General features: G+C 66.0%; 45 protein-coding genes and 2 pseudogenes (2 of these 47 only partly in view). 23 read left to right on the plus strand and 24 right to left on the minus strand.

The features are described from left to right. From D8I30_RS01050 to D8I30_RS01100, 11 genes are all read left to right on the plus strand, one after another. Positions 1-674 carry the 3' end of a CpaF family protein gene (locus tag D8I30_RS01050; RefSeq protein WP_121481088.1) on the plus strand. It extends 676 nt beyond the left edge of the window, so only the last 674 of its 1,350 coding nucleotides appear in the window; its start codon lies beyond the left edge, outside the window; its stop codon occupies positions 672-674. Continuing rightward, positions 671-1,669: a type II secretion system F family protein gene (locus D8I30_RS01055; protein WP_121481089.1), complete on the plus strand. Its 999-nt coding sequence runs from the start codon at positions 671-673 to the stop codon at positions 1,667-1,669. Before D8I30_RS01050 ends, D8I30_RS01055 begins: the two co-directional genes overlap by 4 nt. Positions 1,670-1,676: 7 nt before the next feature. Continuing rightward, positions 1,677-2,624 (plus strand): type II secretion system F family protein, encoded by a 948-nt coding sequence (locus tag D8I30_RS01060; RefSeq protein WP_121481090.1) that lies wholly within the window; start codon positions 1,677-1,679, stop codon positions 2,622-2,624. Beyond that, positions 2,624-3,592 (plus strand): LytR C-terminal domain-containing protein, encoded by a 969-nt coding sequence (locus D8I30_RS01065; RefSeq protein WP_121481091.1) that lies wholly within the window; start codon positions 2,624-2,626, stop codon positions 3,590-3,592. The genes D8I30_RS01060 and D8I30_RS01065 overlap by 1 nt, the downstream gene beginning before the upstream one ends. Next, on the plus strand, positions 3,592-4,476 hold the full coding sequence (locus D8I30_RS01070; protein WP_205570733.1) for a tetratricopeptide repeat protein: 885 nt from the start codon (positions 3,592-3,594) through the stop codon (positions 4,474-4,476). The genes D8I30_RS01065 and D8I30_RS01070 overlap by 1 nt, the downstream gene beginning before the upstream one ends. Continuing rightward, on the plus strand, positions 4,463-5,029 hold the full coding sequence (locus D8I30_RS01075) for an A24 family peptidase (RefSeq protein ID WP_162938760.1): 567 nt from the start codon (positions 4,463-4,465) through the stop codon (positions 5,027-5,029). Before D8I30_RS01070 ends, D8I30_RS01075 begins: the two co-directional genes overlap by 14 nt. Before the next feature lie 271 nt (positions 5,030-5,300). Then, on the plus strand, positions 5,301-5,858 hold the full coding sequence (locus D8I30_RS01080; protein WP_162938761.1) for a hypothetical protein: 558 nt from the start codon (positions 5,301-5,303) through the stop codon (positions 5,856-5,858). Beyond that, the gene (locus D8I30_RS01085; protein ID WP_121481095.1) at positions 5,819-6,622 is read left to right on the plus strand and encodes a hypothetical protein; all 804 of its coding nucleotides are present in this window, start codon (positions 5,819-5,821) and stop codon (positions 6,620-6,622) included. Before D8I30_RS01080 ends, D8I30_RS01085 begins: the two co-directional genes overlap by 40 nt. Then, on the plus strand, positions 6,619-8,328 hold the full coding sequence (locus D8I30_RS01090; protein ID WP_121481096.1) for an ABC transporter ATP-binding protein: 1,710 nt from the start codon (positions 6,619-6,621) through the stop codon (positions 8,326-8,328). Before D8I30_RS01085 ends, D8I30_RS01090 begins: the two co-directional genes overlap by 4 nt. A 9-nt stretch (positions 8,329-8,337) precedes the next feature. After that, the gene (locus D8I30_RS01095) at positions 8,338-9,210 is read left to right on the plus strand and encodes an alpha/beta hydrolase (RefSeq protein ID WP_121481097.1); all 873 of its coding nucleotides are present in this window, start codon (positions 8,338-8,340) and stop codon (positions 9,208-9,210) included. Between the two features lie 84 nt (positions 9,211-9,294). Continuing rightward, a complete protein-coding gene (locus tag D8I30_RS01100; protein WP_121481098.1) occupies positions 9,295-10,200 on the plus strand; it encodes a hypothetical protein in 906 nt (301 codons plus the stop codon). A gap of 3 nt (positions 10,201-10,203) precedes the next feature. Here D8I30_RS01100 and D8I30_RS01105 read toward each other — a convergent pair whose 3' ends face one another. The 17 genes and pseudogenes from D8I30_RS01105 to D8I30_RS15005 all read right to left on the minus strand — a co-directional run bounded on the left by D8I30_RS01105 (position 10,204) and on the right by D8I30_RS15005 (position 30,980). Then, positions 10,204-11,352 (minus strand): CapA family protein, encoded by a 1,149-nt coding sequence (locus D8I30_RS01105; protein ID WP_121481099.1) that lies wholly within the window; start codon positions 11,350-11,352, stop codon positions 10,204-10,206. A 259-nt stretch (positions 11,353-11,611) separates the two neighbouring features. After that, on the minus strand, positions 11,612-14,647 hold the full coding sequence (locus D8I30_RS01110; RefSeq protein ID WP_121481100.1) for a TonB-dependent receptor: 3,036 nt from the start codon (positions 14,645-14,647) through the stop codon (positions 11,612-11,614). A 222-nt stretch (positions 14,648-14,869) separates the two neighbouring features. Then, the gene (locus D8I30_RS01115; protein WP_121481101.1) at positions 14,870-15,979 is read right to left on the minus strand and encodes a sugar kinase; all 1,110 of its coding nucleotides are present in this window, start codon (positions 15,977-15,979) and stop codon (positions 14,870-14,872) included. After that, complete coding sequence (locus D8I30_RS01120; protein WP_205570734.1) at positions 15,976-17,127, minus strand: SGNH/GDSL hydrolase family protein; 1,152 nt, start codon at positions 17,125-17,127, stop codon at positions 15,976-15,978. Before D8I30_RS01120 ends, D8I30_RS01115 begins: the two co-directional genes overlap by 4 nt. A 130-nt stretch (positions 17,128-17,257) precedes the next feature. Beyond that, on the minus strand, positions 17,258-18,010 hold the full coding sequence (locus D8I30_RS01125) for an SDR family NAD(P)-dependent oxidoreductase (RefSeq protein WP_121481103.1): 753 nt from the start codon (positions 18,008-18,010) through the stop codon (positions 17,258-17,260). 42 nt (positions 18,011-18,052) lie between these two features. Beyond that, the gene (locus tag D8I30_RS01130; RefSeq protein ID WP_121481104.1) at positions 18,053-19,339 is read right to left on the minus strand and encodes an MFS transporter; all 1,287 of its coding nucleotides are present in this window, start codon (positions 19,337-19,339) and stop codon (positions 18,053-18,055) included. 47 nt (positions 19,340-19,386) lie between these two features. Beyond that, complete coding sequence (locus D8I30_RS01135) at positions 19,387-21,600, minus strand: heparinase II/III domain-containing protein (protein WP_121481105.1); 2,214 nt, start codon at positions 21,598-21,600, stop codon at positions 19,387-19,389. Then, on the minus strand, positions 21,601-23,760 hold the full coding sequence (locus D8I30_RS01140) for a polysaccharide lyase 6 family protein (RefSeq protein ID WP_121481106.1): 2,160 nt from the start codon (positions 23,758-23,760) through the stop codon (positions 21,601-21,603). Between the two features lie 135 nt (positions 23,761-23,895). Further along, a complete protein-coding gene (locus D8I30_RS01145; protein WP_121481107.1) occupies positions 23,896-24,636 on the minus strand; it encodes a FadR/GntR family transcriptional regulator in 741 nt (246 codons plus the stop codon). Positions 24,637-24,722: 86 nt separating this feature from the next. After that, the gene (locus D8I30_RS01150; RefSeq protein ID WP_121481108.1) at positions 24,723-25,571 is read right to left on the minus strand and encodes a 2-keto-4-pentenoate hydratase; all 849 of its coding nucleotides are present in this window, start codon (positions 25,569-25,571) and stop codon (positions 24,723-24,725) included. 682 nt (positions 25,572-26,253) lie between these two features. Then, positions 26,254-26,647 (minus strand): annotated as a pseudogene (locus D8I30_RS01160) (DUF3429 domain-containing protein). Positions 26,648-26,667: 20 nt separating this feature from the next. Continuing rightward, on the minus strand, positions 26,668-27,090 hold the full coding sequence (locus D8I30_RS01165) for a thiol-disulfide oxidoreductase DCC family protein (protein WP_240387276.1): 423 nt from the start codon (positions 27,088-27,090) through the stop codon (positions 26,668-26,670). An 85-nt stretch (positions 27,091-27,175) separates the two neighbouring features. Then, on the minus strand, positions 27,176-27,676 hold the full coding sequence (locus tag D8I30_RS01170) for a GlcG/HbpS family heme-binding protein (protein ID WP_121481111.1): 501 nt from the start codon (positions 27,674-27,676) through the stop codon (positions 27,176-27,178). 47 nt (positions 27,677-27,723) lie between these two features. Continuing rightward, a complete protein-coding gene (locus tag D8I30_RS01175; protein ID WP_121481112.1) occupies positions 27,724-28,446 on the minus strand; it encodes an ABC transporter ATP-binding protein in 723 nt (240 codons plus the stop codon). After that, on the minus strand, positions 28,443-29,648 hold the full coding sequence (locus D8I30_RS01180) for an ABC transporter permease (RefSeq protein ID WP_121481113.1): 1,206 nt from the start codon (positions 29,646-29,648) through the stop codon (positions 28,443-28,445). Before D8I30_RS01180 ends, D8I30_RS01175 begins: the two co-directional genes overlap by 4 nt. Before the next feature lie 4 nt (positions 29,649-29,652). Continuing rightward, positions 29,653-30,726, minus strand: coding sequence for an efflux RND transporter periplasmic adaptor subunit (locus D8I30_RS01185; RefSeq protein ID WP_121481114.1), 1,074 nt, complete (start codon positions 30,724-30,726; stop codon positions 29,653-29,655). Beyond that, positions 30,663-30,980 carry a hypothetical protein gene (locus D8I30_RS15005; RefSeq protein ID WP_346426482.1) on the minus strand — a complete coding sequence of 106 codons (318 nt, stop codon included), beginning with the start codon at positions 30,978-30,980 and terminating at the stop codon, positions 30,663-30,665. Before D8I30_RS15005 ends, D8I30_RS01185 begins: the two co-directional genes overlap by 64 nt. 239 nt (positions 30,981-31,219) lie before the next feature. Here D8I30_RS15005 and D8I30_RS01195 point away from each other — a divergent pair, with 239 nt between their 5' ends. The 3 genes from D8I30_RS01195 (at position 31,220) to D8I30_RS01205 (ending at position 35,582) form a co-directional block, all read left to right on the plus strand. Beyond that, positions 31,220-33,832, plus strand: a complete 2,613-nt coding sequence (locus D8I30_RS01195; RefSeq protein ID WP_121481115.1) for a TonB-dependent receptor — start codon at positions 31,220-31,222, stop codon at positions 33,830-33,832. A gap of 61 nt (positions 33,833-33,893) precedes the next feature. Then, a complete protein-coding gene (locus D8I30_RS01200; protein WP_121481116.1) occupies positions 33,894-34,715 on the plus strand; it encodes a hypothetical protein in 822 nt (273 codons plus the stop codon). Positions 34,716-34,847: 132 nt separating this feature from the next. After that, entirely contained in the window at positions 34,848-35,582 is a 735-nt protein-coding gene (locus D8I30_RS01205) for a recombinase zinc beta ribbon domain-containing protein (RefSeq protein WP_162938764.1), read from the plus strand. 1,330 nt (positions 35,583-36,912) lie between these two features. On the opposite strand, the gene D8I30_RS01210 is transcribed toward D8I30_RS01205, so the two are convergent. Beyond that, positions 36,913-43,587, minus strand: a complete 6,675-nt coding sequence (locus D8I30_RS01210; RefSeq protein ID WP_162938765.1) for an RHS repeat-associated core domain-containing protein — start codon at positions 43,585-43,587, stop codon at positions 36,913-36,915. A gap of 509 nt (positions 43,588-44,096) precedes the next feature. Between D8I30_RS01210 and D8I30_RS01215 the strand changes: the two genes are divergently transcribed. Together D8I30_RS01215 and D8I30_RS01220 are read left to right on the plus strand one after the other, a co-directional pair. Continuing rightward, a complete protein-coding gene (locus D8I30_RS01215; RefSeq protein ID WP_121481119.1) occupies positions 44,097-44,783 on the plus strand; it encodes an Ig-like domain-containing protein in 687 nt (228 codons plus the stop codon). After that, positions 44,732-45,721, plus strand: coding sequence for an Ig-like domain-containing protein (locus D8I30_RS01220; RefSeq protein WP_121481120.1), 990 nt, complete (start codon positions 44,732-44,734; stop codon positions 45,719-45,721). Before D8I30_RS01215 ends, D8I30_RS01220 begins: the two co-directional genes overlap by 52 nt. A gap of 208 nt (positions 45,722-45,929) precedes the next feature. On the opposite strand, the gene D8I30_RS14265 is transcribed toward D8I30_RS01220, so the two are convergent. The 3 genes from D8I30_RS14265 to gspG are packed head-to-tail and all read right to left on the minus strand — an operon-like array spanning position 45,930 to position 49,138. After that, positions 45,930-46,613 (minus strand): hypothetical protein, encoded by a 684-nt coding sequence (locus D8I30_RS14265; RefSeq protein WP_162938766.1) that lies wholly within the window; start codon positions 46,611-46,613, stop codon positions 45,930-45,932. Positions 46,614-46,632: 19 nt separating this feature from the next. Next, entirely contained in the window at positions 46,633-48,684 is a 2,052-nt protein-coding gene (gene gspD, locus D8I30_RS01225) for a type II secretion system secretin GspD (protein ID WP_121481121.1), read from the minus strand. Then, positions 48,626-49,138 carry a type II secretion system major pseudopilin GspG gene (gene gspG, locus D8I30_RS01230; protein ID WP_121481122.1) on the minus strand — a complete coding sequence of 171 codons (513 nt, stop codon included), beginning with the start codon at positions 49,136-49,138 and terminating at the stop codon, positions 48,626-48,628. Before gspG ends, gspD begins: the two co-directional genes overlap by 59 nt. Positions 49,139-49,212: 74 nt before the next feature. On the opposite strand from gspG, the gene D8I30_RS01235 reads away from it, so the two are divergent. The 6 genes from D8I30_RS01235 to D8I30_RS01255 are packed head-to-tail and all read left to right on the plus strand — an operon-like array spanning position 49,213 to position 53,961. Further along, positions 49,213-50,907: a GspE/PulE family protein gene (locus D8I30_RS01235; protein ID WP_121481123.1), complete on the plus strand. Its 1,695-nt coding sequence runs from the start codon at positions 49,213-49,215 to the stop codon at positions 50,905-50,907. Then, positions 50,904-52,094 (plus strand): type II secretion system F family protein, encoded by a 1,191-nt coding sequence (locus D8I30_RS01240; protein WP_121481124.1) that lies wholly within the window; start codon positions 50,904-50,906, stop codon positions 52,092-52,094. The genes D8I30_RS01235 and D8I30_RS01240 overlap by 4 nt, the downstream gene beginning before the upstream one ends. After that, positions 52,084-52,467, plus strand: a complete 384-nt coding sequence (locus tag D8I30_RS14270) for a hypothetical protein (protein WP_162938767.1) — start codon at positions 52,084-52,086, stop codon at positions 52,465-52,467. The genes D8I30_RS01240 and D8I30_RS14270 overlap by 11 nt, the downstream gene beginning before the upstream one ends. Then, on the plus strand, positions 52,464-52,721 hold the full coding sequence (locus D8I30_RS14275; protein ID WP_162938768.1) for a hypothetical protein: 258 nt from the start codon (positions 52,464-52,466) through the stop codon (positions 52,719-52,721). Before D8I30_RS14270 ends, D8I30_RS14275 begins: the two co-directional genes overlap by 4 nt. Further along, on the plus strand, positions 52,691-53,479 hold the full coding sequence (locus tag D8I30_RS01250; RefSeq protein WP_162938769.1) for a hypothetical protein: 789 nt from the start codon (positions 52,691-52,693) through the stop codon (positions 53,477-53,479). The genes D8I30_RS14275 and D8I30_RS01250 overlap by 31 nt, the downstream gene beginning before the upstream one ends. After that, positions 53,476-53,961 (plus strand): hypothetical protein, encoded by a 486-nt coding sequence (locus D8I30_RS01255; RefSeq protein ID WP_162938770.1) that lies wholly within the window; start codon positions 53,476-53,478, stop codon positions 53,959-53,961. The genes D8I30_RS01250 and D8I30_RS01255 overlap by 4 nt, the downstream gene beginning before the upstream one ends. 855 nt (positions 53,962-54,816) lie before the next feature. Here the strand turns inward: D8I30_RS01255 and D8I30_RS01260 are convergent. From D8I30_RS01260 to D8I30_RS01270, 3 genes and pseudogenes are all read right to left on the minus strand, one after another. Beyond that, a pseudogene (locus D8I30_RS01260) lies at positions 54,817-54,997 on the minus strand (IS5/IS1182 family transposase); the annotation flags it as partial. A 181-nt stretch (positions 54,998-55,178) separates the two neighbouring features. Beyond that, positions 55,179-56,468 (minus strand): three-Cys-motif partner protein TcmP, encoded by a 1,290-nt coding sequence (locus D8I30_RS01265; RefSeq protein WP_121481128.1) that lies wholly within the window; start codon positions 56,466-56,468, stop codon positions 55,179-55,181. Positions 56,469-56,495: 27 nt separating this feature from the next. Beyond that, on the minus strand, positions 56,496-57,269 hold the full coding sequence (locus D8I30_RS01270; RefSeq protein WP_121481129.1) for a DUF5131 family protein: 774 nt from the start codon (positions 57,267-57,269) through the stop codon (positions 56,496-56,498). Positions 57,270-57,501: 232 nt separating this feature from the next. Here D8I30_RS01270 and tcmP point away from each other — a divergent pair, with 232 nt between their 5' ends. Continuing rightward, positions 57,502-57,671: the 5' end (the start) of a three-Cys-motif partner protein TcmP gene (gene tcmP, locus D8I30_RS01275; protein ID WP_121481130.1), read on the plus strand. Its footprint extends 997 nt past the window's final position; 170 of the gene's 1,167 nt are visible here — the first part of the coding sequence; it begins with the start codon at positions 57,502-57,504; its stop codon lies beyond the right edge, outside the window.

Genomic DNA, 57,671 nt, shown 5'->3' on the forward strand with positions numbered 1-57,671 from the left:
TCTCGGGCGGCACGGGCTCGGGCAAGACGACGCTGCTGAACGCCATGTCGGCCTTCATCGACGACCGCGAGCGCATCGTCACGATCGAGGACTCGGCCGAACTTCAGCTGCAGCAGCCCCATGTGGGCCGGCTGGAGACGCGTCCGCCGAACATCGAGGGCACGGGCGAGGTGACGCTGCGCGATCTCGTGCGCAACGCCCTGCGGATGCGTCCCGACCGGATCATCGTCGGCGAGGTTCGCGCGGGCGAGGCCTTCGACATGCTGCAGGCGATGAACACCGGGCACGAAGGCTCGATGACCACCGTCCATGCCAACTCGCCGCGCGACGCCCTGGGCCGCGTCGAGCAGATGATCGGCATGGCGGGGCTGGAGATTTCGTCGCGCTCCATCCGCCAGCAAATCGCCTCGGCCATCCACCTGGTGGTGCAGACCGAGCGGCTCGAGGACGGGCGACGGCGCATCGTCTCCATCTCCGAAATCGTCGGCATGGAGGACGACGTCATCTCCATGCAGGAGATCTTCCGGTTCCGACGCCTCAGCCGGGACGGCGACGGCCGCGTTCAGGGGCAGTTGGAAACCACCGGCGTGCGGCCGAAATTCATGGAGTTGCTGTCGACGCGCGGCATCCAGCTTCCGCATGACATCTTCGTGCCGGGCAGGATCTCCCGATGACGCCGACCAGCTTAATTCCCCTGGCCTATGTGCTGACCTTCGCGGCCGTGGTGCTGGTCGTCCAGACCACCGCGGACCGCCTGCTGTCCGCGCGCGTCAGCCATCGGCGCATCAACCGCCGCCTGAGCATGCAGGCCGCCGGCGCGCCGGCGCAAGAGGTCTACGAGCGCCTGGTGCGGCGGCCCGGCGCCCCGTCCTCGGCCGGACGGCGGCTGGCCGCCCTTCATGACGCGGTGTGGAGCTATTGCCGACAGGCCGGGATGACGATCTCGCCGACGCGGCTGGCGGTGATCGTCCTGGCCGCAGCCGGGGCCCTGTGGCTTCTGTCGTTCGCCTTCATGCGCCCCGCCGCGGCCTCGACCGCGGCGGCGAACGGCGTGGTGACCCTGGTCGCCGCCCTGGGCCTGTCGGCCATGGCGGCCTATCTGATCATCGCCCATCGTCGCCGGCTGCGGCTGAGGAAGCTGGAGGAACAGCTTCCCATCGCCCTGGACGTCATCACTCGGGCCCTGCGCGCCGGCCATCCCGTCATTTCCGCCGTGAACCTGGCCGCGACCGAGATGAGCGATCCGATCGGTTCGGAAATGGGCCTGATCGTCGATGAAACCACCTATGGCGCGACCTTCAAGGACGCCCTCATCAGCTTCGCCCAAAGGACAGGGTCGTCCGACGCCCACTTCTTCGCCGTCAGCGTGGCGATCCAGACGGAGACCGGCGGCAATCTGGTGCAGATCCTCGACGGACTGGCCGGCGTCGTGCGCGGTCGGCATTCGCTGGCCAAGCGGGTCAAGGCCCTGGCCAGCGAGGGCAAGGCTTCGGCCCTGATCCTGAGCCTTCTGCCGCTCTTCATCATCGGCGCGATCGTTCTGTTCCAGCCCCAGTTCTATTCATCAAAGTTCTCGGACCCGATCTTCTGGCCGTTCGCCATCACCATTGCAGCCATCTACTTCGTCGGCCAGTTCATCATGAACAAGATCATCAACTTCAAATACTGAACCCAGCATGATACTCGACGCGATCATCTATGTTCTCAGCTTCGCCGCCGCCGCGCTGGGCACGCTCGCGATGATCCAGACCGTCTCGCGGGTCGCGCGGACGCAGCGGCGCTTGGGCGAAACCCTGACCGCCGCCGATGCGGGCGAGCCGTCGATCGTGCGCGCCGACTCGGTCGGCGGCTCCTTCATGAAATGGGTCCAGCGCTCCTCGTCGCTGAGCGACAACGAGGGGCGGCGCAAGCTGCGAAACCGGCTGTCGCTGGTGGGCGTCGAACATCCGGCGGCGCCCGTCTGGTACGTCATGGGCCGCTTCGCCCTGGCGATCGGCCTGCCGCTGCTGTTTCTGTTCAGTCAGAGGTTCGTGGCCCAGCCGGCGTCCCTGCTCCAACTCGTCGTCATCTCCCTGGCGCTGTGCGGCGTCGGCCTGATCCTGCCGCACATGATCCTCGACAACCGCATCAAGGCCCGACGCCAGGCCATGGAGCAGGAGTTCCCCGACGTCCTGGACCTGACCGTGGTGTGCATCGAGGCAGGCCTCGGCCTGGAGGCCGCCCTCGTGCGCGTTGGTCAGGAGATCGGCGGATCCCACCCGCGCATGGCCGACGCCTACGCCCGGGTCTCGCAGCAGCTCCGCGCCGGACAATCCCGCGCCGAAGCGCTGCGCAGCATGGCCAAGCGCGTCGAGGTCGACGGCGTCTCCTCCTTCGTGACCCTGGTGATCCAGAGCGACGCCCTGGGCGCCAGTATCGCCCAGACGCTGCGCAGCTACGCCGCCGAGATGCGCGCCAACCGCTTCCATGCGGCGGAGGAGAAGGCCATGCGCATTCCCGTGCTGATGACCATTCCCCTGGTCGCCTGCATCCTGCCCGTGGTCGTGTTCGCCCTGCTGCTGCCGCCGATCATCGACGTCATTCGCGAACTGGCGCCGGCGCTCGCCGGCCAAGGGAGAGGGTGATGCCAGGTCTCCGCTTCATGCCGGCGCTGGGTCTGGCCGTCGCCCTGGGCGGCTGCAGCCTGCTGCCCTTCGGCTGGATCAAGCCCGACCGCCCCGTCGTGCCTCGCCCCGCCTCGATGTCGAGCGCCTCGGCCCTGTCCAACGGCGACGCCTATTATGATCGCGCCGTGTCGGCGATCGCGCGCCGCGACTACGCGCTGGCGCTGGACCTGCTCCAGCGCGCCCGCGCCCAGGACGCCTCGGACGTTCGCGTCCTGAACGCCTTCGGCGTCGTCTATGACAAGCTGGGGCGGTTCGACCTCAGCGCCCGCTATTATGGTCAGGCGCTGCAACTGGAGCCCGCCTCCCGCGTCGTGGCCGAGAACCTCGCCTATTCGCATCAGTTGCAGGGCCTGACGCCCGCCTCCCCGGTGGCTTTCGCAGGCCTCGCCGACGCCCCGTTCCCCCAGCCGTCCCCCGCAAACGCTCCTCAGGTCGCCATTGCGGCCGCCCCCGTCACCCCCTCTGCCCCGGCCGTCATGATGGTCGAGACCCCATCCCTCGCCGCCCCCGTCGGAGCCCTGCCGTCTGCGCCGGTCCCTGTCCCCGTGCTCGCGCGGGCCGACGCCGCTTCGCCGCCGCCCCCCCGCTCGCCCGGCCTGATGGGACGCCCGCTGGATCTCGAGAACGCCTCGGGCCGCCCCGCCCTGACGGCGGCCACGCGGCGACACCTGACCAGCCGCGGCTGGACCTCGCCGCGCCTGTCGCGGGCCGTCATCCAGCCCCAGGCGCGCACGACCATCAGCTTCCCGGAATCGCGCCGCACCATCGCCCTCGCCCTGTCGCGGACCCTGCCCGGCCCCGCCCGCCTGACGCCTTGCGCGACGCCCTGCGAAGGGGTGCGCCTGACCCTCGGCGCCGACGCCCGGACCTGGCGTCTGCCGCCGCCCGCCGAACCGCTCGGCCCATCCCCCGCCAGGAGATCATGATGACGCTGAACAGGACTCTGGCCTGCTGGCTTACGATCGTGGCGCTCGCCGGCGCGGCCTGGTCGCCGACCTTGGCGAGCCCCGCCGCCTCGGCGATCGCGGACGCGCGGGTCGCCGACATCAGTCGGGCGCTGGACGAACGGCGCCTGGTCGACGCCGGACGGATGCTGGATCAGGCCCTGCTGGCCGGCGTTCAGGACGCCCGGCTGGACCTTCTGACCGGCGAGCTGCAGCTCGCGCGCGGACGGCCCGCCGACGCGCTGGAGACGTTCACCCGCGCCGGCGCCGCGCCCTCCGCCCACGCCGCCGCCCGTCAGGGCGCCGGCCTCGCCCTGTCGCTGTTGGGCAAGAGCGACGAAGCCAGGGCCGCGCTCGAAGAGGCGGTGGCCGCCGATCCCCACGCGGGCCGCGCCTGGAACGGCCTGGGCGCCGAGCACGACCGTCGGCGCGAGTGGGCTCAGGCCGAGGCCGCCTATGAACGGGCGCTCGCAACCAGCGCCGACCCGGCGCCGGTATACAATAACCGCGGCTTCTCGCGTCTGCTTCAGGGGCGGCTGGACGAAGCCGTCGCCGACTTCGTCCAGGCGCTCGAACGCAAGCCGGACATGGACGCGGCGCGCACCAACCTGCGGCTGGCGATGGCGATGCGCGGCGAGTACGACCGGGCCGTGTCCGGGGCCACGCCGGCCGAGGCCGCCGCCCTGCTGAACAACGCAGGCTTCGCCGCCGCGGTTCGCGGCGACTATCGGCAGGCCGACACGCTGCTGACCCAGGCGATCAAGGCCCGGGGCGAATACTATCAGCGCGCCTCGGCCAACCTGCAGTATGCGCGCGACCTGGCCGCGGGCGACCAGCGCAGGCCGACCGCCAATGCCGATCGTTGAGATCTTCCAGTACGTGATCGCCGCGGCCTTCTGCGCCGTAGCGGCCTGGATCGCGGTTTCGGACGCGCAGCGTCGCCGCATCCCCAATCTGGCGCTGCTGGTCCTGCTGATCCTGTTTGTGCCGTGGTGCTTCCTGGCGGACGGGGTCCGTCTGGGCCCCGCCTTGGCCGCAGCCGGCATCGCCCTGGGGATGACGATGGTGCTGTGGCTGACCAACATCATCGGCGCGGGCGATTCCAAGATGTTCGCGACGGTCGCGCTCTTCCTGGGCCTGGACAACCTGCCTGCCGTGGCCCTGCTCACCGTGCTGATCGGCGGCGTGATGGCCCTGGCCAGCTTCGCCAGCCGCCCCCGACGCGCCCTGGCCATGATCACCCTGCGCGGCAGGGGAAACTGGGGACGCGGCATTCCCTACGGCGTCGCCATCGCCCTGGCGGGCGCGATCGGCATCTGGAGCCAACTACTCGGCCTGACGCCGTACATGGGGCAGCCGCGCGCTGTCACCGTCCAGGACATGCAGGCGCTGATCGCCGACAGCGAGGCGACGCCCTGACCATGCTCGATAAGCGTTAAACCACCGACAGCCACGTGCGTTGGATGAAGCCAGCAGAGGAGAGGACAGGAGATCAGGAGGCGCCAGCCTCAGCCAAACTCCCCTGAAGAAACCCGCCAGCCTGACGACGCCGGCGCACGCCTTTGTCTCTTGTTCCCACCGCTAATCAAAGAATGAAGCTTAAGCATTGGAAACATGAGTTTTTCTTGTCGAAGGGACGGAAAAATTGTGTTCATTCTTAACAAACGGCTAACAGATGGATCTGTGAGTAATGGTCGACATTATCCTCCCCTCAGAATCGACCTCATTTGAGAAGAAGCGCGCCAAGCGCCAACCCGGCCCCTCCGTCGCGGACTTCTCACCGGCTCGACAGGCAGAGGCCAAGGCGGCCTTCGTCACGCGCCGCGTGCCATCCACGGCGATGAAGACTCTGATCAGCGGGCCGATGCGGCCGCGAACGGGCGACCTGCTGCTCGCGAGGGTCGATCGCCTGGGCTATCAGACGCGGCTGGAATTGACGTCGGGCCGCAAGGCGTCCTTGCACCCTGGCGACGAAATCATCCTCGCTTACGGCGACCGCTATGCCACCGACCAGTTCGAGGCCGAGGTTCCGCCCGACCTGGGCCCGACCAACCTGGTGGCCACGGGAGGCGTCGCCTCGCGGATGCTGTCGCGGTTGAAGGGCATGCGCGCGGCGACCGGCATCACGCCGCTGGGGCTGATCGGAGACGCCCAGGGGGCGCCGCTGAACCTCTCCCAATTCGCCTTCCTGCCGCAGATCCCCCCGCCGTGCGGCCGCGCATCATCGTCGTGCTCGGCACCTCGATGAATTCGGGCAAGACGACGATCAATCGCCAACTGGTTTCGGGGCTGAGCCGAGCCGGCCGCCGTCCGGGCGCGGCCAAGGTCACCGGCACGGGATCGGGCGGCGACTTCTGGGTCATGGCCGACGCCGGCGCCCACGCCGTGGCCGACTTCACCGACGTCGGCTACGCCTCGACCTACAAGATTCCGACCGACCTTCTGGAAAAGGCGGCCATCGACCTGGTCACGCACCTGTCCAGCCAGGGATGCGGCGTCATCCTGCTCGAAATCGCCGACGGCCTCCTGCACCAGCAGAACATCGAACTGCTGCAAACCGACTTCTTCAGGACGTTCGTCGACGGAGTAATGTTCGCGGCGTGCGACTCCATGGGCGCGGTCCTGGGCGTGTCGCAGCTACAGGCCCTGGGTGTGCCCGTCCTGGGCGTGTCCGGGAGCTTCACGGCGTCGGAACTCCTGGTCAAGGAGGCGGCGCGCGCCTGTTCGGCGCCGATCTACACCAAGGAGGAGTTGGCCGATCCCGTCAGGGCGATTGAGATCGTCGGGCTCACGACAGACGCCGCCGCGCCCTCGCCCCCGATCGAGACCTTCAATCCCGCGACCTACTACGTCGGCTACCGCGATCGCCGGTCGCGCGATGCGCGGGGTCTCAAGGCCGGCCAGTGGCGCGGCAAGGAGCGCCGGCTCCAGAGCCTGAACGGCTTCCATGTCGGCGACTTCGGCATAGCCGAGACAGCCGCCGCCCATCCGTCGGCGTCGGTCGCGCCATGACGGGCAACGAGCAAAGGCTGGGCGGAGCCTGGCTCCGATTTCGCGACTATGCGGTCATCCTGGCGCTGGGCCTGGCCGAGATGACGGCCATCGGCGGCATTATCGCCCTGGTCTGGCTGATCGTGAACCGCATTACGGCTTCGCCCCTGGCTGCCGCGTCGGCCTTTCCGCTGATCGGCGCCCTGGGCGTGGTGATGGTCGTCAGCGCGGTGCTTCGCGCGCTTCAGTTCGCCGTGACCGAACGCATCGGCCTGATCCTGGCGCGCCGCCTGCGCATGCTGATCTACGACCACATGAGTGGCATGACGCCCAAACAGATTCAGCACCGCTCGCGCGGCAGCCTGATCCTGCGCCTCACGGGCGACCTGACCATGTTACGGACCTGGATCAGCCGGGGGATCGGCCGCGGCATCATCGCCGCGATGATGGTGGCGGGCGGCATGGCCGTCCTGGCCTTCATCAGCGCCAACATCGCCGCGGTCGTGGCCTTGATCTTCGTCGTCGGCCTGGTGCTGTCGGTGTGGGCGGGAAAGCGACTGGCGCGGTTGACGCGGAGGGTCCGGCGTCGCCGCTCCCTGCTGACCAGCAACATTGACGAGCAGATCAACGCCCTGTCGGTGGTCCAGCTCTTCGGGCGCTCGAAAGGCGAACGTAGCCGCCTGGCCAAGCAGAACGATGGCCTGACGGACCTTCTGGTGCGCGAGGCCACGGTGCGCGGGGTGTTGCGCGGCATTTCCGCAGGCGCCGGCTGGGCCACGATACTGGCGGTTCTGGCCCTGGGGGCCCTGGACGTCGCCCGGGGGCAGCTGTCGATCGGCGCGCTGGCTGCGGCGGTCACGGCGGTCCGCTTCATGAGCAATCCCGTGCGCACCCTGGGGTTCGCCCATGACTACTGGCGACGGGCCCAGATTTCGCAGCGCAAGCTGCAGGACTTCATGGCCAGCTCCAGTCGCAATCTGGAGGGCCCCGCGGATGAGAAGCTGCGCGCGCGGCGCGGACGGATCCAGTTCCGCGACGTGATCGTCGACGGCGTGCTGAACGGCTTCACCGCCACGGCCGAGGCGGGACAGCATATCGCCATCATGGGAGCGACGGCGGTCGGCAAGTCGACCCTCCTGGGCGTAGCGGCCCGCATTGTCGAACCCGCGTCGGGCGAGGTCGCCATCGATGACCAGCGCCTGGCCGATTGCTCGCCCCTATCGATCTTCGCTCGACTGGGCGTGGTGGGGCCGGATCTGCCGCTCATGCGCGGGACGCTGCGGCGCAACCTGACCTATCGCGACCCCCTGGCCCCAGAGGAGGAGATCCGACAGGTCATGGCGGCGTGCCGCCTGGACATTGTTCTGGGCCGGTTACCGGGCGGGATGTCGGCCTGGATCACCGAGGGCGGCGCCAATCTGTCGCTGGGGCAGCGCCGCCTTGTGGCCTTGGCCCGAGCGATGCTCGGACGCCCGCCGATCCTGCTTCTGGACGAACCGCTGGTCAGTCTCGACGAGGAGTCCCGGCGGATCGCCCAGGAGGCGTTGCGACGTTACAAGGGCACGGTGCTGATGGTCACGCATGACCCCGCGGTCGCCGAACTGGCGGACCGTGTCTGGCGGCTGGAGGACGGGCGGCTGGCCAGCGACATGGCGGGCGACGAATACCGGGCGATGCGACGAGCCGACGAGAAGCTGGCGCGACGCGCCGACCTCGTGATCTCATAGGGGCTTGCGATGGAGCGGCGAGCACCTGCAACCAAGACCGAGCTTCGCTGCCACCTCTATCTGCCCCCGCGTCCCCAGCGGCCGCTGCTGGTCCTGGCGCACGGCGTCACCACGCGTCCCGAACGCCTGATCGCCTACGCCGCTCCGCTCGCCGCGCGCTTCGGGGTTCCCTTGCTGGCTCCGGATTTTTCGGGACCGGGCTATTCTGGCTTCCAACAACTGTCGGCGAACGGCCGGGCGATGGAGGCCGCCAGAGCCCTGTCGCGGGCGGTGGAGCGCACGCGCAGACAGAACGGCCTCGCATCTGGTCCCTTTGACCTGATGGGCTTCTCCGCGGGAGCGCAATTCGCCCATCGTTTCGCCATCTGCTTTCCCGACCAGGTGCGGCGGGCCGTCGTGGCCTCGGCCGGCTGGTACACCTACCTGGACCCGCGCCTGGCCTATCCCCAGGGCATCGCCCGCCTGGGCGGCCACACGCCGTCGACAACCGATGCCTTCCTGCGCCTGCCCATGCTGGTGGCCGTCGGCGATCAGGACACCGGCAGAGGACGTCATTTCAGGAATGATCCCGATGTCGATCGCCGTCAGGGCGTCCATCGCCTGGAACGCGCCCGACGGTGGTTCAAACACCTCTCACAGGAGGCCGCGCGGCGCGGCATCAAGGATCAGTTCGAGTTTCGGCTTCTCTCCGGCGTCGGCCATTCTCTGAAACAGGCCATCCTCGTCGGCGATATGATGAGCGTCAGCTTCGAATTCCTGATGCGGCCCGACAGCCAGACCACGGCAACCGCAACGACGTCTGATCCGTACTTGAGCGCGCTCGACCTCAACCCGGAAAATGAAAGACTGAAATCAATATTTTTTCATAGAAGCACCTACTAGAATGCGATCCGGCAAAGAAACACTGATAAATGCAATACTCAGTACATGGCGTTTGGGATCTTATCTTTACCCCTAGGGGGCGGCATGAACATCAAGTCCATCACTCAGCGCCTGATCTGGCTGGCCACCACGGCCGTCGCCGTCGGGGCGGCCTCGACGGCGACGGCCCAGGATTATTTCGGAAACATATCGGCGTCGGGCGTGTACGCTGAGGGCGCGAAGCTCGCGGACGACGAGGAGGACAGCAACCGGTCCGCCATCATCCTTAGAGGCGACGCCGGGGCGCGCTGGAGGCGGGGCGACCACACCACCCAGCTGACGATCTCCAGCAACTATTTCAACTATACGGACGAGGGGCGGAAGGACCGCTGGAACAACGAGATCGAATTGACGCACGAGATCTCGCTTTCCAAGGCAGTCACCCTGGACCTGAGAGCGGCCGTCGGCGCCGACTATTCCACGCTGGAATACCGATCAGCGGACCAGCTTACGCTGGGCGCGGAGATCTCCTATCGGCCCCGTCGCGAGCACCGGTTCGGCGCACGGGCCGAGTACCGCCGTCGTGAATATGACGATCCGACCGGCGCTAGCGGCGACGCGCCCTTCGTCGAGGTCAGCTACCGCTATCAGCCCAGCAACATCCATCGCTTCGACATGGAAGCCCGTTACGAATGGGTCGACACGAACCTTCCCGTCTTCGATTACGACCGTCAACGACTGACGGCCTTCTACACGCGTTCCTTCGGCCGCCAGAACCGGTTGCGGCTGGGGGCCGCGCTCCAGAACTGGGAATATGACACCCGCCAGGTCAGCGGCGGCGGCGAACGCCTGCACAGCTGGCGCATCCAGCCCCAGGCGCGCTTCATCCACACCCTGGCGAACGATATGAGCATAGAGGCGGAGTATCGTCGCGACTTCCGCCGCTCCAACGACAGCACCCAGGAAGAGGACGGCAATCGCTTCTCCCTGACGCTGCGCAAACGGTTCTAGGCCTCAATCCGAACGCAGCTGGATGAACCGACCCAGGTCGTCCTCCGAGGCGCTCATCCGAGCGCGCGTGGCGGCGTCGGCCCGCGCCGCCAGCGCATCGAACACGCGTCTGAACTCTTCGGCGGACGCGAGACGTGGCTGGAAATCGGTCACGCGATTGTTCGACAGGATGGGGTAAAGGCGAACCTCGGGGCCGCTGCCGTTGTCCGGAAACAGCAGATCGACGGCGAGGCTGAACGGCAAGACGTTGCGATATCGGCTGAACCGCCCCGGCGAGTTGAACATGAAGTTGCCCACCCCATAAAGAATCCAGCGATCGCGATACCGCTCGATCTCCTGAAGGACATGACCGTGGTGGCCGATGACCATGTCCGCCCCTGCATCCAGCAGGCCCCGCGCCAGGGCGACCTGTTCGTCGGATCGCCATTGGTAGTTGGCGCCCCAATGCGGGAAGGCGATGACGAAGAGCGAGGGGTAGAGGCGACGGAAATCCTCGGCCGCGCTGGCGAAGGCCGCCACATCCAGCCGATTGGCGCCGGCGCGCCGGTCCGTGGCGTAGAAACGATACCGCTGGTCGTAACGGCGACGGTATTCGAACAGGCCGAACACGGCGATCGGCCGCGCCGGCCCATGGACCGAAGCCGGAATAATCAGCGGGCGGGCGGCGCTGTCCGCATTCTCGCCGGCGCCGAACCACTGGATGCCATGTCGGCGCAGGGCCTCGAATGTATTCCTGAGGCCTGCCTGGCCGAAGTCCAGCGTATGGTTGTTGGCCAATCCGACGGCGTCGACCCCGTGCGCCCGCAGTTGCTCGGGGGCTCGTTCGACGTCCGACCAGTGCAGATAGGCCTTGCCCTGAAGGACAGGCCGCCGGTCGTCGGTAAGCGGAGTCTCAAGGTTCAGAACCGTATAGTTGGCCCGCGCGATCAAAGGGCTCAGCCTTTCCAGCGAGTGGCCATAGCTGAAGGCGGCGACCGACGTGGTCGTCCTTCCGTCATGGTCAAACCGATAGTTTTCGCCGAAGCTGGTGTCCCCGCCGAGAAGCAGTCGGAACGGAGCGCCGGAAGGGGGTTGCAGCGATGCGCGAGATGTCGAGGCGATCCCGCCGAAAGGCAAGGACAGGGCAGTGATCAACAACGTCCGTCTGAGCACTGGGCAACGCCTTCAGCACGGTGAAATTGGTGCGACGCCAGAAGATGAGGCGGCGCTTTGCAATGGCGCACCGCAGCACCATTAATGACATGGTTTCCGATTGGTTTCCCATTGAAAAAAGGAAATGCGGGAACGGATGGCGCTGCCTTTTCCGGGCAACCCAGCGAAGCTGCCCCCGCACGCCGAAAGCTCCAAACCACAACAGGCCGGCCCGCTGGGCGGACCGGCCTGCTGCTTGCCTCAGGGACGTTGATCGCCCTTAGAAGCGGATGTTGAGGCCCGCGACCACGCGGCGGTCGGTCAGGCCATTGTAGCAGAGCAGTGCATCGTCGTTGATGCAGTACTCGTTGGCGTCTTCACGGGTGAGGTTGATCGCCTCGACGCCGACGCTGGCCCAACGGTTGATCTCATAGTTGACGCTGGCGTTGAGCTGGCCGCGGTCGTCGCTGACGCGCGGAACGTCGAAGGCCGAGGTGAAGGCTTCGGTGTTGATGAAGTCGGAGCGCCAAGTGTAGCGCATCCGCGCGCTCAGACCGCCCCGCTCGTAGAACACCGTCGCGTTGTACGCATACTTGGACAGGTTCTCCAGCTCGATGAGATCCTGGGGCAGAGGGTCGAAGCCCAGGTCCCGGGTCGTGTTGCGCGTCAGGCCGATGGTCCGGTAGTTGGCGACGTTTCCGCCGGTCTTCTGATAGGTGAAGTTGCCGATGAAGCCGAAGCCGGACATCCAGCCCAGGCGGTCCTCCCACTGCGACAGGTCGTACTGGAACGCCGCCTCGACGCCGGTCTGGGTCGTCTCGCCGTCGACGTTGAAGGTCGAGGTCAGCGGCACGCAGATGCCCGTCTGACCCTTGGCCGGGTTGTTGACGTTGATGATGGCGATCGGGTTGTAGATGCCGCCGCCGGGGCAGGCTTGATCGCGGCTGCGGTTCACCACCCCGTTCACGGCGTTGTCCGGCGGGCTTTCCGTGACGCTCGCGAACAGGTTGTCGCGGACCTTGTGGAAGACGCCGAGGCTGATCAGGCTGGACGGGGCGAAATAGTATTCGGCCGACAGGTCGAACGACAGGACCGTCTCCGGCTCCAGGTTCGGGTTGCCGCGGTTGACCGCGGTGTTCTCGCTGGTGGCGAAGGTCACCGAGGACGACAGGCGGTTGAAGTCGGGACGACGGATGTCGCGGGCGACGCCGGCGCGGACGATGACGTCCTCGCGCGGTTCGGCGACCAGGTTGAAGCGCGGCAGCCAGAACTCATAGGAGGTGTTGTGCACCGCCCGGGTCGAGATTCCGCCGGTCGCGATCGTGTTGCCGACCGAGCTCAGGTCGGTGCTGACATAGCGCACGCCCGCGTTGCCGCGCATCGGCACGCCGAAGGCCTCGGTGTCGAAGTTCGCCTGCAGGTAGGCGGTGCTGGTGTCCTCGACGATCTCGAAGAAGGCGCTGGCCTGCGACGTCGGCTCGCCGATCAGCGGGATGTTGGCGCCGTTGGCGCTGTTGCTGGCCGCGATGGCGGCGTTGAGCTCGGCCAGGGTCCCGGCCGGATCGCGGAAGGCGCGGGCGCCGTCGATGATCAGGAAGTCCGAGAAGTACAGGCGACGGCCATCCGCCGCGTTGAAGTTGTTCGGGCCGGCGATCAGCAGGCTCGAGAAACGGTCGCCGCTCGGCCGGAAGAAGGACGAGTTGACGTTAGTGAAGTTCGTCGTGCCGGTGACGTTGTCGTTGAGCACGCTCGTCTCGTTCCAACGCAGACCGGCGTCGATCGAGGTGATGAAGGGCAGGATGCCGTCCGTGGCGTAGGAGACGTCCAGGCGCAGCGCCTTTTCCTCGTTCTCACGGATGCTGCGGCCCTGGGCCACCTGTTGCAGGCGGTAGTTGGCCGGGTCGAGCAGCTGGGCCGCGCTGGGCGTCGAGGCCTGTCCCTGGGCGATGCCGAACTGCAGGGTGCCGCCGGTCAGGTCGAACTCAATCGGCACGCCATTGGCCAGCGACACGCCCTGGACGGGCTGCGGCCCGTTCGGATTGACGAATTCCAGCGTCGTATTGAAGCTCGGCAGGGTCGAGTCCGAGGTCGACAGCGACGCCTGGCCGCTGACCGTCAGCCGATCATGATCCCATTGGCCGCCCAGGGCGAACACCTGGCTCTCGGTCAGGCGCGATCCCGTGTCGCTGGTGGTGCGCAGATAGGGCGCCAGGTTGCCGTTCGTGCGCGGCAGGATGATGCCCGACTGGGCGGCCTGGACCGAGCCCAGGTTGATCGTGCCGTTCGGCCCCTGGACCTTGCCCAGGTTGACCGTCTCGAACGAGGTGTTCTTGGTGTTGTCGACCACGCCGTTGTCCGACACGGTCGAGATCTGGACCGTCGAGCTCTGTTCGGCGCGCTGCTGATCGTTCAGCGTCATGTCGAAATAGAACTTCAGGTTGTCCTTCGGCTTCCACTCCGCCGAACCCGAGAAGTTCTTGGTCTCGTATTCGAAATTATCCAGGTCCTGGTTGAAGAACTGGATGCGCAGGAAGGGGAAGGCCTCGGCGCTGGCGCGGCCCGAATTAGGCGTGACGACGGCGTCGCGGTCGACGCGCGGCCGGAAGGCGGCGACGTCCTGTTCAGCGTAGCTGAAGCTGCCGACCAGGCCGAATTCACCGAAATTCGTGTCCCAGCGCTTGCCCATGGTGCCCGAGTAGCGCGGGGTCAGGGTGTCGGACAGGTCGCTGTATTCCGACTGGGCGCGGAAGGCGATCAGGGGTTCCTTCAGGTCCAGCGGACGGATGGTCCGCAGGTTGATGGTGCCGCCCACCGAGCCTTCGATGGTCTTGGCCTCGGGCACCTTGATGACCTGGACCGAGCTAATCATCGAGGCCGCCAGGTCGTCGAAGCTGATGCCCGAACGGCCCGAGCCCGACCCGACCGTGGAGACGCCGTTGATCTCGACCCGGTTCGCGTCCGTGCCTCGGATCTGCACGCCGCGCCCGACGCCCGCCTCGCGGGTGATCTGGATGCCGGTGACGTTCTCGAGCACTTCGGCCAGGTTCTGGTCCGGCAGCTTGCCGATGTCCTCGGCCTCGATGACCTCGACCAGGTTGTCGGCGTTGCGCTTCTGCGACAGGGCGTTCTGCAGCGACGCGCGGATGCCGGTGACCACGATCTCGTCGACCTGGGTGGCCCCCCCGTCCTGCCCCGCATCGACGCTCTGCGCGAACGCCGGAGCGGCGATCATGATCATCGCCGTCGTCGTCAGCAGGACGGTCGTCAGTCGTTTGCCCGAGCCCGAACGAGCTCCGGCATCCCCAAATTGCCTCATTGCGTGCCTCCCAGCCGCGCTTCTTTTTGTTGGCTGAACGCTGGATTGGCCTTACCCATCTGTCAACCCATTTTCAGACCAGATGCTGATCATTTTCCAGACCAACTGTCAGGACCAGTTGGATAAGTCACCCAGACCAGCCTCTGATCCAGCCGTCACTGACGGCCCGGGCCGGACGGCCGGGCGCGTCGTCGACGCCCTCTCCCTTCGGACCGGCGGGCGTCAGCGGCTGCCGCCGCGCTCGCCCCGGATCAGCGCTTCGATCTCGGCCAGGTTGGTCTCGGCGTTGTCGCCGGGCGTGGTCATGGCCAGCGCCCCGTGGGCGGCCGCCAGCTCCACCGCCCGCTGGGCGCTCTCGCCGGCCATGAGCCCGTGGATGAGGCCCGAGGCGAAGGCGTCGCCGCCGCCGACGCGGTCCAGGATCTCCAGGTCGGGCCGGGCGATGGAGACGTACCGCTCGTCCCGCTCGTGGAAGACGCCCTGCCAGCCGTTGACGGTGGCGCTCTTCGGATCGCGCAGGGTGTAGGCGACTCCCCTCAGCTGCGGGAAGGCGTCGAAGGCCATCTGCGCCGCCTTGGACGGCGGCCCCGGATCGGTCGGCCAGGCGCGCCGTCCGACCTCTTCGCTGACCAGGCCCAGGCAGGCGGCCAGCCCCCGGTCATCGGCGAAGACCAGGTCGCATTCGGCCACGATCGCCCGATTGACCGCGCGCAGGGCCTCGGGGTCCGGATGGCTGCGCCACAAGCTTTCGCGATAGTTGAGGTCGTAGGAGACGGTGACGCCGAGGCGCCGCGCCGCGCGCACGGCCGTCAGGGCCGTCTGCGCCGTCTCCGCCGACAGGGCCGCGAAGACCCCGCCGGTGTGCAGCCAATGCGCCCCGCTCGCGCCCAGGACCTCGTCCCAGTCGAACGCCTGCGGCTCGAGCGCCGAGGCCGCCGAATGCGCCCGGTCTGACACGCCCTGGGGCGGGCGGACGCCGAAGCCGCGCTCGGTGAAGTTGAGGCCCATCCGCGCCTCGCGCCCGACGCCGTCGTAGTCGCGCCAGACGATGGCGCCGACGTCCACGCGCGCCTGGGCGATCAGGCTTTCGGCCAGCGCCCCCAGGGGGTTGCGCGGCAGGGCCGTCAGCACCGTCGTCGGCCGCCGGAAGGTCCGGCTGAGCCCGCGCGCGACGTTGTACTCGCCCCCGCCCTCCCAGACGTCGAAGGCGCGGGCGCTGCGGATACGTCCCTCTCCGGGATCGAAGCGCAGCATCACCTCGCCGAGGGCGGCCAGGTCCCACCGCTTGCCGCCGCCGACAGGCAGCGCCCACGAACGCGCCACCCCGCTCATCGCGCGTCACACCCGAAGAGCGACAGATCGACCGCCTCCGCCATCATTCGGTAGCCCTCGTCATTGGGGTGGAGCTTGTCGTCGCGGGCGGCGCCCGCGCGGAAGGCCTCGGGATCGGCCGGATCGCGGACGGCCGCGTCGAAGTCCACGACCCCGTCGAAGGCGCCGCCGTCGCGCATGAAGGCGTTGAGGGTCCGGCGCGCCTCGGACGACGGGGCGTCGTAGCGCTCCGAACCCTTGAACGGCGTCAGGGTGCCGGCGACCGCCTTCACCCCGTGATCGTGCAGGCGGGCGACCAGTTGGCGATAGCCCTGGATCATGTCCGCCGCGTTGCGGCCCGGCTTGGCGGGATCGCCCCCGTGCCGGATGTCGTTGATGCCTTCCAGCACGATGACGTAGTTGACTTGAGGCAGGGCCAGGATGTCCCGGTCCAGCCGCGCCAGGCCCGAATGGGATCGGCCGTGGTCCAATAGCTTGTTGCCGCTGATCCCCTGATTCAGCACGACGACCTGGCCGGGGCAGGTCGCCTCGAAACGGCGCGCCAGGACGCTGGGCCAGTCGCGCTCGGCGCCCAGGGTGGCCGTCGCCCCCTCGGTGATGGAGTCGCCGAAAGCGACCACCACGATCGGCGCCGTCTCGCGTTCGCCATAGACGGCGGAGATCACGTTCTGGCGGTAGTCCAGGGCGACCTCGTCGCCGGGCGTCGCCTCGCCCTGCCCTATCCGAACAACCGTGCGGCGTACGGCGGGGCGGGTCGCCTCGGGGAAGCGCAGGCTGACCGAGACCTGGGAAAAGGCCGGGGCCTGCAGAGCCACCGGGTCGCTGACCAGGACGGAGCCGACCGGGATCACCACCTCGCTGCGCCCGTCGAAGAGAACGGGCGTCGTCGCAGCTTCGTCCGGCCCGCTGACCCTCATGTCGGCGACTCGCAGCGGCGCATCGCCCAGTTCGTTGCTGATGCGCAGCCGGATGCCTCGCACCGACGCTCCCAGACGCATGTCCTGGCGAACGGTCTGCCCTTCGAACTGCACGGGCGCCTCGGGCGTGCCGTCCTTCCGGTCGGGCGCGGGCGAAGCGGTCCAGACCGGGGTCCAGACCTGCGCCGAGGCCGTCGTGGCGCCCGCAGCGGCGACGAGGGCCGCCGCCACACAGGCCGCTCGCCGGTTCAAGCGGCGAGGGAGCGGCAGCCGGACAGAGGTCGAACGGATCATGGCAAGGCCTCGATGGAGACAGGGTCGCGGCGAAGGCGGGACGCGCCCGCCTTCGCACGCTCCCGGATCAGGAGAAGTAGGTTCCGCCGTTCACGTCGACGTTGGCGCCGGTCATGAAGTTGGCGGCGTCCGACGCCAGGAAGACGGCGACGTCGGCGGCTTCCTGCGGGCGGCCTTCGCGGCGCAGCGGGGTGGCGTTGGCCACGGCCTGGCGCACTTCCGGCTTGGTGAAGTCGTCGTGGAAGCGGGTCGAGATCATGCCGCAGCACAGGGAGTTGACGCGGATCCCCTTGGGACCCAGTTCCTTGGCCATGGCGCGGGTGAAGGTCATGACCGCCGCCTTGGACGCCGCATAGAGCGAAGCGCCGGGGCCGCCGCCGTCACGCCCCGCCTGGGAGGCGAAGTTCACGATGGCCGCGCCTTCCGACATGTGCGGCACGACCGCCCGCGTCGTCAGGAAGGTCGAGCGGAAGTTCACGTCCATGACCTTGTCGAAGAAGGCGTCGTCGATCTCGAGCAGGGGCTTGCGCGCCACCATGCCGCCGGCCGTGTTGACCAGGATGTCCACGCCGGGGCCGAACGCCGCCTGGGCGGCCGACACCAGGCCGTCGACGCCCTCGGGCGTGGTGACGTCGGCGCGGTGCAGCACCGCGGTTCCGCCCGCTGCCTCGATCATGCTCAGCGTCTCTTCCGCGCTGGCGGCGTCGTTGGCGTAGTTGACCACCACCTTGGCGCCTTCGGCGGCCAGCTTCAGCGACACCTCGCGTCCGATGTCGCGCCCGCCGCCCGTGACGATGGCCACCTTGTTGTTGAGTTTCATCTCGCTCTTAATCCTTGAAAGCAAAGTGATGAGTGAAGGGGATCAGCCGCGCGCCGACGAGACGTCGACCTTCTCGATGCGGCCGGTCACAACCCAGATCGCGACCAGGCACAGCGGTACGAGCGCGGCCACCAGGATGAAGATCGGGGCGTAGGAAACCTTGGTCATGACCGGCACCAGCCAGGTGGTGATCAGGGTCCCGGCCACGGCCGCCATGCCGCCGACGCCCGCCAGGGAGCCGACCGACTTGCCGTGGAAGACGTCGCCGGGCAGCGTCTGGATGTTGCCGATGGCGACCTGGAAGCCGAACAGGACGGCGGCGATGGTCAGCACGGCGACCGTGGGATCATTGGCCAGAACCGCGCCCAGCAGGGCCGGCGCCATGATCAGGCAGCCCAGGGTGATGACCCATTTGCGGGCGCGGTCGACCGAGCGGCCCGAGGCGATCAGACGCCCCGACAGCCAGCCGCCGAACAGGCTGCCCAGCATGGCCCCGACGAAGGGCACCCAGGCGAAGATGCCGATCTGCTTGATGTCGAAGGAGAAGGTCTCGGCCAGGTAGATCGGCAGCCAGGAGACGAACAGCCACCAGATGGGATCGAGAAAGAAGCGGGCCAGGACGATGCCCCAGCTCTGCCGGTGCGACATCATCTGCTTCAGGCTGGGCGCCTTGGCGGGTTCGGCCTCGGGCTCCGCGGCCGTCTCGGCGGGGGCGTCCAGGATCAGGGCGCGCTCGGCGGCGTTGACCCAGGGGTGCTTGTCCGGCCCGGCGCGATAGATCACCAGCCAGGGCAGCACCCAGATGAAGCCGAGGGCGCCTACCAGCAGGAAGGTGCCCTTCCAGCCCAGCGACAGGAAGAGCAAGGCGATCAGCGGCGCCGAGACGATGGCTCCGATCGAGGCCCCGGCATTGAAGATGCCCTGGGCGAAGGCGCGCTCCTTGGGCGGGAACCACTCGGCGTTGGCCTTGACCGCGCCGGGCCAGGCGCCGGCCTCACTGACGCCCAGCATGGCGCGGAAGATGCCGAAGGAGGCGATGCTGCTGGCCGTGGCGTGCAGGGCGATCGAGATCGACCATAGGCCAATCGACCAGGCGAATCCCAGGCGCGTGCCGATGCGGTCGAACAGCCGTCCGAAGGCGAACTGGCCCGCCGCGTAGAAGAGCATGAAGATGGTGACCAGAAGGGCGTAGTCCTCCTTGGTCGCGCCGATCTCGCCGGCGATCTCGGGCCACATCACCGCCAGGGCGTTGCGGTCGATGTAGTTGATCACCGTGGCCACGGCGATCATGGCGATGATGGCCCACCGGATGGCGGATCTCTTTTGCATGTCTGGTCCTCCCCTTGTCGGGCCGGTCGCGCGCGGCGCCGGCCTCTCTATTGATCCAGTCGCGCCCAGGGCCCGGTCCAACGCCAGGTCCGGCCGTTCGCCGTGACGACGTGGGCGGCGCGGGGCGACGGATCGTCGGCGACGCCCAGGACCACCGTCTTGCCCGAGGCGAGGGTCACGACGACCACCTCGGCGTCGGCGCCCCGCACGCTGCGCAGGTCGCGGATGGCGCTGTCGGCGCCGACCACGGTCTCGGCCCGCCCGTCGTAGCGGCCGTGCGGCTCCAGCACGCCGACGAAGGTCGCGTCCTTCTGGCCGTCGGCCCGCAGGATCAGGGCCGGCTCGCGGCGCAGGTTGAAGTCCGGGTCATTGGCGCCGCTCTCGGCCAGGATGGCCTGGGCCGGCACGCTCGAGGCGAAGCGCCAGGTGTAGAAGCGGCCGTCCAGCAGCCAGGTCAGGCTGCGACTGTCCTGCGAAGGCTTGGAGACCGCATCGACCCACAGGTGCTGATAGCCGTCCGATGCGCCCAGGACGGGGCGCTCGGCCACCGCCCGCTCGGCCTCGAAGCCCAGCTTCATGATATGGCCGTTGTAGTGCAGCGGCAGGTCGTAGCGCGCCGGACGCTCGCCGGAGATGCGCAGCAGGTCGATCACGACCGGCCGCTCCAGTTCGGGATGCTCGACCAGGGCCTGGGTGCGCGTGAACGTCACGCCTTCATAAGCTCCGGCCTGACGCGCCGAGACGATCTGCGTCCCCTCGGCCTTGTCGAAGAAGAGCACCTGGGGCGCGTGGTTCTCACCCGTCTGCCAGTGGCCGCCGAACTGGTCGCGCTCGTTCACCACCAGGGTGTTGTGGGCGACCGTCGCCTTGGCCCAGCTGGTGTTCTCAGGCAGGTAGATGCCGCCCGCCTTGGCCTCGATGTTGAGGAAGCGCGCGGCGCCGTAGTCGGTCACCACCGTCTGGCCATTGTCGTAGAAGAGCCAGTTCAGCTTGTCGAAATGGCCATGCCCCATACCCATGGCGGTCGCCTTCTGGACCAGGGCCTGACCGTCCTCGCCGCGCGCGCGGATGATGGCCAGGGCGCCCCGCGTCCCGTCAGGGCCGTCGCTCAGCAGGACCGAACGGAAGGCGTAGGGCCGCGCCGCGCCCGAGGCCGCCGCCTCGGCCACCTTCAGCCCCTCGGGCGACAGTATGGTGCGCCCCTGCCGTTGGGCGATGGACAGCAGGCCTGCGTCCTGGGTGCGCGCGTAGACGGAGGCCACGCCCGTGACCAGTTCCTCGGTGTCCAACCCCTTGTCGAGGATGGCGTCGTTGATCGGGATGAAATAGCCGCCGTAGCTCGACTGGATCAGCGTATCCACGGCCTTGAGCAGCACCCCGTCGCGGCGCTGGAAAATGCCGCGTCCCGGTTCGTTCCGGTCAATCGCGCCGGCGAAGATGATGAAGGGGGCCAGGGCGTAACGCTGATAATAGGGCCCCTCTTCATAATAGCCGTCAGGCGAGAAGAGCTGGTCGACCTGAGTCAGGAAACCGGCCGAGCCGTCCTTCTTCAGCCCGGTCAGGGCCTTGTCCGACAGGTCGCGATCGCGCAGCACATAGCCGGTCATGCCGACGGCGGCGACCGCCCAGGTGGCGTGGTTGTGGATGCGCTCGAAATTGTTCGGCGTCTCATGGGACAGGAAGCCGGCCATGCGACGGAAGACGTCGTCGTCGATGCGGCGACGCTCTTCGGCGGTCAGGGTCTCGCGGATCGCGTCATAGCCCTGGATCGAATAGACCAGCCAGACCGAGTCGTTCAGCGTCTGCCAGAATAGGCGCCCCGGGATCTCTCCCCGCCCGGCCGGGTGCTTGCCCAGGGTCGGATAGAGTTCGGCGTATTCCAGCAGCAGGTCGCGGGCGAAGTCGGCGTAGGCCTTGTCGCCCGTCAGCCGATACAGGGCCCCGGCGTTGTAGATGGCCTGGTAGTTCCGCTTGTGCTGCTCGTGGGTGTAGCCGCCGCCGGGATCGCGCGGCGTGGGCACGTTCACGCCCTGGGCCATGGCGGCGCGAACCAGAGCCTCGACCCGCTCGCGCTCGACGGCGAACAGGGGATAGGCGGACCCCGCCTCGGCCATCCGCCGCCATTCCTGGGGCGTGGTCAGCACCGGCGCGGTCTCGGCCGAAACGACGGCGGAGGCTGGCGCGACGGGAGCAGCCGCCGCCGGGGCGCTCAGGGCGCTGCCGGCGAGCAGAAGGGCGGTCAGAGGCAGGGCGCGCAGCATTCAGTGTCCTTCCCGCGCCGCGATGGGCGCGATGTCGGTTTGCATCTCGGGCGTGCGGACCAGGCGGTTCCCCGCCACGGCCAGCACGGGCTCGCCGACGCGGTGGGAGAAGCTGATCGCGCCGCTGTCGGTCAGGGTGTTGTCGACCAGTTCGGCGTGCTGGACGCCGCGCATCAGGATCGACGGCCGTTCGGCCGAACCGACCCGCTCGAAGCTCGCCCCCTTGATCACCAGGCGCGGCCCGAAGGTGCTCTCGTCCGTGCCGCCGCGATAGAGGTCGACGACCGGGCCGCCGATGCGGCTGAAGGCGCCGCCTTCGATCTGCACCAGTTCGGCGTTGTAGGTGCCCCGGTCGTCCGTCTCGGCGGCGGCCGAGATCACCGAGCCGGTGATGTTGTCCACCCGCACGTCGCGCAGCAGGACGCGGTCGGCCATGACGCCCTTGCCCAGGGCGATCAGGTTGAAGCCGCGATTGACCGTCAGGTCACGGACCTCGACGTCCTCGAGCACCAGGTCGAAGTTGGCCGCGCTGGAGCCCGGCGCGACGCGGATCACCGCGTTGCCGGTCTCGTCGGGGGCGTCGGCTCCGGTCACCGACAGGCCAGCCAGCTTCAGCGATCCGCCCTTGGCCACCTCGAACAGAGAGGGCCGTGAGAAGGCGATCTCGACCCGCCCCTGCCCCGATCCGCGCACCGTCAGCGGCGCGCCGACCGTCAGGGTCCGGTCGACCGCATAACGTCCCGGCGACAGCACCAGGACATCGCCCGGACGGGCGGCGGCGACGGCGGCCTCCAGCGCGCCCTCGGCCGGACCGACGGCGATCTCGGCGCCCTGGTCCAGGCGCACGGCCTGAACATCCTTGGGATACCAGGCCACCCCGGTCGCCTCGCGCGGGATCATGACCAGATCGGGCGAGGCGCCTGCGCCTTGCGGCGTCTCGGGGACCAGCAGACCGTTGGCGCCGCGCACCAGGGCGACGTCGCGCGCCTGGATGTTGTCCGTGAAGGCGACGCCCGACAGGTCGCCCAGCCTCCGCATCGGATCGTGGCCGTCCACATTGACGATCAGGTTGCGCGAAAACCGGCTGTCGATCGGCGGGGCCGAGCGCTCGGCGTCCATGCCCGCGCCCAGGAAGAGGCTGTGCGCGCCGATGATGGTGTTGTTCTCGATCACCGCGCCCACGACCTGATGGTAGCGGTTGATGGAGGAATTGGGGACGCCGTGCATCACGCTCAGCGCGGCGGTGAAGCCGTCGCCGGTGATCCCCTCCATGTAGTTGTTCCGCACCGTCTGGTGGCGGTTGATGACGCGGATGCCGCCGGTGTGCGGCTTGCCCCCGCCGAGGAAGACATTGTTCTCGACCAGGTTTCCGTCGCCGTGGCGCAGGACCATGGACCCGCGCGAGTGATAGAAGACGTTGCCGCGATAGGTGTTGCCGCCCGACTTGTTCGAGACGATCTCGACCTCGCCGTCGGCGCCCTCGAACCAGTTGCTCTCGACCACGGTGTTGGAGGCCGACAGGGAGTCGGCGCTGGTGCCCACGCGCAGGGTCTCGCCGCCGTTGGACCCCAGGTTGGGGCGCGGGCCGAAATAGTTGTGGTCGATGCGGTGGCGGTTATCGAGGCCCTGCTGCTCGTCGCGCACGACGACGAGCGTGGTCCCGACGTTGTTTTTGCCGGTCAGGTGGTTGTGATCGAAGCGGTTGTCGTGGCCGTACAGCGCCACCCAATTGTCCGAGGTGGCCCGGTCCGGCTTGTTGTAGCCGTCGATCACCAGGCCGGTGACGCGGCTGTCGACTGCGCGATGCTCCTTGGAGCGGCGGAAGGACACCACCTCCCCCGTCGGCGACCAGCCGTCGCGGAAGACCAGGTTGGACACCACCAGCTGGCTGCCCGCCAGCCGTAGATTGGACTGGCCCGACAGCACCACCCCGCCCGGGGTCTGGGCGGTCAGGGTGATCGGCCGGCCGGGCCGCCCCTCGGCCTCGAACAGGATCTGGAAGTCGCGCCACACCCCGTCCTTCAGAACGATGACGTCGCCGGGCTTAACCCCGCGCAGAGCCTGCTGATACTCCGCCGGCGTGGCCACCAGGGTCGACGTCTGGGCAGACGCCGCTCCGGCCCACAGCAAGGCGGCCGCAAGCGCCAATCTCGACAACATGATGGCCTCCCCCTCCGGTCCGCTTTGGCGCGGACTTGTTCGCGGTTTTTCACCCGCAGGGGAAAGCTATCAGGGAGGTCGCCAAAGGCAACCACCTGGTTCGTATAAATCTGAGAAATTTCTAGACCAGTTGGCCTAGACGGAATGCGTGCTGATCAGGAAGCGTTCGCGGCTCGCGGCCATCTGGCGCTCCAGCGCCTCCAGGGCCGAGGCGGCGCTGGCGTCGAGCATGGCGGCGAGCAGGCGGTTGAAGTGGGTCCGCATCGCCCGCCGCGCCGCGCCCGGGTCGCGCGCCTTCAGGGCGTTGAGGATGGCCGCGTGCTCCTCGACCCGCGAGGAGTCGTCGATCTCGCAGACCGCCTGGTGGGCGGCGCTGACGTCGGGCTGCTCGGTGCGCATGCGCCACAGGGTTTCGATGGTGTGCAGGACAGCCGCGTTGTTGGCCGAGGCGGCGATGACGCGATGGAACTCGCGGTCGGCGGCGTCGGGATCCAGGTCGGGGTTCTTTCCGCCCATGGCCTCGACCAGGTAGTCCAGCCGCGCCAGGGCCTCGTCGGTGATGACCGAGGCCGCCAGGGCCGCGGCCTCCGATTCGAACAGGGAGCGCGCCTCGGTGACCTCGAAGGGGCTGACGGGCGGCAGGGCGTCCGCCTTCTGGGGCGTCGAGCAGACGAAGACGCCCGACCCCGTCTTGATCGCCAGCTTGCCCTGGGCCTGCAGCGCCACCTCGGCCTCGCGCACGGTCACGCGGCTGACGCCGAAGCGCTCGGCCAGCTCGCGCTCGCCGGGAAGCTTGGCCCCCGGCCCAAAGCCTTCGTCAGCGATGAGCTGAAGAATCTGATCGGCGACCGTGTGGAAGAGGCGTTTCTGGCTCATGCCCGCAGCTTAAACGAACCGCGGCGTCTGGCCAATCGGTCTGACGCTCGCCGCCGCCTCCAAAACAGCGTGATATGGAGGTGCGCTCAGCCGCGGGAAGGCGCAGCCGCGACGGTCGTGCAGCGAATCTCGCCGACGCCCTCGAACACGCAGGTCGCCGCGCTGCCGACGCCCACGCGGTGCACGCCGGTGACGGCGCCCGTGGACACCAGGGTCCCGGCGGCCAGGGGACGCCCCAGCCGGGCGCGATGCTCCAGCAGGAAGCGCACCGATTCCAGCGCCCCGCCCGCCAGCGACAGCGAGCCGCCGCGCCCGACGCTGACGCCGTCGATGACGGTCTCGACCGCGATGTCGTCCAGGCGCGCGCGCCAGTCGGTCAGTTCCGGGCCGATGACCAGGCCGAGGTTGTTGCCGAAGTCCGAGGCCACGACCACCGGGCCCAGGTCGTTGATGGTGGACAGTGGGCTGCCGGACAACTCCACCCCGATGAAGACCGCCTCGACCTGGTCCGCCGCCGCCTCCAGGGTCCAGTCGGTGCGGGTCGGATCGACGTCGGGACCGATGCGGGCGACGAATTCAGCCTCGATCGCCGCGAAGCCGCCTTCGATGACAGGCAGCGGCGTCGGCGCCTCGCCGACGGTCCAGACGCGGTCGGCCAAGACCGCGCCGGCCACCCGATGCGCGCCCAGCGCCGCCTGCAGGTCGGGCGCCACGCCCCCCACCTTCCAGCCGACCGGACGAGCGTCACAGAGGCCGATGGCGGCCTCCTGAATCGCATAGGCGCGCGCGAGGTCAGCCGGGATCGCGCCCGGATAGTCCGGCAGCGCCCGGGCGGCGCGGCGCGCGGCGACGAAGGCCTCGGCGATGGCCAGTTCGGCGGGCGTGACCTCAACGATCCTTTCGCCGCGTCCCTTGAACTCGCTCGAACCGATCATGACGCCACCCCACTGAAAGCCGGCTAATGGTCAAAGAAGAAGGCGGGTGTCAATGTATTCACCGCCGCCCCTCACATCGCTCCGCTCGCGACCGAAGCTGGCATGACCACGCCGGATAGACGATCTGCGGCCGGATCAACGAAAAGCGCGACGCCATCCGGCCAAGACAACAAAACCCCCGTAGCGAGGGCTGCGGGGGTTTGGGATCTTGGGTGCGGGAGCAGGATTTGGGCGATACCTCATACCGATAATCCGATTTATGACGTAACTACGCTGGTGGCGTTCAAAGCCCCCATGCCCGATTAGAGAAGCCGGTCATTTGTGTCCTACCCGAAAGAGGACATTCCAATGCCAGTGCCGACGTCCGCTTTCGGGAGAGGAGCTTAGAACCGAATTCGACCGTACCAGACTCGCAGAGCGCCAGCTTTTCGCATCGGGTCTACAAGCGCCCACACCGCCAAGGACGTCTCGGCGCTAGGCCCAAGCCCGCCGTATGCAAGGGGATCGCGACGTAGGCCAGCGCCTGCCATTCGACCAAGGCGCCTAGCGGCCCGCCATCAAATCCTATCGCCAAGGTAACGTTGAGGAGGAGCCGGTGGCCTGCCTCCATCGCCGTGCAGATCAGGATGACGGCCAGCGCGCACCGCGCCGGCGTCGGGTGAGTTTGCGCTCATCTTGAGCGTCAAGTCATGAATTCGGCGGCGACTAGGCACAGACCAACCGTCAGGGTCAGCCATAGACGAAGTCGGCCATACCACTCGGGAAGGTCGCCCAGCCTGACACATCTCAGGTCATAGACCAGAAAGAGCAAGAAACCGGCGGCCAGCCGGACCAGACCGATCGGCGTCGGGGCGAACGCCATGCCCCAGCGCCGGGAGGACGCTGACCGCATAGGGCGACAGCCGAGCTTCGCTGCGCAACGTCGCGACGCCCCAGTGCACGCCGCCCATGAAGGACAGAATGACCGCCCCGTAGAGCCGAAGCGCGCCCGCGACCTGGTCGGGATCGCCCAGCCCGAACGCCAGAGCCCCCGTCAGGACGGCAAAAGGCAGGACCCCGGACCAGCCCAGGATCATCGCCGGGCGCGGGGCCTGGGTCACGGCCTCTTGCTCCCGCGTTCCAGGCAACGAACGACCGTCTGCAGACGAGGACGAAGGCGCAGGAAACCTCTGTAGGCGAGCTCCAGAATTCCGCCAACAGGTCGGGTCGCCGCTAGTCGGCCCAGCCAGCTCAGGGCCGGAAGCTCGCGCCAGACCGCGGCGAAGGCGGCGGCTCCGCTAACGGTCCGGCCGTCTGAACCGCGCACATGAAACCGCCGCAGCAGCGCGGCGCGATCCATGTCCCCGACGTCATGTCGCGTCACATCGAGAAAGGACAGCCGACGGTGACGGTCCAGCCGCCGCATGACCCTGATTTCCCGAGAGCAGAGCGGGCACCCGCCGTCGTAATAGACGATCATGCCGGAGGCCGGCGCCTCTGTCCGATCATGAAGACGCGTCACGGTCTCGAAACTCCACATGGCGCCTCGTCCGATACGCGCCAGCCCGCCCTGTGGATCAGACGGCCCGGGCGGGGGCGACGACCGTTCGCCTTCAAGTTCGAACTCAGTGCGTCGGCAAATGCTGGCGGATGGCGGCCGTGGCGCAGCCCTCGTCGCCGGCCGCCCCACCGGCCCCCGCCACGCCGAGGGCGCCGATGACCTGACCATCGACGATCAGGGGCACGCCGCCGCCCAGCAGCAGCAGTTCGTCCAGGGTGTTGAGGTTCTGGGACGTGGGGTCATTGCGCGCCCGTTCGGCCAGGACGCTGGTCGCGGTTTTGGTCGACAGCGCCGTATAGGCCTTGCGTTGCGCCGCCAGGGTGTTGTGCGGTCCGACGACGTCGTCGCGCTGCAAGGCGACCAGGTTGCCGCTGCGGTCGACCACCGCCGCCACTGCAGAGCGACCCTGGGCGTGACAGGTGGACAGCACGCCGTCCAGCAGCCGGTTGGCCAGGTCCAGAGAGACATCCTGACGAACCAGAACGCCGTTGGCCGCCGGAGCGTCCTGCGCCGGAGCCGCGCTGATAAAGGCCGCCGCCGCCAGAAGGGAAAGGGAAAAGGTCATCGTCTGGTCCTTTGAATCAGAGCGGCGGGCATGCCCCGTCATCCGGGTCAGGAATGAGGCAGGTCGGCGCGAATCTCGTGCCCGACCACATCATTGGAGATCAGCAGCCCGTCGCTGAGCATCAGGCGGCGGGTGCAGCGGGCGGCGACGCCCTCGTCGTGGGTGCAGATCAGGAAGGTCGCCCCCTCCTCCCGGTTCACCTCGCGCATGAGGTCCAGCACGCGGTCGGCCGAGACGCGATCCAGGTTACCCGTGGGCTCGTCGGCGATAATCAGGTCGGGCTGGTTCATCAGGGCGCGGGCGATGGCGACACGCTGCTTCTGGCCGCCCGACAGGCGCGTCGCCGGATAGTCAATGCGATCCTCGAGCCCCACCCGCGCCAGCAGGCCACGCGCGCGGTCGCGCATCTGGCGCGACATGCCGCCGGCCGGCGCGGCGGCGGGAAAGGCGACGTTCTCCATCGCGGTGAAGTCGGGCAGCAGATGATGAAACTGGAAGACGAAGCCCAGCCGCTCGTTGCGGAACCGCGCCCGCCGGGCCTGGGACAGACCGTCCACGGTTTCGCCGCTGATCGACAGGGAGCCCGCCGTCTGGCGCAGCAACAGGCCGATGATCGACAGCAGGGTCGACTTGCCCGACCCCGACGCCCCCAGCAGGGCGACCAGCTCGCCCCGGTCCAGATCCAGGTCGACGCCTTTCAGCACACGGGTTTCTTCTTCCCCGTTGCGGAAGACCTTTTCGATCCCCCTCGCCTGCAGCACGCGCGTCATTGCTGAATCGCCTCCAGCGGATCGACCCGGGAGGCCGAACGGGCGGGCAGGATCGAGGCAATCACCGCCCCGAACGTGGTCAGGACCAGGGCCGCGACATAGCCTCCCTGCTCCGGCGCGATGGGCAGGGCCGAGGTTCCGTCAGGCTTGACGATCCCTTGCAGCCAGAGACACAGGCCGTAGCCGCTGGCGCAGCCGATCAGGGCGCCGACCAGCCCGATGATTAGACCTTGCAGCAGGAAGACCCACAGGATGAAGCCGCCCGGCACGCCGAAGGCGCGCATGATGCCGACCTCGCCGCGCCGTCTGTAGGCGGACAGGACCAGGGCGCTGGCCACGCCGATGATGATGGAGATCAGCGAAAAGATCTGGATCAGCGTTCCGGTCTGCCCCTGTGCATTCAGCGCGTCCTCCAGGCTCAGGTTCTTTTCCTGCCAGGGCGTGGCGCGCAGCCCCGTCGCATCGGCCAGAAAACGCGCGACCGCGCGGGCGTCGTCCGGGTTCTTCAGCTTGACCTCGATATTGGTCACGCCTTCGGGCAGGACGAACAAGGGCCGCGCCGTCTGCAACGACATGAAGGCCACCCGTTCATCCAGGCTCTGCAGGCCGGTGCGGAACACGCCCTTCACCGTCAGTTGACGCTCCACGCCGCGGTCGGTCCGCAGCAGGATGGACTGCCCTGCGCTCAAACCCAGATCCTCGGCCATGCGCACCCCGATCAACAGGCCGTCCGCGCCCAGATCGCCGTCGCCGCTGATGATCTTGGGCGTGATCTGGGAGATGGCGTCGATCCCCTGCGGGTCCACGCCCAGGATCGACACCGGCGACACCGCCTCGCTCTTCACCAGGAAGGCGCTGCCGGAAATCTGCGGGCTGATGGCCGAGACGGCGGGGTTGGCCCGCAGCAGTTGCACGATCATCGGCCAGTCGCGGATCTGCTTGCGCTGGAAGGTGGACACCAGGGCGACCGATTCCACTGGCAAGTCCGGTCCCGCCAGAACCCGCGCCACGCGCGTCGGCGGCTCCAGGCTGACATGGGCGCTGTCGCCCGTGACCTGATCGGTCAGCCGCACGGCCAGGCCGGCGATCAGGGCGGTGATGAAGACGAACACCGTCACCCCCAGCGCCACCCCCGCGATCAGCAGCAGAGTCTGGCTGGGATTGGACAGCAGATACCGCCGCGCGACCTTGAGGGCGAACACGGCCTCAGTCTTCCGTCTTGGGCGCTACGGGTCGGACGCGGGCGCCCACCCGCGCCGAGGCGGGGTCCAGAACCACGCGGTCGCCCGCCGCCAGGCCGCGCTCGATCAGGGCGTTGACCGTGGGCCACCGCGCCACCACGACCGCGCGTTCGCGCACGATGTCGTCGGCGTCGACCACATAGACCTTGGGCGCGGCGGTGGCGTCCGCTACGGCGCTGCGCGGCAGTACGATGGCGCCGGATCGCTGTCCGACGACGATGGTCACGTCGATTGAACGTCCGGGCGACAGGGACGGGCCCGCCTCGGGCGCCAGCTTCACCAGCCGACCGCCCGTGGCCGCATCGACCTGGGGCGAGACCTCGGTCACGCGGGCGGCGAAGATCGTGGAGGTTCCGGACAGGGACGCGCGGGCGGTCATGCCGGGACGAAGGGCGTCGGCGTAGGCTTCCTCAACCTCGGCGCGGATTTCGACCCCGGCCGCCGATCCCAGTTCGAACAGGGTCTCGCCCGCGGCCACCACCTGGCCGTTGTCGATAGGCCGCACCAGCACCACCCCGCTCATCGGCGCGCGGATGGTGAACTCCCGCGCGCGTTCGGCGGAGGCCCGCACGGCGGCGGCGGCGGCGGCCACATTGGCCTCGGCGGCCTGCAGCGCGGTTCGGGCGGCGTCCAGAGCGGCTGGCGCGGCGAAGCCCCGCTCGCTCAGCGTTCGGGTGCGCTCGTATTTCAGACGAGCGTCGGCGGCCTCGGCGCGGGCGGCGCGTTCACGCGCCAGATCGGCCTCGGTCTGGGCCTGCTCTACGGAGGCGAGGATGACGGCCAGCGGGTCGCCGGCGGCGACGCGGTCGCCGTCGTCGTGCATCAGGCGCACCACCTGGCCCGGATTGGGCGACGCCACCTGGACCAGATCCATCGGCCGCGCCCGCCCCACCACCGAGAGGCCAAGCTCCACCGTCTGCGGCTCGACCGTCGCCACGGCCACCTCGGGCGGGCGACGCAACAGTATGGCCGCCGTCACGGCCAGTCCGACCAGGACGGCCACGGCGAGGACGATGAACTGTTTTCGATTGGGCCGCATGAAGGGTCTCTGACGATCGCGATCCGCGACGAAACGATCCTGCGGCGGTCGCCATGGATCGGCAAGCCTGTGGGCGCCGCGCGGCAAGCGGCCTTGCGCCCGAGAGGCGTAAAGATCAACTCCGGGCAGCGACGCAGCGCGGTGCTCGACGGCGTAGCCGACCGCACGCCGAACTTGCGCGCCTCATAACTGGCGGAAGCGACGACCGCGCGCGAGGCAGCGTGTCCGAACCTCCGCCGCCCTTGCCGGAGCAAGAGTCTCTAACCTTCAGCTGCAAGGGCCTCAAGGCGCCAGTTCCGATCATTGGAAACTGGCGCAAAAAGCCGACATTCGCATCTCCCAGTGGATGGACGTCCCGTCGCAGACTCCGGTTCTGGACGAGTTATCACACGCCCTTGGTCGAAACGTTGCAGAACGACAGCCGTTCTGAAGCTTGGCCTTCGTGATAACGGTCTAGCCCCCGGCCATTGGTAACGCTTCCGGGGTTGTCCTCATGTCATTCGCCTCTCGTCGCACCGCAGCCTGGCTGCTGGCGAGCACTGCGCTTTGCGCGCCCATCCTTGGCCTGCCCGCTGTAGCGGCCGCCCAGGCGGCCTCCCCGGAGACCGCGACCGAAGTCAGCGAGATCGTCGTCACTGGCCAGCGCGAGGCCCAGCGCGCCGCTATCGAAGTCAAGCGACGCCAGTTCGAGGTCATGGATGCGGTGTCGTCGGACGACATCGGCAAGCTGCCGGACCACAACACCGCCGCCGCCCTGCGCCGCATCCCGGGCGTGTCGATCATGGAGGATCAGGGCGAGCCGCGCTGGCCGATCCTGCGCGGCCTGGCCTCGACCTACAACCGCACCACCATCGACGGGGCCTTCGTCGGCTCGGTCGACGAGAGCGCCCGCACCGTGCCGATGGACATCGTCCCCTCGGTCATGGCCGGCCGCCTGGAAGTCATCAAGACGGTGACGCCCGAGAACGACGGCAACGCCATCGGCGGCGTCATCAATGTGCGCACCCGCAGCGCCTTTGACCGCAAGGGCCCCTTCTTCGACGGCATGGGCTCCTACGGCGTCTATGAGCGCAGCGGCGACGTGCGCAACGACGACCCTTCCTATCGCCTCAGCTTCGCCACCGGCCGCCGCTTCGGCGCCAATGACGAATGGGGCGTGGTGATCGGCGCCTCGCACGAGCAGCTGGACTACGACATCCCCCAGGTCGAGGTCGCCGCCCCCTCGGTCCGCGAATACGACGCCGACGGCAAGCCGGTGAACTCGGGCGCCGCGACCGGCAGCGGCATCCAGGTGCCGACCCAGCACCGCCTGTTCTGGTACAATAACACCAAGCAGCGCTCGGGCCTGAACGGCAAGCTGGAGTGGCGTCCGAACGAGGACTTCCGCTGGGAAGCCTCGGCTCTGTGGGCCAGCATGGAGGACGACGAGGAGCGCATCGAGTTCCGCACCGAGCCGAACGGCAACGTCGCCAGCCAGACGGCCACCTCGGGCGTCTTCGCGGCGGGCCGCAACATCGTGGGCCTGAACCAGCCCATCACCCAGCGCGAGATCGGCCTGGTCCGCAGCGGCTTCCAATGGGACGCCACGCCCCAGTGGACGCTGGACGGCGACCTGTCCTGGTCGACCGCGGCGCTGGAGACGCCGAACACCGCCTATGAGTTCCGCACGGCGGCCAATTCCAACTTCGGCTTCAGCTACGACACCTCGGACTTCTTCCCAGTCTTCACGCCGACCAACCCGGCGACGTTCCGCGACGCCTCGCTCTACAACCTACAGCAACGCCGGGTGTCCCTGACCACCAGCGACGAAGACACGGTGCAGGCCCGCTTCAACGCCGCCTTCGACGACGGCGGCTTCGATCACAACCTTAAGATCAAGGTCGGCGGCCTGCTGCGTTCCAGCGAGCGCTCCTTCGCCAACAGCCGCACCGATTACAAGACCGCGCCAGGCTTCGCCTTCACCTTCGACGAAGTGAACGTCGCCGGACCGACCGAACTGATCCAGGGGCGCTATCCGTTCGGCGACCGCATCGACACGGCGGCGGCCGAAAGCTTCTTCGAGGCCAACCGCGGCCGGTTCACCGCGACGAGCTCGCTGCCGACCGGCAACTACGACGTGACCGAGGACGTCTACGCCGCCTATGGCCAGGCCAGCTATCGCATCGGCGACGTCACCCTGCTCGGCGGGCTGCGCTACGAGAAGACCGAGGTGGAATCCCAGGCCGTCCGCAACACCGGCGGCGTCCTGACCCCGGCCCAAAACGAAGGCGGCTATGAGAACTGGCTGCCTAGCGTCCACCTGCGCTGGGACGTGCGCGAGGACATGGTGGTGCGCGCCGCCTGGACCAACACCATCGGCCGCGGCGACTTCGGCTCGCTGGCCGCCAGCGAGAACCTGAGCTTCGACGGCTCGCAACCCACCCTGTCGCGCGGCAATCCCAACCTGAAGCCGCGTGAAAGCGAAGGCTTCGACCTTTCGTTCGAATACTATCCGACCGACGGCCTGGTCTCGGTCGCGGTCTTCAGCAAGTCGATCGACAACGAGATCTTCACCCTCAGCGGGGTCGAGCGGATGGACGTCGGTCGGGGCGTGGAGGACGTCCTGGTCTCGACCCCGACGAACGCCCAGTCGGCCGAGATCCGCGGCATCGAGCTGGGCTTCCAGCAGGCCCTGACCATGCTGCCGGCGCCCTTCGACGGCTTCGGCGTCAGCGCCAACGCCACCTTCCTGGACACCGAGTTCACCTTCCTGACCTCGGCGGGCGAACGCCACACCGGCCTGTTCCAGCAGCCGGACACCACCACCAACGCCTCGATCTATTACCAGCGCGGCCCGCTGGAGGCGCGCATCTCGCACAACTACGTCGGCGGCTTCCTGGAGACGATCAACGACACCATCCCTAACGCCGACCAGTACTGGAAGGGTCGTCACCTCTATGACGCCTCGATCAGCTGGCGTTTCGACAACGGCATGACGGTCTTCGTCGAGGGCCAGAACCTGAACGACGCGGGCCGCCGCGAAGTGACCGGCCCGGGCCGGACCTATCTGCAGGAGTCCGCCGAATACGGGCGCACCTTCTGGCTCGGCCTGTCCGCCAGCTTCTGATCCTGCCCTTCAGGCCGCCTTTCCCATCGGGAAGGCGGCCTTTCTGTCTGAAAGCTCCGCCATGCTGATCGCCGCCCTCGCTGCCCTCGCCCTGTCCGCCTCCGGGGAGGCGACGCCACCCGCGGCCCAACCGGCCGCCCCCGCTTTCGACGGGCGACTGGAGACCCTTCGCCGCTATCCCTCCGACGCGCGCCAGGGCGTCGCCGTCGGCCCGAACGACGTCTATGCCGTCTCCAACTGGTCCCTGACCCGCTACGACAAGGCGACCGGCGAGAAGAAGGCCGAGTGGTCGGGCGATCCGAGGCGCTTCCCCCACATCAACTCCTGCACCGTGATCGCCGCCGAGTTGGTCTGCGCCAGCTCCAACTTCCCCAGCACGCCGCACGTCAGCACGGTCGAGGTCTTCGACCCGCAGGACCTGCGTCACGTCCGCACCATCGCCCTGGGCCTGGGGACCGGCTCACTGACCTGGATCGAGCGTCACGACGGCGCCTGGTGGGGCATGTTCGCCAACTACGACGGGCGCGGCGGCGAGGCTCCGCGCGACCATCGCCACACCACCTTGGTCCGCTTCGACGATCAGTGGCGGCGCTCCGAAAGCTGGGCCCTTCCCGCCTCCATCCTGGAGCGGATCGCGCCGATGAGCATTTCCGGCGGCGGCTGGGGACCAGATGGCCGCCTCTACCTTAGCGGCCACGACCACCCCGAGCTCTACGTCGTCGCCTTCTCCAAGGGCGGCGGCGTGCTGGACCACGTCGAGACCCTGGGCATGGAGGCCGAGGGGCAGGCTGTCGACTGGGACGAAAGCACGCCAGGCGTGCTTTACGGCATCACCCGCCGCACGCGTGAAATCCTGGCCATGAAAGCGCGGGACGGCGATTAATGCGCTGCGAGCAGGCGTGGCGACCCACGTCGGAAGCGGCGGTTCAGGGATGTCGGAAATGCGCCAGATTCGGACATTCCCCAGCATGCGAAAACGCGACGTTCAGCTGGGGCGGTGACCCCGGGGTGGCACGTGGACGCCGTCGACCCTGCATGGCGACCGCCGCACCGGCAGGACGGCATCCTGCACCAGGAACTCTATACCCGCGTCCGGGTCTTCAACCGGCGCAAGTTTCGCAAGCATCCCGACACCGGCAAACACACGTCCGTCCTGAATCCGCCCGAGAAGTGGATCCGCGAACCGGTCCCCGACCTGCGCATCATCGATGACGAGCTGTGGACGCGCGTTCAGAACAGCAAGGCCGAATTGTCCACCCTGCCCGCCGCTCATGGCCGTAAACCGAAGCGGCTGCTCTCTGGCCTGATGAAGTGCGACCAGTGCAGCTCCGCCATGACGCTCAAGGGCGGCAAGTATATCTGTTCCGGCCACTACGACCGCGGCGCCGCGACCTGCACAAACGGCAAGATCATCGCCGCGACCACGGTTGAGCGGCGCGTGCTGGCTGGCGTGAAGACGCACCTGGTCTCGCCCGAGGCGATCGCCATGGCGGTGACTCTGTACCGGGAAGCCGCCGAGGAGCACCAACGCATGGTCGAGCGCGAGCGAGCGCCCATGGAGAAGGAGCTGGTCGAAATTGGCCGGCAACTGGAAAGGGCCCAAGTCATGTTCATGGCGGGCGTGGTCGACCTCAACACGCTCAAGGCCCGAACCGCGCCGCTGGAAGAACGCCGACATGAGCTGAACGCCCTGCTGTCCGTAGCCGCGCCCCAAAACGTGCAGCTGCACCCCGGCGTCGCCGAGGCCTAACAGCGCCTGGCCGAAGATCTTCAGCAAGCCCTGGAGGGCGACGCCGGCGAAGATCTGCGCGCCGAATTGCGCAAGCTGATAGAGCGCGTGGACTTCATCCCGCTGGACGGCCTGGGCAAGTTCGACCTGCGGGTGCACGGCAGCCTGGCCGTCCTGCTCGGCCTGCCAACCAGGCCCAGAAAGCAGAAAACCCCCGTAGCGAGGGCTGCGGGGGTTTGGGATCTTGGGTGCGGGAGCAGGATTTGGTCGATACCTCACACCTATAATCAGCTTCATATCGTAGTTGCGCACACCGCACCTCAAAGTCGGTACGCGCCGAAGGCGGGGGGTTGGCTATCTCGCCGACGACACCCGGCGTACGATCGCATAGGGTGCTGGAATGCATGACTGATGCCCTGACCTGCAGCGGCGAGATTTCGCCTCCCCAAGCGCCGATCTCCCGCTAGGCAGAACTGGCGAGTTGTTGGGGAAACGCAGCATGCTTCCTGGGCGGCATCGGCCTCTGCGTTGGCAGTTTCCTGGGCCTGGTCAGCTAGCGTCTGCCGCGCGGAGAGGACGTCGTATATTCAGGCGTTCGCGCTGCAGCGGGCGCGGGTTCGCTCGCAAGCCATGGCGTATGATCCCAGTCGTCAGCTAGGCGTTGACGCGGGGGCGTTGCTAGAACTGCGGCTCGACCATTCCCCGGCGCTATCCGTTGATCGACGCCAGGGCTGGCCTGATCGGGACCCGGGCCGTGCTCCACTCCACTGATCTCGCGACGGCGGTGATGACGTTGCTGATTGCCCTGGTTGATGTCGATTTTCCAGTTGCCCGATCAGTCGACCCGGCTCCTGTCGTCACCGGCGCTAGCAACGCCCCTGATCGGCGCAGCCGTGGCGTTTGGCGGATCGTGGCTGCTTGCGTGAGCCTAATCGTCGCGCGAGACGGGTGAGTCGAGAGCGTTTAATTCCGGCTGAGTGCCGGGTGCCAAGGCCGGCCGGAGCGGTCTACTCAGCTGGCTGGGTTAAGCTAGGCCGCACCTACGCATATCGGGAAGTAAGAAAACGCTGGAAATGCGCTCCGCCACAGTTGCGGGAAAACTAAAAACCAAGCCGCCTTTTTAAGAACTTAATCGCTATCAAGGCCACCGACAAAACTGTCAGAGCAGCGCCGCCATAAAGCGCAATATAAGCTATAACTAAATATATAATATTACCTAAAAGCAAATTCCAAGGAGGCATAGATCCGAATAATACTGCACCACCAACCAAAGCAACGCCAAAGAGAAGCAATGAAAATAACTTGCCATATGTAAATCTAGACAAAATAACTCCTCCTATCCACAAGGAAACTAGCAGAAAGATACTCGCCGCTCACACCCAACCCTTGTTCCAACCGCGCGCTGCCCCGTGAACGAACCACCCAAATTTCCACTCAGAACCGACGTTCCGGCCGCTTCCGCGGCCCGCCTCCTCGGATCCTCAATAACCTCTCTATCGGCCGCGCTATTTCTAGAACCAGGCAGAGCCCCATACTCAGAATCCCTACTTCCGGTCAATGCCTCCCAAACATCAGCGCCAACGCTATTAGAATTCATCTGAGAACCATACAATTTATTGTTATCATTTACACTATTAGTAACAGAAGTCGCAATGGAAATTGCGTCGCTGAAGGACATATTTGGCAACTCAATAGAATCTCTAATAATGATATTCACACCCTGCTCCCTCAAGACCTTCGTATCCGTACTCATATAGGAAGGCAGAGTTTCCGCTCTCAGCCTGATCCCACCCCACGTAACAACTGGCCCTCCTCGCGATATGAATGCCCGGCCAGTCACCATATCACGGATCACGATAAGCTGGTGATGCATCCCAGCCCCAGGAAACGCCGGAACCTCATATGATCGACGCTCAACGGCAACCTGCATCCCCGTCGGGTCGGTCTTATTCACCGGATCGTTTGCGACATAGAGATACAGGTTGGGATCGTCCTTCGTCCCGATAGGATCGGTGGACAGAAATTGTCCCAACTGCGGATGGTAGTAGCGCGCGCGGTACTGCCATAAACCCGTCTCCGGATCGTACTGCCGCCCAGTGTAGCCGAACGGGCTGCCGCTCGGCGGGGCGGTCAGGGCGGTTCCGTCCAAGGCCGTGCCCAGCTCCCCGTTCGGAGAGTAGTTGACCAGGGAGACGGGCGCGCCCGAGGCGTTGGAGGTGGCGACCACGCTGCCCTGATGGTCGGTGTGGTGCCAGTAGATGATCCCATTGGCCCCGAGCGAGGCCAGACGACCGTCCATCGCCCCCGAGCCGTCCGGAATGAAGCGGCGCAGGATATTGCCCGCCCCGTCCATCTCGGCCACCTCGTCCGCGCCCGACCACAGGGTGCGGGTGGTGACGCCGTCGACGGTCTTCATCGTGCGACGATCCTCGCCGTCATAGGCATAGGCCGCGGTCATGCCCGGCCGGCTGACGCCGACCAGACGATTGCCCAGGGCCCAGATGTAGGTCGCCCCCTGGAAGCTGGCCAGATTGCCGTTGGCGTTGAAGATCAGCGCCTGCCCCGCCTGAGACCCGACCTGGTTCAGGTTGTTAGCCGGACCATAGGCGCGGGCGTAGGCCGTCGTCGGCAGCCATTCCAGCTCCAGCCGCGTGAAGTCGATCGAGGTCACGCGACCGGCCGCGTCTCGGCCGTAACTCCAGCCGCCCGCCACCTGCCCGGAGCCGGACGACCAGTTGTGCGTCAGGGACTGCAGGTCGCTGTCCGGTCGGAAGACCCATTGGGTATAGGTTCCGTTGGAGCGATCGAGGCGCGTGCGTCGCCCACGAGAGTCATGGGTGATCGTCGCTGAATGGCCGCCGAAGCTGACGGTCTGCGGGCGATTGGCCGCGTCAAAGGCATAGGTCGCCTCAAAGCCGTCCGGCCATTTGATGGAGGTCCGGTTGCCGGCGGCGTCATAGCCATAGGTCAGGGTCTTGGTCGCGTTTCCGATCGCCGCATCCATCGGCTGGACCTGATCGGTCGTCGGGCGGCCCGCCGTGTCATAGCCGTAGATGTGGACGTCGCGGCGCAGGCTCTCGTCCCACTGGGGATTGGGCTGGGTCGAGACATCCTTCCACACCGGTCGCCCGGCCAGATCATAGCCCGTGCGGGTGTTGCGCCCCTTCAGATAGGGCGCGCCGGCGTCATGCTCCCAGACCTGCTGGATGCGTCCCGCCTGATCATAATAGGCGTCCCGGTAGTCGCCGCCCCGCGTCTTGGAGACGACCACCTGACCGCGCTGGTCATTGATGCTCCAGGCCTCGGCGCCGTCGGCGAAGGTGGTGACGATCAGGCGCCCCAGACCTTCATAGGTCATCTGGGTCCGGTTGCCGTTGGCGTCGATCTCGGCGCTCTGCAACCCGGCGGCGTTGTACTCGTACTTCCGCCAGATGTTGGTGTTGATCCCCTCCGGACGCGCGTCGGTCAGGACGCAGGCCGGATCGCCGACGTTGGCGGTGAACCAGCGCTCAACCTGGGTCGGCTGGCTGACGGCGTTATAGCTGGTGCGCGTCGCCCGACCGCTCGGGTCCACGGCCACCACGGCGCGGTCCAGCGCGTCATAACAGATGCGGCTGACATCGCCCGAAGGGTCCGTCACCGTCAGCGGCTTGCCGGTCAGGGAGTAGGTCGTGACCGTCTGCTGCCAGGTCTGGGATCCCTGCCCCCATTCGCGGACATGGGTGAGGTTGCCATCCAGATCATAGACCCACTGGGTCTGGATATTGGTGGACGCCGGTCCGACCTCGGCCGTCTTGCGGCGAAGGGCGTCGTAGCTGGTCGTCGTGGTGTTGCCGCGCGGGTCGGTGACGCTGGTCACGTCGCCCGCCGCGTTGCAGCCGTAGGTCGTCGTCAGGTTCAGCCCGCCGAACTGCGACGAAGCGATCGATTGGCGCAGGCAATAGGCTGGCAAACCGCCCCCGCCCCAGACCTGAGCCGTCTCGATCCCCGTCGGGTCCTGCGTCTTCGTCAGCCGCCCAAAACCGTCGTACCAGAAGCGCGTCACGGCCTGGGCGTTCTGATTGTTGCGGGAGTCGAACACCGTCGGCGAACGCTGCTCCTGAACCAGCCCCTGACCGTTGTAGCTGAAGGTCCACTCGCCTTCGGCCAAGCCGCCGATCGTGGCCGGCAGGATGATCTTCGTCGGCTTGTTCCAGGTCGGGTGATACTCCGCCTTCGTCGTGATGGTCTGGCACCACCAGGCGTCCGCGCCGCAGCCCGCCTTCGGCATCTGCGTCTTCTCGATGACGTTGCCACGCTCATCGTACTTGAACATCGTCACGTCGCCCCAGGCCGAGGTCCGCGATACCAGACGCCTGCGTCCGTCATAGGTCGCCGTCGACACCCGTCCCATCTCGTCGATGTGACTCTGCAGACGGCCGTCTTTGGAAGCCTCAACTGCATAGCGGCCGCCCAACGGATCTTGTCGCTCGCTCCGGAAGCCCTCTGCGATGAAGAACTGATGCGCGCTCCGCGCCCCAGGGGTCGCAATAGCGATCGCATCGCGCGCCTCCATAACGCGATCGAGGCTATCGTAAGTATAGCGCAAGATCGGCATCGACGCGCTCGACGGCCCATAGACCTCGTCGAGCCGGTACCTTTGCTTGACACCCGAAGCGACCGAGATCGTAAAACGATGCACCCGACCAAGCGCATCCGTATGGCTCAGCTGATTGCCGAAGCCGTCTCGTTCGATCAGCACGGCGCGCGAAGCATTCGCTCCGTCGCGGAAACCGCCCTTGCCGCTGTCGATAAAGGTGATCTTGGCGCCGAGGTTGTTCTTCACTTCCGTCAGTTCGGAAGGGAGGTAGGTATTGGATTGCGTGTAGACGAGATCGACGTTCACGCCGGATGGGAAGGACCATTTCGTCATGCGGAAGCCGCGGCTGATGCGGCAATCCACATCGCTCTCAAAATAGGTTCCAAAGTGCTGCACGCTGCCGTCTGCAGCGCGCAGTTGGAACGACATCCCCGAGTAATTCCAGCCTCGGCTGGTGATATAGAAAACACTGCCGTCATGGCACCCTGGGTCGATCGCCAGGGGCGTTCGGGCGCCCGTTTGCGTAAGGCTCGCAAAAGCAGACGCTCCGGGCGTGAACCAGGCGCCGGCGTGATCCCGAATGAACTGTCGCCCATCCGTTCCGACGGTTGTCGACACCACATTGCCGACGATCTGTCGCGCCCACCAGGCGCTCGACAGGACCGCCGCTACGTCTCGTTTCATTTCATCCGACGGCGTCGGCGCGGTCGATTGGTAAATGTCCTGAAGCACCAGGAAAGCAGCGACAGTGCCAACGGCCGCCCGCACATCCGACGCTCCCATAGCTTCCAGCCCGCTGCTAGAAATGGCGAGTTGGGTGTTCCAGTTCGTGGTCCACGGCCCCCTGGGAGGAACATTGGTTCCCGGCGCATCGAACTGCTCGACGGTCCCGCCGTTCCATTCAATCGCTGCGGTCAGACTGTAAGGGAATTCGCCCTGTCCGACGCTTAGCGACGCCGGACTCGTGTAGTTCACGCTTCCCGTCGTGAGATTGACGCCAGCGGCTCCCGAACGATCGACAAAGCCGTCTTTCATCGCGTCCGCGGGTTTGGCCGGATCATAGTGAGCGACGTGAATCGGCTCAGCTCCACCGCCGCCACCCTTAGCGTTTTTGTACGGGCCGATGGTGACATGAGCGATCTCGACTGGCTCACCGGCAAGGTCGAACCGCGTCGCGACCAAGGCTCCGCCTCGCTGCATCGAAAATCTGTGTCGATAGATATAGGGCTGAGAGTCCGGCGTATATGTTCCAGCACGCTGTCCCGGCCCAAGAAAGGCGTCCTCCGAAGCGGTGACCCGGAACCCAGCGTCGGCGTATTGCTGAATAGCTTCCGCTACACGCCCTCGCCGGCTGGTCATTTCCGCTGAACCGATGGCCGGTTCGCCGCCTCCATGGGTGCCCATCGAATTGGTCGTTGTCTGGCCCTCCACCTTCGTCAACGCCAAAGCCTCGAAAGCGTTGGTTGCGTCGTAGCGATAGAAACGCCGCGCCCCCGTGCCGCCGGCTTGCTGGTCCTCACCGGCAGGCGGAGCATTTCCCCATTCAAATCGCGTAGCCGTCGAACTCACATCAGGCATATCAGCAATCTGACCGATCACGCTGCCCTCCAGCGTCGCCAGCGTATTGGCGATCGCCTGCGTGGCCGCTCTCCTCTTGGGGACATCGCTCGTCCAACTGGTCAGACTGAAACCCGTATCGATGTCCACACGATCGGCGCTGTCGGCAACATCATAAGTCCAACGCGCTGCTGCAGGCGGTGTGGAAAGATTACGAGCGCTCACCCAGCTATCGCCGGCGACGACCCCGATCGAGTAGTGGTGTTGATACGTCGCTTTCGCGATTTGAGCGTGGATTCCCGCCGCGCGGGAGGCTTGAGCGAGCCATGAGGCTGCGATCGCTTCGCGACGACCATCTCCGGTCGTGCCAGGAGGCGTGTTTCCACATGTTTCACATCCCCCCGGATAACGCGGCTTAGGAAGGCGACCGTCGTTCCTTGTCCCCCAACGCTCGACAAAGCCTCTCCCCGTCTCCCCCCATCCGGTGACGATCGTGAAGGGAATAACAAAGTCGACGCGCTTTTGGACGACCGTATCCATATAGGTCCCGGCGACTCCGCCCGCACCGTTTGCTACATAAGGAGAATTCAGCGTCAGCGTCAGATCGCCATAGCTCAAGCGAGCGCTATGAGGTTCCCCAAAGCCAACAATACGCGTTCCACGACCGAACCCGTCGGTAACCGTAAGCCAACCGGTCGAACTCGTACCCGAAACGGCGTAGGAGGTGGATAGCGTCAGTTTTTGACCATAGATATCATCGGAATAGAACTGATGACTGAGCGCAACGGGATGCGTCCCGTCCGGGAAAGCCTTGGTAAGAGAAACGTGCAGCGACGCCCGATAGGCATCCGGCACATTCCCGGTCCATGTCCGCTGAACATTTGAAGGATAAGGCAGTGCCGCCTGCCTGATCCCACCCACCGGAATGGCCAAGGGCGCGATGCTGCGACCTCCAATAAGGTCGTCGAGATCGCCGTTCGGCATGGCCTGATCAATATAGAAGCGCAGCGCCGCAGCTCTACCATTGAGCTGCGCCTGCAGGCCTGCGGCGTTCATAGAGCGAACGAACGGAACGTTTCCGGCGACACCACTCTGCCCTCCGCTCAAGGCCTGCGACAGAGCCTGGCCTGGCGTCAATCCGGACACCGCAGTGAGATCTGCCCCAGCTTTCGTAGTATAGGGCTTGTACGAGGGGTCAAAAACGACCGGCGCCCCTTCAACTATCGCCTCCACCCACACATGACCCAACGTCACACTGCTCAGCGACGCAGACCCATAATTACAATCCGCTACCGTCGTTGAATTTACGCTAGCGGGTATACCGCCATTCGCCAGCAACTGGCAGGCCGCTGTAGCATTGGAAATCCCCGTCCATGCGGAGAACTGAGCTCCCGTCAGTTCAATTGTACCGACCTTGTAGCTGGCGGTGATCCCCGCAGCACGGAACAAGCCCACCAGGAGCTGAGCCTGATCAAAAGGATTGCCGCTGCGATCAATGAGGGCGCCCAGCCCCCCCTTTCCAACGCCATACGTAAACGTCGTATCCACGCCATTTCTGACGAATGCGAATATCTGATCCGGATCGTTTCGCAGCGCTCGCGCCCATTCGGTAAACTCGGCATAGGGAGCATTGAGGGGCGTTCCAGAGCCGACAGCGATACTGTTCGTCGAGGTCAAGGACGTTGAATAATAGCTATTCGCGGCGCTCGGAGAAATTAAGGGAGCCGCACCGATCTTGACCGATCCAGAGGGCACAGATGATGAAAGCTCCGGCTCGTCGGTTTCTTCTTGGGCCAACGTCCGAGAGACGATAGCGCCCGCCCCCAACACAGCGACCCCAGCAATCAAGCCGACGATAGCGCGCGTCTTGCCAACCCTGAATCCAAGCACGGTAAGCCCCCTCAACCGTTGCATTGGAGCGAAGCAAGCACGACGCTCGCGTTTTGAAAACCCCCGTTACGCACTTTTAGTTGTATGGGGTTTACTCGCCCCTATCGCCGAGCATAGGCTCCCTCCATCGTCGGGGGGCGGCTCATGAGAAAAATAGATCAACCTTCGCCAAGACCGCGTCGCGCAATCGACCATGCGAAACGCCTTGCCAGCACCATACGTACTAGGGTTTCCAAGACTGTCGATCTCGACCGTTGGCGAGCCGCCCCTAGCTGGAGAGCTCGGATTCAAGCGGTTTCCTGGTCCAGAGCCGCAGCTTTAGCCGGGGTAGCCGGCATCCTCTTCGCAACCATAGCGGTTATGCTTCCTCGCGGCGTTAGAGCCTATCCGCCGCCGCTGCCGACCCAAGAGACGCTCACACTCCGTGACCAAGGCCTCAAGCGCTTTGAAAGCTCGCCGCCGCCCGGCCTGATCGAGGCCAATCGCTCAGCCCATCAGGATCGCGCCAAATGATGCGAAACACGCTGACCGCCACCGTTTCCGCACTCGCCATTCTGAGCATGGCCGTTCCCGCCCAGGCCGGCGTCCAATACATCTACGACAACGCCGGCAGGTTGATCCGTGTCGAATATTCGAGCGGCGTCACTATCCGCTACAGCTATGACGCCGCAGGCAACCGACGCGAGATCACCACTACCCAGCTTCCTAACCGCGCTCCGATCGCCGTCGATGACAGCGTCTCCGCCGTCGCATCAAACACCATAGACATCGATGTCCGCGCCAATGACTCGGATCCCGATCGCAATCCGATGACCATCACCGCCGTCTCGGCCGTCTCGGGCGGAGGCACAGCCACCATCATCGGCGGCGGAACACTCGTCCGCTACACCGCGCCGTCCACGACCGGCTCCAAAACCTTCACCTACACCCTCTCAGACGGCAAAGGCGGGACCGCAAGCGCGACCGTCACGGTCGTGGTGAACGCCGCCCCCAACCGCCCGCCGGTCGCCGTCGATGACAGCGCCTCTGTCATAGCCTCGAGCGTTGTCGACATTCTGGTGCGCGCCAATGACTCGGATCCCGACGGCGATGCACTGACCGTCACCGCCGTCTCGGCAGTATCGGGCGGGGGACCGCGACCATCATGGGCGGAGGAACCCACGTCCGTTACACCGCGCCCGCCGCCGTTGGCGTAAAGTCGTTCACCTACACCATTTCCGACGGCAAGGGCGGGACGGCAAGTGCGACCGTCACCGTCACCGTGAACGCTCCCGCCAACAATCCTCCCAGCGCAAACAACGATTCCGCCTCGCTCACCGTCGGTGAAAGCACGTCAATCATGGTGCTGGCCAATGACAGCGACCCCGACGGAGACGCTATATTCGTTTCGGACGTGAGCACGCCGACGGGAGGAAGCGCGAGTGTCGCGCCAGGCGGCGGGTATTTGATTTACAACGCCCCGACGACCGCCGGCACTTACAGCTTCTACTACTGGATCAGCGACGGTCGTGGCGGAACCAGCGCCGCAATCGTCTATGTCACCGTCAATCCGCCACCAAACAGGCCGCCTATAGCCAATAACGATTCAGCGACAACCGGCACATCGAACAGCAGTTTTATTTTTGTATTAAACAATGACTTCGATCCAGATGGAGATCCCCTGACCATCACCAGCGTGTCAGCCGTCAACGGCGGCGGTGTCGCAACGAATATGAGCGGCAGCTCGATCCGCTTCGATGCGCCGGGCGACCCAGGAGTGAAGACTTTCACTTACACCATCAGCGATGGTCGCGGAGGAACAGCGAGCGCAACCGTAACCGTCGACGTAAGCTCGTCGAACCGCCTTCCCGTTGCTGTCAACGATGTCAGAACCGTAAAAAAAGCGACAACGACATCCATTTCAGTACTAGCAAATGATAGTGACCCTGACGACGATCCCTTAACAATTATTTCGGTAACTGTGCCTTCAGCGGGAGAAGTTAGCATCGCCCCTGGAGGAAAGCACGTTGTATACGTTGCACCCAACTGGACCGACGTAAACACCTTCTACTACACCATAAGTGATGGCAAAGGTGGTACAGCGACAGCTCTCGTTCGCGTAACAGTCACAAATCCTGGAGGACCACTGGATTGAACAGCCACAGGTCTTCCGGGCGCCAAAATAACGAGATCCTGCGCAAGGCTCAGCCTACGCGCAGTGCGACGGGCACCGTCACGCCGACGATATCGAGCCGGCTGCAGGGTTATGACGATTGCCTCATCCTACTGCCACTAGCAGCTCGTCGGGCACCGCAAGACATCCAGCACAAAGCGCTCCCTAGGCAGCTTAGATCATCCCTCGCCTAATCCTGCCTCTGGCCTAAACCCTTAGGGGCAGCGTCTAGCCTGCATTGACGGGACAGTTTCCCGTCGAGCTTGCGGTAGTCATGCACGCGCCAAGCTACCTGTGGATTGTCAAAGCGAGCTCGCACCCAAAGGACCTGATCAGCGCGCCCTTTTTTAAGTATAGCGCGAACGTCTACCTGATCCCCGCGTTCAAGCCTAACGTTAAGAGGAGCTTCCGGGAGGCGCAGGCTAGCCGCAAACGTTTCGGGCGCGCGGCCAAATGTGGCGACCCGCCTGATACAATCCTCTTCCACGGTCGATAGCCCGGCTGCACTTGCCCACGCCGCCATACCCGAGATGCCCTTGAATACTTCTCCATGGTCCTTAGTGCCTCCCATGGCACTTCGGATCACTTCATCGTCGTCCATTGCGAGATCAACCTTGATCTCCGGAATTGAGGCTTCCACCATGATCAACCTGCCGTTTATGAGAACCGGCTCAAGCTGAAGCGCTTGCGATGGCCTCTCCCTCTTGATCGCGATATCCGCCAAGGTTTGGGCTGCGACTGACTCCAGTGAGATACGGTCCAGGATCGCCCGTTCCCGCGACGCCGCACTCACCAGATAACTTCTCGCCGACACGGCCAAGGCCGCGCCCAGTGTCGCCAACCCAAAAGCGAACGACACCGCCAGCAGCGTCACATAGCCTGATCGGCTAGGATCACCGGACCGGTTCAACCGGCATTCCCAGGGCTTGCAAACGCCCAAGCATTTCACCCGTCACGGCATCGATATCCTGGCGCGCACGGATCACGGTCGGTCGCAAGAACATCACCAATTCCGTCTGGCGCTGTGTGTCCTCACGCGAGCGGAAAAGCGCGCCCAGAGCAGGGATGCGGCTCAGGTAAGGCACGCCCGTATCTCCAAGGCTCCGGCTGGACCTCAGCAAACCGCCCATCACCACGAGTTGCCCGTCATCGACCTGAATCCGGGTCGACAGGCGACGCTGCTGGATCGTCGGCGAGTCGATATCCGAACTGGTGGTGCCGGCGACCTCGCTGACCTCCTGCTCGACCTGAATGAACATTCGCCCGCTCTCGCTGACACGCGGCGTCACGGAAAGAACGACGCCCGTATCCCGATACTGCACCGAGTTGACGACGCGGCTGTCGTCATTGAGGCCCGTCGCCGTCTGAGTGATGATCGGCACCTGATCGCCCACCTGCAGCTGCGCGCTTTCGTTGGATAGCACCAGAATACGCGGCGTCGATAGGAGTTGGACGTCCGTCACTGCCGACAGCGCGTTCAGCACCGCGCGCACGTCCATGTTCATGTAGCGCAAAGAGAAGCCAGGGAAGCTGGATGCGGCGTCATCGCTCGCTCCGGAACCGAAGCCTCCGGTCAACTTCCCATCATCGAAGAACCACTGCACCCCATAACGAAGACGGTCATTCAGCGTCACCTCGGCGATCGTCGCTTCGATCAGAACCTGCGGCGGCGGCGCGTCCAGTTGGCGGACGATATCCATCACGTTGCGATACTCGGCGTCGTCGGCCAGCAAGATCAGCGCATTTGTGCGCGGATCGGCTGTCAGACGTAGGCCGGCAGAACCCGCGCCCACAACAGCGCCAGCAACGCTAGGCGAGTTGGCGGACATGCTCCCGGAAGCCCCCGGAGTCGGCGGCGGCGTCGATGGCGATGTGCTCGAAGCGACGTTCGCGGACTGTGCAGGTCGCGACGCCGCGGAGGACTGCCCACCATCCAACAATGCGCCGAGAGTCGTCACTAACTGCTCGGCCTCGAGGTTGGCCAGGGGAATGGAACGTAGTCGACGCGAGGCCGGGGGCGGCGACCGATCAAAGCGCGCAATCCACTCCGCAGCCCGGTCAAGGCCGGCAGACGACCGCGCCACGACCAGCAGACCGTTCAGCCGATTCAGTTCGACGATCTGGATCTGGCTACCCATGGGGCCGTCGGGTCCGCCGAAAACCTGGCGAATATCGGCGGCGATCTCCGCCGGACTGGCGTAGCGAACCGGGATGAACTGCAGGCTCTTGCCCTGAAGCCAATCGACATCCAGCGAACGGGCCGTTCTGAGGAGGGCGTTCACCGTAGTGGGGTCGCCCGTGATGAACAGTTGCTCCCGCGACGGATCGGGGCGCACCTTCGCCCCTTCGCCTGCCAGAGACTCCAGCAGCCGCGCCAGTTCCGCCGCGCTGATCTCGCGCGCTTGATAGATCACCGGCCCTGACACCACGCCCGTGCCTTCGCTGGCTAGCACCGGCGGGCCGTTCAATCCTCTCGCGCGCGCCTCGGGCACGACGGCGTAGCCGCGTCCCTCCGAGATCAGAGCGGCCCCGGATCCGCGCAGGGCTCGATCGAAACTGGCCAACGCCTCGGCTTCGGTCATGCGGCCCGTCAGGGTGAAGGTGAGGTCGCCCTGAACGGCGGCGTCGACCCGGAATGAGCGCCCCATGGAACGGCCCAGCACTGCATCGGCGACGGCGGCGATCGGTGCTTGATCAAAGGCGACATTGAAAATGCGAACCGGTGATCTGGGCTCAGCGGGGGGAAGCGGCGCCCCCCGGCCATCGACGCGCCAGGCGCCGTCGTCGGCGCTTTCTGGATCGCTGACCGCCTCTACAGGAGGCGCTGATGTCGGATATCGGCTCTGCGGCAAGGTCGCGAGCCCAGGTTGGATGGCGCGCGGCGTCTCACAAGCGGCGAGCAGAAGAAGTGCGGCCGAAGCGGCCGTAGCTGAATAGGGTTTCATTCGCCGGGCCGCAGGATGATGTCGCGTTTGAAGCCCTTCCCCCCGGCGCGGCGTCGGCGCCCAGGCTGGTCAGGGTGAACTTCTCACCCGGTGTGGAAGGCGGCTCATAGAGGATGTCGCCGCCCCAGGGGTCCTTCAGGAGGCTGCGTTCGGACAAATAGGGTCCAGCCCATTCGGGAGCGTCCGCAGGCGGCGCCAGCAAGGCTTCAAGCCCCTCACCTTGTGCCGGATAGCGCGCAAGGTCGGCTGAATACATCTCCAGCGCCGCTGCAACGCTCTCGAGCTTGAGCCGGGCCGAACGCGCCTTGGCGCGGTCCATCTGCCCCAGCGTCTGAGGCACGATGATCGCGCTGATCAGACCAATGATAACCAGCACAACCAGCATCTCGGTAAGGGTGTAACCCACCCGCGCACGACGCCGGATATTGATGTTCGATTGCGGACGACGACCCATAGCTCCCCCCGGAACAACGCGCTACTTATGGTGGAGTATAGGGGGAGCCAAGGCTGAGTCCACGGCTGGGGAACATGGATATTCTTCGCGACGAGCTCGAAACGCCGCCGCTCCCGCATGCGCGCGGCGCGCTGGGCGACGCGGTCGGCCTGACTTCCAGCGCCTTGGAACGTGGCGCCAAGGCCAGTCGCGGTTCCGGCCAGCCGCTGGCCGTCGCCTTGAGCCTGCTTGGTCTCGCCACCGAAGACCGCATCGCCGATGCGTGCGCAGAACTCTATTCGGCCCCTCGATGGCCTGCAGACCAAGCGATCGAACCGATGGAGCTTCCCGGCCTCAGCGTCCGTTTTCTTCAGGACCGCTACGCCGTGGCCATGGCGGACGGCGAGGACTGGAGCCTCGGCCTGGTCGATCCCGGTGACGACGTCACGGTCGAAGCCCTTCGCTTCGCGCTCGGCCAAGACGTTCGACTGCGCACCCTCACCCTCAGCGCCTGGCGACAGGCCCAGGGCGGCGGCCTGGCGGAGACTAAGGAACGCGCGGATACGGGCGGCAACGCCGCGGCGACGTGGCTCGACGACGCTGAACGGCTGAAGGATGTCGCGCGTGATGCGCCTGTGGTACGGCTTTCCGACCAAATCCTGGAACGTGCCTTCCTGCTCAACGCCTCTGATGTGCACATTGAGCAAAAGGCCGACCACACGCGCGTGCGCTTCCGCATCGACGGCGCGCTTCAAGACCAGGAACAGCTGAACGTCGACCTCGGCCCCGCTATCATCGCCCGAATCAAGGTGCTGTCCGACCTCGACGTAGCCGAACGTCGTGCGCCGCAGGATGGACGGACGACGATCTCGGTCCGCGGCGTACCCGTGGACGTGCGCATCTCCACGACCCCGACTGTTTTCGGCGAATCCCTCGTCGTGCGCCTGCTGACCCGACGCGACGTGGACTTTTCGCTGGAGCGACTGGGCCTGCGGCCCTCGGTCGCTAACGGAGTGAAGACCCTGCTTGGACGTAGCCACGGGCTTTTGCTCGTCACCGGCCCCACCGGCAGCGGGAAGACCACCACCCTCTATGCGGCGCTGCGTGAACTGGCCTCCAGCCGCTCCAAAATCCTGACCATCGAGGATCCGGTCGAATACGTCTTCGAGGATATCCTGCAGAGCCAGGTCAACGAAGCGGCGGGGTTCACCTTCTCCACGGCGCTACGCTCCTTCCTGCGCCACGACCCCGACGTGATCCTGGTCGGGGAAATCCGCGACACCGAAACTGCACGCCTCGCGGTCCAGGCTAGCCTGACAGGACACCTGGTCCTGGCCACCGTCCACACCAACGACGCCGCCACCACGCCGTCGCGCCTGATTGATATGGGGGTGGAACGCTACCTCCTCGGCGACGCCCTGATTGGTGTTCTGGCCCAACGGCTGGCCGCCCGGCTGTGCCCAAACTGCAAGACGCAGTCGCCACTTTCGGCCGACGAACTAACGGAATTGAGCGAGGTAGGACTGCCGGCGCCGACAGGCGCGCCCTGGCGTGCCAAGGGCTGCCCCTCATGCGGGGGCACCGGCCGCAAGGGACGGCGCGCGGTCAGCGAGCTCATGATATGCGACGCGGAGATCAGCGAGCGGATCGGAGGCGGCGCCTCCGCCGCTGAAGTAAGGGCATTGGCCAGATCACGGCCAACCTACACCAGCCTGCGGGCTGACGCCTTGGAGCAGTCGGTGGACGGCTGGCTCGACTGGGGCGACGCTTGGCGGGTCGCCGAACGATGAAAGCCTACCGCTACACCGTGCTGGATCCTCAAGGACGGCGGCTCTCCGGCGTCGGTTACGCCGCAGCCGCCCAGGTTTTACGCGACCAGCTGCTGGACTCGCGTATGCACCCTTTGCGCATACGACCTGTGCTATTCCAGAAGGCGGCGCGCCTGTCCCTGACCGAAGCCGATGCCGCTCGCTTCGCCCGTGACCTGTCGCAGTTGCTCGGCAGCGGCCTGTCGGTCACCCAGGCGCTCGGTCTGATCCAGGGACGAGAAACGCCGCGCGTCGCGGCAATCGCCCGAGAAGTTCGCCACAGGCTCTCAGCCGGAGCTCCACTATCTGCAGCGCTGAAAGCGGCCGAGGGTCGTCCCGCCGCCTTCCTGCAGGCGTTGGCGCGCGCTGGCGAAGCTTCCGGACGGCAGGCGGACGTGTTCACCGCCGGGGCCAGGTCCCTCGCAGCCAGCGACGCCCTGAAGAAGCGACTGGTGACGCTCTGCCTCTACCCAGTGTTCGTCATCGGCGTCGCCCTGCTCTCCATCGCCGTCTACGCCTATGCCGTGCTGCCGTCTCTGGAGCCGGCCTTCGAACACCTCGGCGAAGACCTGCCGCTGCAAACGCGCAGCGTCCTGACCTTCGGCGCCATTGTACGCGCCGCCTTTCCTATTCTGGCCGGATTGTTCGGCGCCTTCTCTCTCGGCCTGATCGTGTCGCCGCGCCTGCGCCGCCTCACCCGGGATCTGGGCGGACGGCTCCTTCTGCGCGGCAAACGCTCTCCGCTGAAGGACTACATCTTCGCCGGCGTCGCTTCGCGTCTGGCGGTGATGATCCAGGCCGGCGTTCCGCTCGCCGTCGCCTGGAAGCTGGCGCGCGAACCTGTAGACCTCCCCTCATTGACACGTCAGTTGGCGGCCCAGGACGAACGATTGATGGAGGGAGTGCGGCTCTCTGCGGCTATTTCGGCGGTTCCGGACACGCCCCGCGACCTCATCCACTACGTCTATTTGGGCGAACAGACCGGGCGCATCGCTCCAGCCTTGAACGACGCCGCCGCCGCCCTGGGCGGGCGATCCCAGGAAGCCATCGAGCGCGTTCTGTCGATCCTGACGCCGCTGGTCATCGTAATCGTCGGTGGCATGGTTGGCCTGATCACCATGATGGTGTTCCAGGGCTTGCTTGCAGTGGGAGATGCTGTTGCGACCTGATCCCGCTCGCGAAGGCTACCTGACCATCGATGCGATGGTGGCTCTGTCGATCACGACCATCGCTGTGACGGCTGCTGTCGTCCTGGCCTCGACGACCGTCGCCCGTATCTCGCAGGCACGTGACAAACTGATCGCCGCCCGGATCGCCGAAGACATCTACGAAGGCCTCTATGCAGGCGAACGACCGGACGGCGCACAACGCGGCGAAATAGAAGGACGGACATGGTCATACGCCACCACCACGGCGGGAACCGCCGATGCGCCGTCCAGCGCCCGCCGCGCGCGGATCGTTGTCGACCGACGGCTGCGGGACGATCTGGTGGTCGACGCCGTGCTGCCGGCCGCGCCGGTTACAGCGTCCTCGAACTCATGATCGCCATGACGGTCGCCTCCATCCTTCTGGTCGGCCTGACAGCGGGTTATTCGGCGCTTTCTAAGGCCAGCAGTCGTCTGGCGATCGCCCAGGCCGGTCTCGCCGACCGCGCCGAGCCTCGATGCCGAACCACGCCCGAACAGGCCAAGACCGACAGCCGCCCCAGGCCGCGTGACCGCTGCGACCTTCCCGAAATCTGTGAATACGACACCATCAGCCAATCATGCCGCACGACGATCTCTCCCTCAGCCTGAGGCCGCCGCCTCCCCCTGCCGAACCGCCGCTCGTCGCGCCGCCTGAATTGCAGGTGATGACCCGGCTTGTGCGCCTGCCAACCCGCTCACCCCGCCAGGCTCGTCGCGTCGTCGGTTTGCAACTGGACCGGCTCTCGCCGCTGCCGGCGACCGACACCGCCTATGACCTGGTGATGATCCGCCAGGACGGCGCTGAGACGCTCTATGCCCTGGGGATCGTGCGAAAGGCCCATCTCAGCGACGCCGCCTATGCGAACCGCCGCCACATCACACTCACCCGAGCGGTCGAAACGAACGAGGTCACCTTTCGATTCCGCAACCCTCACGCCGTCGATGATCGCGAAGTTCGCTGGCTGAAGCACGCTCCAAAGGCGGCCGTCATCGCGATGGGGATCGCCTTAATCACGACTGCCGCCAGCCAGAGAGCTAGCACCTGGCGCGAGCAGCGCATGGTTGAGATCGCCGCCGTCCAGCGCCAGGCCGCGCGCGCGGCGCTGGACGCAGAACTTCAGGCCAGCGCCCGCGCCGACTGGACGGATCTCGAGCGCACCGATGCCGCAACACGACTGCTGTGTGTCGCCCAGAAAGTGAGCACGCCGGGCGGTGCGCCAGTGCCGCTGCTAGGCTATGCAGGCGAAGCCAAAGAACTGGTCCTTCGCCTGCCCGAAGGCGCCGACACCTCATCCTTGCTCGCAGCAGGCGGCATCGAACAGGGCGGACCGACCGCGATCGTTTTCGGCCAAGAGGTCTGCGGATGAAACGTGAAGTCTGGATCAAACGGGGTGCCGCCATGGCGACTTTGGCGCTCGGCGCGCTCGCGATCGCGTCTACTGTCCACGTCGGCGTTGAGGTCTGGCGTGTCCGGGCGGCGAAAGCTGCTGCGGTGACGCCGAAGCGCGCTGCCGTCGCCCCAACGACCAAATGGACGGCGCCAGTTCCCATGCTGCGAGTAGGCGCAGGTCAGCACAAGACCGCCATCGCAGAGCTCCTGAACAGCCAGTTGGGCGGGCTGGGCCTTACCTTGACTTCGGTGGAGGTGAGTTCTGCACGGCCACTCGGTAACGGTCTCCGTCTGGCGGAAGTGCGCATCGAGGCCAGAGGCGACGCTGCCGCTGCTCAGGCTGCGGCCGAATGGGTGGCGATCAATCGAGAAGCGGTGCGGATGAAATCCATCTCGACAGGCTTGGGGCCACAGGACGATTCAGTGGCCTCGATGGTGCTTTTAATGGTGATCTCGTGAGGATCGGCGGTCCCAAACTGGCGGCGGCTTGGCTAGGCAGTTGTGCAGCGGCCTCAGCCGGACTGATACTCTTGCCGCAAGCCAACGCCACGCTTTCAACCGGGAGCCAAACCCGAGCATATGGGGGCGTCGAACACCAGGTGCGAAAAACAGGTGCGCGACCCGGCGACGCCATTTTTGTGCTCACAAGCAACGCTGAACCCGCTCAAGTGGCGCCCCAAACTGCCTCGCCAGCTCTGGTCGGCATCGTTGGACGCTCCGCCTATCTGAAAAGCGCCTCCTCCAGCAAGACGGTCCCCGTCTCCATTGGCGAGAGCCTTGATGGTTGGAAGGTCGCAGCGGTGCGAGGACGAACCGTCACGCTCGAAGGCCCAAGCGGCCACCAGGAGCTGTCACTATTTGACAAGTCGCCCACTCCAATAGGATCCAGCGGCAATATCGCGATAGCGACGCATGTTCGCACGACGTTATCGTTGCCCCCTGAACCTTAAGATTGAAATATTAGAGCGGTCCACGTGCGCCAGAATAATATTGACCGCTACCAAACAGTTAAACCGATCTTGAGCCTGCCTCGTCGAACTGCGGCGCGTAGGTGTATGTGCAGCCAGCGAACTGATCACCTTCAGCCACCACCACTGGGCAGATCCGGGCAGACGCACTGAACTCCCCGCGCCAGCGGCGCGAGATGCCATGAGGGCCGATTAGCCTGAGCGGTTTGATGTCAGCCTGCGCATGGGCTCACCGCCAAGCGGGATACGGAACGATGGATGTTTCCGCTCCAGCGACTACGCGCCGATTGCGTTGAAGAAGGCGGCTGCTGAGATCGCCGCCAATCACGGACGCGGCGGTGCGCTCTGGGGGCGGGATCAGTTTGGCGAGTTTGCGCAGGTTCTGGCGGCGAGGAGGAACTCGTCTTTGGCGCGGTTGGGACCTCTCAGGCGCAGTCGGTCCAGTTCAGGATGCGCTTGAGGTGGGCGAACAACATCTCGACCTTCTTCCGTTCGCGCCGGGAGACGACGTATGCGTCGGTCTTGGCGTGTCTCAAGCGAAGTCTTTTGGGCCGCTCCGCCGTTGACCAAGAGCGCTGGGCGCAGAAAGCGGTACATGCACGCGGCCATCGCTAGGTGGGGCTCTGCATCAGCGACGCCGCCTGAGCTTAAGCCGTCGCCGGATCGGGATGCGTGTTCGCATCGGTGTCGTTTGCTCACGGCGGCGCGTCATTTGACAGGATTCGCCTGCGGCGTCTCTGCGCCGCCAACCAGCAGCGGCGGGCCTGAGCGTCCCAGCATCGGGAAGAATGATCGCTGGGCCTTCAGCCGCAGCGTATCCCCGATCGAGATGGTGTTGCCCTTGCGGCGGAGCCCGCCATTCCGGGTGACCACTTCCAGGTCCTCGCTTTCTAGCATCGCGGCGTGAATGTCGTCCTTGTGCGATGGGGTCGCGCTGTAGGCGGCTTCGTAGAATTCGTTGACCCTCATGGCGTCACCGGATTCTGAAACCAGCTTCGGAATATCGGACAGCAGATTGGTTCTGGCGATGGCTCGATCCTCGGCCTCGAACAGATAAAGCCGTCCTTCCCGCTCCGGATCGTAGGCCAACATGTTCAGCCCAGACCGACCGAAATGGTCGAGTTGACCGTTGTCGTGCAGGACGTCGTTGTAGACTTGGCGCGCGCGGTAGTTATTGGCGAAATGGATCATCCAGTAGCGCCAGCCGCTCGGGTTGCGGATGGAGAACGGGCTCACGTAGGGCGCGCAGGTCCTCAGGGTCTCGAATACCAGCCTCTCTGCCGCGCCGAGCCACTCTGTCTTGGTCATTACCCCCTCCAGCGCGCCCAGGTCCGTTGGGCGGATGCCGAGATGTCCAAGCTGTCGCAGCAGGAGCCCGGGATCGCGTCCGCTCAGGTAGGTCAGGAGGGTCTGGATGGCGAAGGTGTAGAAAACCTCGGTCGAGGGTGTCGCGCGGAGGATATCCTGCAACGTCGTGATATCGACTTCAGCGTGGCCGTACTGGTCGAGGTTGTAGAGGACATTGCGGTAGCGGCCCTTGGCGATCAGATCGCGGATCGCCGGATAGGCGGCTTCGAACGGCTCGGAGAAGTAGCAGACATCCAAGTGAAGCTTGGACGACTTTTGTTTGATAGCCGCCACCAAAGGTGCGCAGTAGGAGGCCAGCATCGCCGTAACGCTGGGCAGGGCGTCGTTGAAGACGAGCAGGCATTCGATTTCAATCGCGCCTAGTCCCTGCAGCGCTCGGCGCAGGTTGATCGCCTCCAGCGCCCGGTCGAGCTCTTCGATAAAGATGATCGGCGAACCCGCTGACCCGCACTGGTACCGGCCGCCACCTGAGAAGCCGTCCACGATGGCCAGTCGAAATTTCGACTGCTGCGGGAGCTGGCATCGAACAGTGAGATACTGATGAAAGTACTCGCGCAGGATCTTGTGCTTGCGCCGGCTGTGGTCATCGAGTTCAGCCCCTTGGGGCCAGGCATAGCCGTCCGTCTTCATTCGTGCTCCGGGTCTCGCGGGCCAGGCCTAGACCTCCAGCGCCGCCGGCATCTCATTCCAGATTTGTCCGCGGTACTCGCGGCCATTGGCTTTCTTGGAGCGCTTCTTGTTGTCTTTGCCCCAAGTGCCCCACTGCTTGAAGAAAAACGCGGTCTCATAGGTTTCACACTGGCTGTAGATCTCGTCGATCCACTCCTCGCGGATCGGTCGGGCGTTGAGGCCACTCTCGCCGCCGACGATCGCCCAATCGATACAGGTCAGATCCACTGCACCAACGGCGGCGATGAGCGGCTCGAACGAGATGAAGCGGATGTGCGCCGGAACCGCACGCAGATGATCGATGCGGCCAGCCACCTCAGCGCTTTCCACGCTCGTGCCCAACCAGACATTAGGCAGGACGTCCGGGATCCGGGCCACAACCTCAGCCATCCGTTCAGGGCGTTTAGTCAGGATCTGGTAATTGTGGCGAGGCGTCTCCCGCATTACCCGCCAGACCTCGAGAATGAACGCCTCGCTGACGGAGTCGTGGAATAGGTCGCTCATCGAATTGACGAAAATCTTGCGCGGCTTTTTCCAGCCATACGGCATGGCGAGCGCCGCGGGGTCCTCGCGGACCACCCCGTTCCAGATCGCCCGCTTGCCGCTTTTACGGGTCAGGCCTTCATACTTCCCGACCCCCATCGCTTCGAGGCGACGCGCCATCTGCATCGCATAGCAGTTGGTGCAGCCGGCCGTGACGATGGAACAACCCGCGACGGGGTTCCATGTGGCGTCTGTCCACTCAATCTGCGTCTCTGCCATCAGCCTTCTCATCGTCGCTTCACGCTTCACGCCTAACGCATCGCAGCAGCGCCGCACTAAGCAGAGGTTGAACCTCTAGCACGCCTTTCGAACCGCGTCGCAGGATCGCCCCGCATCCTTGCCGCTCGAACCATCCACGGCCAACCCCGAGGACATCGTCTATCGACGTTCGCCACAAGCTTTGCAATGCTGACGAGAACCGCGCGCGCGGCTCGGACACGCGGAGGTCATCATGATCGGGGATTTGGGCCGATACGCCGGTCGGGAGCAGGCCTACGTCAAACACTTCCTGCTCGGCGAGTATCTGGAGATCTTCGCCCACAAAATCGGCAGCGCCTATTCGGAGATCGCCTATGTCGACGGGTTCTCAGGCCCTTGGCAGAACACCGGAGAGACCTTCGA

Source organism: Brevundimonas naejangsanensis (assembly GCF_003627995.1).
Taxonomy (GTDB): Bacteria; Pseudomonadota; Alphaproteobacteria; order Caulobacterales; family Caulobacteraceae; genus Brevundimonas; species Brevundimonas naejangsanensis_B.

Bases quoted from the DNA above. Each gene is read 5' to 3' on its own strand.
- D8I30_RS01175 (WP_121481112.1), bottom strand. From the start codon at position 28,446: ATGACGCGCGTGCTGCAGGCGAGGGGGATCGAAAAGGTCTTCCGCAAC.
- D8I30_RS14275 (WP_162938768.1), top strand. From the start codon at position 52,464: ATGATCGCCATGACGGTCGCCTCCATCCTTCTGGTCGGCCTGACAGCG.
- D8I30_RS01095 (WP_121481097.1), top strand. From the start codon at position 8,338: ATGGAGCGGCGAGCACCTGCAACCAAGACCGAGCTTCGCTGCCACCTC.
- D8I30_RS01130 (WP_121481104.1), bottom strand. From the start codon at position 19,339: ATGCAAAAGAGATCCGCCATCCGGTGGGCCATCATCGCCATGATCGCC.
- D8I30_RS01220 (WP_121481120.1), top strand. From the start codon at position 44,732: ATGGGCGGAGGAACCCACGTCCGTTACACCGCGCCCGCCGCCGTTGGC.
- D8I30_RS01170 (WP_121481111.1), bottom strand. From the start codon at position 27,676: ATGACCTTTTCCCTTTCCCTTCTGGCGGCGGCGGCCTTTATCAGCGCG.
- D8I30_RS01135 (WP_121481105.1), bottom strand. From the start codon at position 21,600: ATGCTGCGCGCCCTGCCTCTGACCGCCCTTCTGCTCGCCGGCAGCGCC.
- D8I30_RS01070 (WP_205570733.1), top strand. From the start codon at position 3,592: ATGACGCTGAACAGGACTCTGGCCTGCTGGCTTACGATCGTGGCGCTC.
- gspD (WP_121481121.1), bottom strand. From the start codon at position 48,684: ATGAAACCCTATTCAGCTACGGCCGCTTCGGCCGCACTTCTTCTGCTC.
- D8I30_RS01240 (WP_121481124.1), top strand. From the start codon at position 50,904: ATGAAAGCCTACCGCTACACCGTGCTGGATCCTCAAGGACGGCGGCTC.
- D8I30_RS01265 (WP_121481128.1), bottom strand. From the start codon at position 56,468: ATGAAGACGGACGGCTATGCCTGGCCCCAAGGGGCTGAACTCGATGAC.
- D8I30_RS01255 (WP_162938770.1), top strand. From the start codon at position 53,476: ATGAAACGTGAAGTCTGGATCAAACGGGGTGCCGCCATGGCGACTTTG.
- D8I30_RS01235 (WP_121481123.1), top strand. From the start codon at position 49,213: ATGGATATTCTTCGCGACGAGCTCGAAACGCCGCCGCTCCCGCATGCG.
- D8I30_RS01150 (WP_121481108.1), bottom strand. From the start codon at position 25,571: ATGATCGGTTCGAGCGAGTTCAAGGGACGCGGCGAAAGGATCGTTGAG.
- D8I30_RS01075 (WP_162938760.1), top strand. From the start codon at position 4,463: ATGCCGATCGTTGAGATCTTCCAGTACGTGATCGCCGCGGCCTTCTGC.
- D8I30_RS01125 (WP_121481103.1), bottom strand. From the start codon at position 18,010: ATGAAACTCAACAACAAGGTGGCCATCGTCACGGGCGGCGGGCGCGAC.
- D8I30_RS01090 (WP_121481096.1), top strand. From the start codon at position 6,619: ATGACGGGCAACGAGCAAAGGCTGGGCGGAGCCTGGCTCCGATTTCGC.
- gspG (WP_121481122.1), bottom strand. From the start codon at position 49,138: ATGGGTCGTCGTCCGCAATCGAACATCAATATCCGGCGTCGTGCGCGG.
- D8I30_RS01165 (WP_240387276.1), bottom strand. From the start codon at position 27,090: ATGTGGAGTTTCGAGACCGTGACGCGTCTTCATGATCGGACAGAGGCG.
- D8I30_RS01060 (WP_121481090.1), top strand. From the start codon at position 1,677: ATGATACTCGACGCGATCATCTATGTTCTCAGCTTCGCCGCCGCCGCG.
- D8I30_RS01250 (WP_162938769.1), top strand. From the start codon at position 52,691: ATGCCGCACGACGATCTCTCCCTCAGCCTGAGGCCGCCGCCTCCCCCT.
- D8I30_RS01200 (WP_121481116.1), top strand. From the start codon at position 33,894: ATGCTGATCGCCGCCCTCGCTGCCCTCGCCCTGTCCGCCTCCGGGGAG.
- D8I30_RS01215 (WP_121481119.1), top strand. From the start codon at position 44,097: ATGATGCGAAACACGCTGACCGCCACCGTTTCCGCACTCGCCATTCTG.
- D8I30_RS01110 (WP_121481100.1), bottom strand. From the start codon at position 14,647: ATGAGGCAATTTGGGGATGCCGGAGCTCGTTCGGGCTCGGGCAAACGA.
- D8I30_RS01195 (WP_121481115.1), top strand. From the start codon at position 31,220: ATGTCATTCGCCTCTCGTCGCACCGCAGCCTGGCTGCTGGCGAGCACT.
- D8I30_RS01145 (WP_121481107.1), bottom strand. From the start codon at position 24,636: ATGAGCCAGAAACGCCTCTTCCACACGGTCGCCGATCAGATTCTTCAG.
- D8I30_RS01115 (WP_121481101.1), bottom strand. From the start codon at position 15,979: ATGAGCGGGGTGGCGCGTTCGTGGGCGCTGCCTGTCGGCGGCGGCAAG.
- D8I30_RS01140 (WP_121481106.1), bottom strand. From the start codon at position 23,760: ATGTTGTCGAGATTGGCGCTTGCGGCCGCCTTGCTGTGGGCCGGAGCG.
- D8I30_RS01270 (WP_121481129.1), bottom strand. From the start codon at position 57,269: ATGGCAGAGACGCAGATTGAGTGGACAGACGCCACATGGAACCCCGTC.
- D8I30_RS01055 (WP_121481089.1), top strand. From the start codon at position 671: ATGACGCCGACCAGCTTAATTCCCCTGGCCTATGTGCTGACCTTCGCG.
- D8I30_RS01065 (WP_121481091.1), top strand. From the start codon at position 2,624: ATGCCAGGTCTCCGCTTCATGCCGGCGCTGGGTCTGGCCGTCGCCCTG.
- D8I30_RS01185 (WP_121481114.1), bottom strand. From the start codon at position 30,726: ATGCGGCCCAATCGAAAACAGTTCATCGTCCTCGCCGTGGCCGTCCTG.
- D8I30_RS01080 (WP_162938761.1), top strand. From the start codon at position 5,301: ATGGTCGACATTATCCTCCCCTCAGAATCGACCTCATTTGAGAAGAAG.
- D8I30_RS01100 (WP_121481098.1), top strand. From the start codon at position 9,295: ATGAACATCAAGTCCATCACTCAGCGCCTGATCTGGCTGGCCACCACG.